The organism is Rhodoplanes tepidamans (genome assembly GCF_030813915.1).
In the GTDB taxonomy this organism is placed as follows: domain Bacteria; phylum Pseudomonadota; class Alphaproteobacteria; order Rhizobiales; family Xanthobacteraceae; genus Rhodoplanes; species Rhodoplanes tepidamans.
Map to the genome: position 1 here is coordinate 1 of NZ_JAUSUJ010000010.1, position 56,503 is coordinate 56,503.

Annotated in this window: 50 protein-coding genes (1 of these 50 cut by a window edge); 15 read left to right on the plus strand and 35 right to left on the minus strand. The window is 71.1% G+C overall.

Going from position 1 to position 56,503, the window contains the following annotated elements; all coding sequences use genetic code 11:
• Positions 1-136: 136 nt before the first annotated feature.
• The 12 genes from J2S22_RS13180 to J2S22_RS13235 form a co-directional block, all read right to left on the minus strand.
• Positions 137-1,135 carry a TAXI family TRAP transporter solute-binding subunit gene (locus J2S22_RS13180; RefSeq protein WP_272775347.1) on the minus strand — a complete coding sequence of 333 codons (999 nt, stop codon included), beginning with the start codon at positions 1,133-1,135 and terminating at the stop codon, positions 137-139.
• Positions 1,136-1,190: 55 nt separating this feature from the next.
• Positions 1,191-3,401 carry a TRAP transporter permease gene (locus tag J2S22_RS13185; RefSeq protein WP_272775348.1) on the minus strand — a complete coding sequence of 737 codons (2,211 nt, stop codon included), beginning with the start codon at positions 3,399-3,401 and terminating at the stop codon, positions 1,191-1,193.
• 168 nt (positions 3,402-3,569) lie between these two features.
• Positions 3,570-4,262 carry a 2-phosphosulfolactate phosphatase gene (locus J2S22_RS13190; RefSeq protein ID WP_272775349.1) on the minus strand — a complete coding sequence of 231 codons (693 nt, stop codon included), beginning with the start codon at positions 4,260-4,262 and terminating at the stop codon, positions 3,570-3,572.
• 118 nt (positions 4,263-4,380) lie between these two features.
• Positions 4,381-4,773, minus strand: coding sequence for an endonuclease domain-containing protein (locus J2S22_RS13195; protein ID WP_272775350.1), 393 nt, complete (start codon positions 4,771-4,773; stop codon positions 4,381-4,383).
• A 114-nt stretch (positions 4,774-4,887) separates the two neighbouring features.
• Complete coding sequence (ppdK, locus tag J2S22_RS13200; protein ID WP_272775351.1) at positions 4,888-7,983, minus strand: pyruvate, phosphate dikinase; 3,096 nt, start codon at positions 7,981-7,983, stop codon at positions 4,888-4,890.
• Positions 7,984-8,146: 163 nt separating this feature from the next.
• Positions 8,147-10,297, minus strand: coding sequence for a glycine--tRNA ligase subunit beta (gene glyS / locus J2S22_RS13205; protein ID WP_272775352.1), 2,151 nt, complete (start codon positions 10,295-10,297; stop codon positions 8,147-8,149).
• Positions 10,298-10,354: 57 nt separating this feature from the next.
• The gene (locus J2S22_RS13210; protein WP_272775482.1) at positions 10,355-11,278 is read right to left on the minus strand and encodes a glycine--tRNA ligase subunit alpha; all 924 of its coding nucleotides are present in this window, start codon (positions 11,276-11,278) and stop codon (positions 10,355-10,357) included.
• A gap of 201 nt (positions 11,279-11,479) precedes the next feature.
• The gene (locus tag J2S22_RS13215; RefSeq protein WP_272775353.1) at positions 11,480-11,677 is read right to left on the minus strand and encodes a hypothetical protein; all 198 of its coding nucleotides are present in this window, start codon (positions 11,675-11,677) and stop codon (positions 11,480-11,482) included.
• A gap of 115 nt (positions 11,678-11,792) precedes the next feature.
• Entirely contained in the window at positions 11,793-12,713 is a 921-nt protein-coding gene (locus tag J2S22_RS13220) for a S49 family peptidase (protein WP_272775354.1), read from the minus strand.
• A gap of 493 nt (positions 12,714-13,206) precedes the next feature.
• Positions 13,207-14,034: a tRNA1(Val) (adenine(37)-N6)-methyltransferase gene (locus J2S22_RS13225; protein WP_272775355.1), complete on the minus strand. Its 828-nt coding sequence runs from the start codon at positions 14,032-14,034 to the stop codon at positions 13,207-13,209.
• Complete coding sequence (locus tag J2S22_RS13230) at positions 14,024-14,254, minus strand: putative signal transducing protein (RefSeq protein ID WP_272775356.1); 231 nt, start codon at positions 14,252-14,254, stop codon at positions 14,024-14,026. Before J2S22_RS13230 ends, J2S22_RS13225 begins: the two co-directional genes overlap by 11 nt.
• 31 nt (positions 14,255-14,285) lie before the next feature.
• Positions 14,286-15,191: a glycosyltransferase family 2 protein gene (locus tag J2S22_RS13235; RefSeq protein WP_370878209.1), complete on the minus strand. Its 906-nt coding sequence runs from the start codon at positions 15,189-15,191 to the stop codon at positions 14,286-14,288.
• A 210-nt stretch (positions 15,192-15,401) separates the two neighbouring features.
• Here J2S22_RS13235 and J2S22_RS13240 point away from each other — a divergent pair, with 210 nt between their 5' ends.
• Positions 15,402-16,412, plus strand: coding sequence for a polyprenyl synthetase family protein (locus J2S22_RS13240; RefSeq protein ID WP_272775357.1), 1,011 nt, complete (start codon positions 15,402-15,404; stop codon positions 16,410-16,412).
• Positions 16,413-16,622: 210 nt separating this feature from the next.
• On the opposite strand, the gene J2S22_RS13245 is transcribed toward J2S22_RS13240, so the two are convergent.
• The 3 genes from J2S22_RS13245 to J2S22_RS13255 all read right to left on the minus strand — a co-directional run bounded on the left by J2S22_RS13245 (position 16,623) and on the right by J2S22_RS13255 (position 21,475).
• Entirely contained in the window at positions 16,623-17,513 is an 891-nt protein-coding gene (locus J2S22_RS13245; protein WP_272775359.1) for a 4-(cytidine 5'-diphospho)-2-C-methyl-D-erythritol kinase, read from the minus strand.
• 152 nt (positions 17,514-17,665) lie between these two features.
• Complete coding sequence (locus J2S22_RS13250) at positions 17,666-19,462, minus strand: tetratricopeptide repeat protein (RefSeq protein ID WP_272775360.1); 1,797 nt, start codon at positions 19,460-19,462, stop codon at positions 17,666-17,668.
• Between the two features lie 348 nt (positions 19,463-19,810).
• Positions 19,811-21,475, minus strand: coding sequence for an electron transfer flavoprotein-ubiquinone oxidoreductase (locus J2S22_RS13255; protein WP_272775361.1), 1,665 nt, complete (start codon positions 21,473-21,475; stop codon positions 19,811-19,813).
• A 317-nt stretch (positions 21,476-21,792) separates the two neighbouring features.
• Here J2S22_RS13255 and J2S22_RS13260 point away from each other — a divergent pair, with 317 nt between their 5' ends.
• Positions 21,793-22,731, plus strand: a complete 939-nt coding sequence (locus J2S22_RS13260; RefSeq protein WP_272775362.1) for a uracil-DNA glycosylase — start codon at positions 21,793-21,795, stop codon at positions 22,729-22,731.
• 78 nt (positions 22,732-22,809) lie between these two features.
• Here J2S22_RS13260 and J2S22_RS13265 read toward each other — a convergent pair whose 3' ends face one another.
• The 4 genes from J2S22_RS13265 to J2S22_RS13280 form a co-directional block, all read right to left on the minus strand.
• On the minus strand, positions 22,810-23,277 hold the full coding sequence (locus J2S22_RS13265) for a hypothetical protein (protein WP_272775363.1): 468 nt from the start codon (positions 23,275-23,277) through the stop codon (positions 22,810-22,812).
• Positions 23,278-23,419: 142 nt separating this feature from the next.
• Positions 23,420-24,763 carry a radical SAM/SPASM domain-containing protein gene (locus J2S22_RS13270; RefSeq protein WP_272775364.1) on the minus strand — a complete coding sequence of 448 codons (1,344 nt, stop codon included), beginning with the start codon at positions 24,761-24,763 and terminating at the stop codon, positions 23,420-23,422.
• A 181-nt stretch (positions 24,764-24,944) separates the two neighbouring features.
• Positions 24,945-25,124: a hypothetical protein gene (locus J2S22_RS13275; RefSeq protein WP_272775365.1), complete on the minus strand. Its 180-nt coding sequence runs from the start codon at positions 25,122-25,124 to the stop codon at positions 24,945-24,947.
• 255 nt (positions 25,125-25,379) lie between these two features.
• Complete coding sequence (locus J2S22_RS13280) at positions 25,380-26,165, minus strand: 16S rRNA (uracil(1498)-N(3))-methyltransferase (protein ID WP_272775366.1); 786 nt, start codon at positions 26,163-26,165, stop codon at positions 25,380-25,382.
• A 141-nt stretch (positions 26,166-26,306) separates the two neighbouring features.
• Here J2S22_RS13280 and J2S22_RS13285 point away from each other — a divergent pair, with 141 nt between their 5' ends.
• The 5 genes from J2S22_RS13285 (at position 26,307) to J2S22_RS13305 (ending at position 30,388) form a co-directional block, all read left to right on the plus strand.
• Complete coding sequence (locus J2S22_RS13285; protein WP_272775367.1) at positions 26,307-27,008, plus strand: hypothetical protein; 702 nt, start codon at positions 26,307-26,309, stop codon at positions 27,006-27,008.
• Entirely contained in the window at positions 27,005-27,928 is a 924-nt protein-coding gene (gene ubiA, locus J2S22_RS13290; RefSeq protein WP_272775368.1) for a 4-hydroxybenzoate octaprenyltransferase, read from the plus strand. The genes J2S22_RS13285 and ubiA overlap by 4 nt, the downstream gene beginning before the upstream one ends.
• Before the next feature lie 121 nt (positions 27,929-28,049).
• Entirely contained in the window at positions 28,050-28,880 is an 831-nt protein-coding gene (locus tag J2S22_RS13295) for an IclR family transcriptional regulator domain-containing protein (protein ID WP_272775369.1), read from the plus strand.
• A gap of 285 nt (positions 28,881-29,165) precedes the next feature.
• Entirely contained in the window at positions 29,166-30,026 is an 861-nt protein-coding gene (locus J2S22_RS13300; protein ID WP_272775370.1) for a DODA-type extradiol aromatic ring-opening family dioxygenase, read from the plus strand.
• The gene (locus J2S22_RS13305) at positions 30,023-30,388 is read left to right on the plus strand and encodes a hypothetical protein (RefSeq protein ID WP_272775371.1); all 366 of its coding nucleotides are present in this window, start codon (positions 30,023-30,025) and stop codon (positions 30,386-30,388) included. Before J2S22_RS13300 ends, J2S22_RS13305 begins: the two co-directional genes overlap by 4 nt.
• A 109-nt stretch (positions 30,389-30,497) precedes the next feature.
• Here J2S22_RS13305 and J2S22_RS13310 read toward each other — a convergent pair whose 3' ends face one another.
• The 6 genes from J2S22_RS13310 to J2S22_RS13335 all read right to left on the minus strand — a co-directional run bounded on the left by J2S22_RS13310 (position 30,498) and on the right by J2S22_RS13335 (position 36,092).
• A complete protein-coding gene (locus tag J2S22_RS13310; RefSeq protein ID WP_272775372.1) occupies positions 30,498-31,235 on the minus strand; it encodes an ABC transporter ATP-binding protein in 738 nt (245 codons plus the stop codon).
• Positions 31,216-31,941 carry an ABC transporter ATP-binding protein gene (locus tag J2S22_RS13315; protein ID WP_272775373.1) on the minus strand — a complete coding sequence of 242 codons (726 nt, stop codon included), beginning with the start codon at positions 31,939-31,941 and terminating at the stop codon, positions 31,216-31,218. The genes J2S22_RS13310 and J2S22_RS13315 overlap by 20 nt, the downstream gene beginning before the upstream one ends.
• Positions 31,938-32,924 (minus strand): branched-chain amino acid ABC transporter permease, encoded by a 987-nt coding sequence (locus tag J2S22_RS13320; RefSeq protein ID WP_272775374.1) that lies wholly within the window; start codon positions 32,922-32,924, stop codon positions 31,938-31,940. The genes J2S22_RS13315 and J2S22_RS13320 overlap by 4 nt, the downstream gene beginning before the upstream one ends.
• A gap of 17 nt (positions 32,925-32,941) precedes the next feature.
• On the minus strand, positions 32,942-33,817 hold the full coding sequence (locus J2S22_RS13325; protein WP_272775375.1) for a branched-chain amino acid ABC transporter permease: 876 nt from the start codon (positions 33,815-33,817) through the stop codon (positions 32,942-32,944).
• Between the two features lie 101 nt (positions 33,818-33,918).
• Entirely contained in the window at positions 33,919-35,127 is a 1,209-nt protein-coding gene (locus J2S22_RS13330; RefSeq protein WP_272775376.1) for an amino acid ABC transporter substrate-binding protein, read from the minus strand.
• A 389-nt stretch (positions 35,128-35,516) separates the two neighbouring features.
• On the minus strand, positions 35,517-36,092 hold the full coding sequence (locus tag J2S22_RS13335) for a DUF6101 family protein (RefSeq protein ID WP_272775377.1): 576 nt from the start codon (positions 36,090-36,092) through the stop codon (positions 35,517-35,519).
• A 429-nt stretch (positions 36,093-36,521) separates the two neighbouring features.
• Between J2S22_RS13335 and J2S22_RS13340 the strand changes: the two genes are divergently transcribed.
• From J2S22_RS13340 to lpxK, 4 genes are all read left to right on the plus strand, one after another.
• Positions 36,522-37,874, plus strand: a complete 1,353-nt coding sequence (locus J2S22_RS13340; protein WP_272775378.1) for a TldD/PmbA family protein — start codon at positions 36,522-36,524, stop codon at positions 37,872-37,874.
• A complete protein-coding gene (locus tag J2S22_RS13345) occupies positions 37,867-38,694 on the plus strand; it encodes a 3'(2'),5'-bisphosphate nucleotidase CysQ (RefSeq protein WP_307155836.1) in 828 nt (275 codons plus the stop codon). The genes J2S22_RS13340 and J2S22_RS13345 overlap by 8 nt, the downstream gene beginning before the upstream one ends.
• 68 nt (positions 38,695-38,762) lie before the next feature.
• On the plus strand, positions 38,763-40,067 hold the full coding sequence (locus J2S22_RS13350) for a 3-deoxy-D-manno-octulosonic acid transferase (protein ID WP_272775380.1): 1,305 nt from the start codon (positions 38,763-38,765) through the stop codon (positions 40,065-40,067).
• Complete coding sequence (lpxK, locus tag J2S22_RS13355) at positions 40,060-41,064, plus strand: tetraacyldisaccharide 4'-kinase (protein WP_272775381.1); 1,005 nt, start codon at positions 40,060-40,062, stop codon at positions 41,062-41,064. The genes J2S22_RS13350 and lpxK overlap by 8 nt, the downstream gene beginning before the upstream one ends.
• 7 nt (positions 41,065-41,071) lie before the next feature.
• Here the strand turns inward: lpxK and J2S22_RS13360 are convergent, their stop codons facing one another.
• Complete coding sequence (locus tag J2S22_RS13360) at positions 41,072-41,305, minus strand: DUF2093 domain-containing protein (RefSeq protein ID WP_272775382.1); 234 nt, start codon at positions 41,303-41,305, stop codon at positions 41,072-41,074.
• A gap of 152 nt (positions 41,306-41,457) precedes the next feature.
• On the opposite strand from J2S22_RS13360, the gene J2S22_RS13365 reads away from it, so the two are divergent.
• The gene (locus J2S22_RS13365; RefSeq protein WP_272775383.1) at positions 41,458-42,303 is read left to right on the plus strand and encodes a dienelactone hydrolase family protein; all 846 of its coding nucleotides are present in this window, start codon (positions 41,458-41,460) and stop codon (positions 42,301-42,303) included.
• 37 nt (positions 42,304-42,340) lie between these two features.
• Here the strand turns inward: J2S22_RS13365 and xseA are convergent, their stop codons facing one another.
• Positions 42,341-43,960, minus strand: a complete 1,620-nt coding sequence (gene xseA, locus J2S22_RS13370) for an exodeoxyribonuclease VII large subunit (RefSeq protein WP_272775384.1) — start codon at positions 43,958-43,960, stop codon at positions 42,341-42,343.
• 112 nt (positions 43,961-44,072) lie between these two features.
• On the minus strand, positions 44,073-45,215 hold the full coding sequence (locus J2S22_RS13375) for a carbohydrate kinase family protein (RefSeq protein ID WP_272775385.1): 1,143 nt from the start codon (positions 45,213-45,215) through the stop codon (positions 44,073-44,075).
• Positions 45,216-45,694: 479 nt separating this feature from the next.
• Between J2S22_RS13375 and J2S22_RS13380 the strand changes: the two genes are divergently transcribed.
• A complete protein-coding gene (locus J2S22_RS13380) occupies positions 45,695-46,585 on the plus strand; it encodes an EamA family transporter (RefSeq protein WP_272775484.1) in 891 nt (296 codons plus the stop codon).
• A gap of 49 nt (positions 46,586-46,634) precedes the next feature.
• Here the strand turns inward: J2S22_RS13380 and J2S22_RS13385 are convergent, their stop codons facing one another.
• From J2S22_RS13385 to J2S22_RS13400, 4 genes are all read right to left on the minus strand, one after another.
• A complete protein-coding gene (locus J2S22_RS13385; protein WP_272775386.1) occupies positions 46,635-47,216 on the minus strand; it encodes a DUF1178 family protein in 582 nt (193 codons plus the stop codon).
• Positions 47,213-48,103, minus strand: a complete 891-nt coding sequence (locus tag J2S22_RS13390; RefSeq protein ID WP_272775387.1) for a carbon-nitrogen hydrolase family protein — start codon at positions 48,101-48,103, stop codon at positions 47,213-47,215. The genes J2S22_RS13385 and J2S22_RS13390 overlap by 4 nt, the downstream gene beginning before the upstream one ends.
• Before the next feature lie 14 nt (positions 48,104-48,117).
• Positions 48,118-48,375: a glutaredoxin 3 gene (gene grxC / locus J2S22_RS13395; RefSeq protein WP_272775388.1), complete on the minus strand. Its 258-nt coding sequence runs from the start codon at positions 48,373-48,375 to the stop codon at positions 48,118-48,120.
• A gap of 523 nt (positions 48,376-48,898) precedes the next feature.
• Entirely contained in the window at positions 48,899-49,666 is a 768-nt protein-coding gene (locus J2S22_RS13400) for a ComF family protein (RefSeq protein ID WP_272775389.1), read from the minus strand.
• Positions 49,667-49,862: 196 nt separating this feature from the next.
• Between J2S22_RS13400 and J2S22_RS13405 the strand changes: the two genes are divergently transcribed.
• On the plus strand, positions 49,863-50,771 hold the full coding sequence (locus J2S22_RS13405; RefSeq protein ID WP_272775390.1) for a methyltransferase domain-containing protein: 909 nt from the start codon (positions 49,863-49,865) through the stop codon (positions 50,769-50,771).
• A gap of 171 nt (positions 50,772-50,942) precedes the next feature.
• On the opposite strand, the gene J2S22_RS13410 is transcribed toward J2S22_RS13405, so the two are convergent.
• From J2S22_RS13410 to J2S22_RS13420, 3 genes are all read right to left on the minus strand, one after another.
• The gene (locus tag J2S22_RS13410) at positions 50,943-51,353 is read right to left on the minus strand and encodes a (deoxy)nucleoside triphosphate pyrophosphohydrolase (RefSeq protein ID WP_272775391.1); all 411 of its coding nucleotides are present in this window, start codon (positions 51,351-51,353) and stop codon (positions 50,943-50,945) included.
• Between the two features lie 145 nt (positions 51,354-51,498).
• The gene (gene argJ, locus J2S22_RS13415; RefSeq protein WP_272775392.1) at positions 51,499-52,740 is read right to left on the minus strand and encodes a bifunctional glutamate N-acetyltransferase/amino-acid acetyltransferase ArgJ; all 1,242 of its coding nucleotides are present in this window, start codon (positions 52,738-52,740) and stop codon (positions 51,499-51,501) included.
• 346 nt (positions 52,741-53,086) lie between these two features.
• The gene (locus J2S22_RS13420; protein WP_272775393.1) at positions 53,087-54,055 is read right to left on the minus strand and encodes a peptidylprolyl isomerase; all 969 of its coding nucleotides are present in this window, start codon (positions 54,053-54,055) and stop codon (positions 53,087-53,089) included.
• A gap of 391 nt (positions 54,056-54,446) precedes the next feature.
• Here J2S22_RS13420 and secA point away from each other — a divergent pair, with 391 nt between their 5' ends.
• A protein-coding gene (gene secA / locus J2S22_RS13425; protein ID WP_272775394.1) for a preprotein translocase subunit SecA crosses the window boundary here: on the plus strand, positions 54,447-56,503 show its 5' portion. It continues 736 nt past the right edge of the window; 2,057 of the gene's 2,793 nt are visible here — the first part of the coding sequence; it begins with the start codon at positions 54,447-54,449; the stop codon falls past the right edge of the window.

Below are 56,503 nucleotides of genomic sequence, written 5' to 3' on the forward strand. Positions count from 1 at the left end.
GCGTGGGGGGGGGGGGCGCGCCGGCTCGCCCCGGGTTTGTGGTTTTCGGGGGCGGTTCGTCTGCCCCCCCCCCACCCCCGCTGGTCGCGCCGCTGCGCGACCTGCGACCTCTCCCCGCCGGGGAGAGGCAAAGGCATCACATCTGCACGCCCTTCTCGGCGAAGTACTTCACCGCGCCGGGGTGCCACGGGATCGGCGAGTTGGCCTTGCGCTGGTGCTTGTAGTCGAAGCTCTGCGCCTCCTTGTGGACGGCGATCAGGTCCGGCTTCTTGTCGAAGATGGTCTTGACCACGTCGTAGGCCATCTGGTCCGACATCTTGTCGCTGGTCACCAGGACGTTCCACACCACGGCGATCTTGTTCTCCTTGTCCTGGCCCGGATAGGTGCCCGGCGGGATGCTGTCGGCCGCGTAGAGATCGCCGTACTTGGCGTTCATCTTGTCGACCGTGCCGGCGTGGTCGACCATCTTGATCTTGACGCCCGGCGTCGCGCCGAGATCCGTCACCGCGGCGGTCGGCAGGCCGCCGACCCAGAAGAAGGCGTCGATCTTGCGGTCCTTGATCGCGTTGACCGACTCGGCGACGCCGAGCCGCTCGCGCCTCATGTCCTTGTCCTTGTCGAGACCGGCCGCCTCGATGACACGGAACGCCATCACCTCGGTGGCGCTGCCCGGCGAGCCGGTGGAGACGCGCTTGCCCTTGAGGTCGGCCATCGTCTCGATGCCGGTGCCCTCGATCGTCACGACATGCATGCGGTTCGGATAGAGCACCATCAGGGTACGCACGTCGACCTTGTTGCCGCGGAACTTGTCCTGGCCCTTCAGCGCGTCGAGGGCGGCGTCGGCCATCGAGAAGCCGACCTCGCTCTGACCGGAGCCGATGAGCTTGAGATTGTCGACCGAGCCGCCCGTCACCTCCGCGGTGGCCTGGACCCCGGGCAGCGACTTCGACAGAACGGCCGCGATGCCGCCGCCCATCGGATAGTAGACGCCGCCGGTGCCGCCGGTGCCGATCGCGATGGTCTTCTGCTGCGCCACCGCGACGCCGGCCGCGAGCAGCGCCGCCGCGGCGGCACAGGCGAGGATGCGGGTGGCGCGACGGCGGGGGATTCCGAGGCGGGATATCCTGACTGTCATGATGGCGTTCTCCCTCGAGCGATCAGGTCGTTGATGGTCGTCGTCTGGTGCGACGTCACGCGGGAACCGGCCCCCGCGCCCTGATCTGCCGGAACAGTAGCAGAGCCACGAGCGCGAGACCAAGCCAGGCGGGCTGCGGCACGTCGATGCCCAGCAGCCGTTCGGTCGCGGGCTCGAGCAGGCTCGGGAACACCAGCAGGACACCGGCGACCGCCCATGTCGCCCGCTCGGCGCCGCCGACCCGGCGGAGGCCCCAGGCCTGCGCCGCGACCGCGAGCGCCCCGAGCCCCACCGCGGTCTTCGCGGTGATCAGCACGATGTCGACCCAGCTGCCGCCCTTCGGCACCGTCATCAGGAGCCCGACGCCGATCGGATCGAGAATGAAGACGAACGGCACCAGGAAGGCCGGCAGCGTGTATTTCCACGCCTGCAGCGTGGTGCGGTAGGGATCGCCGCCCGTGATGGCGGCCGCCGCGAAGGGCGACAGCGCGGTCGGCGGCGACACCTCGGAGAGCACCGCGTAGTAGAAGATGAACATGTGCGCCGCGAAGTCCGGCACGCCGAGCTTGATCAGCGCCGGCGCCGCGATGACGGCGCAGATGATGTAGGACGCCGTCACCGGCACGGCGAGCCCGACGATCCATACGATCAGCGCCGTGTAGAGCGCCGTCAGCAGCAGGCTGTTCCCGGCATAGGCGAGCACGATCGAGGAGAACTTGAGACCCAGCCCGGTCAGCGTGACGACGCCGACGATGATGCCGGCGGAGGCGCAGGTGGTCGCCGCGTTGAGCACCCCGATGGTGCCGTCGGACAGGGCCCGGACCAGCTTCTTCGGCCACAGCGCCGTCTCGGGACGCAGGAAGGACAGGCCGAAGGCGAGCAGCGTCGACCAGAACACCGACAGCATCGGCGAGTAGCCCGCCACCATGAAGCCGATCACGGCGACCAGCGAGACGAAGTGGAAGCCGTAGCGCCTCAGCATCTGCGGGATGGTGAGGGACCACTCGTACGGCACCGCCTTGGCGCCGAACCGCTTGGCGTCGAGCTCCACCATGAACAGGAGCGACAGGTAGTACAGGACGGTCGGGATGATCGCCATCCAGATCACGTCCAGATAGCTGATCTTCAGGAACTCGGCGATCAGGAAGGCGGCGGCGCCGAGCACGGGCGGGGAGAGGATCGCACCCAGCCCCCCCGCCGCGAGCAGGCCGCCGGCGGCGTTCCGCTCGAAGCCGGCGCGCGCCATCATCGGGTAGGCGACGGCGCCGATCGTCACCGTGGTGGCGACGCCCGAGCCCGACGGCCCGCCGAGCAGGAACGACGACAGCACCACGGTGCGGCCGGCGCTGTTCGGCTTGCCGCCCATGACGGCGAGCGAGAAGTCGATGAAGAACTTGCCGGCGCCGGAGTGCTGCAGGAAGGCGCCGTAGATGGTGAACATGATGATCAGGCTGGAGGAGACGTCGACGGCGACCCCGAAGATGCCTTCCATCGTGATGAACAGATGGCCGACCAGCCGGGTGAAGGTGTAGCCACGATGCGTCCAGGGCGGCGGCAGCCAGGGGCCGATCAGCGCGTAGACGATGAACAGGATCGCCACCACGGGCATGATCCAGCCGGTGGTGCGGCGCGTCGCCTCGAGCAGCAGCACGATGAAGATCACGCCGAGAATCACGTCGAGCCGGTCGGGAACGGCGGCCCGGTCGGTGAACGCCTCGCCGCCCATCAAGGCATAGGTGAGGATCACCACGCAGGCGGCGGCCGCCGCGACGTCCCACCAGCGGATGAAGTTGCGGAAGCGGCGCGCCAGCGGGAACAGCAGGAAGCACAGCACCAGCACGAAGCCGACATGGACGTAGCGCAGCTCCTGCGTCGGCACGATCGCGTAGGCGGAATAGAGATGGAACAGCGTCGAGGCGACCGCGATCGCCGTGACGATCAGGCCGGCCCGGCCCGACAGGCGGTTCGCCGCCCCCTCCTCCTGCTCGATGTAGGCCTCGGCCTTGCGCAACGCCTCGTCGGAGATCGCACCCTGGGTGGTGAGGCGCACGTCCGGGAGCGCCGAGTCGACCGGTGCCGGGCGGCCGGAGGAGCCGGGCACGTAGCCGGGCGGCGGCTCGAGCGGGCGGAACGGATGGTCGGACGGATAGCCGTGGCCCGGCGGCGATCCCGCGGCCGGCGGCGCGGCCGGCGTGATCTGGTCGGGGTCCTGCTGGTCATGAGGAGGCTTCGGCGCAGGCGGCGCGCCGGTCCGCTGATCCACCATACTCGCTTCCTGCCCTGTGCCGGCCTGGACGGACGGCCTTCGTGGTCGCGGGCTCGTGCCGGCCCGCTTCGACCGGGAGCCTCACAGGCTCCGTCGCGAATGTCCAGTGGGACGAACGGATGACGGGATCGGGCGGTGGGCCGTGCGCCGCCCTTCGCCGGCGCCCGCCTAAGCCCGCTCCACCCGCGCCACCGGGCGGCCGTCCTCGCACGCCACCCGGATGGCGAAGTCGTAGCGGCCGACGTCGAGGCAGATGTCGAGATCGCCCGGATGCATGTGGGCGACCTCCGGGTCCCTGAACTCGGCGATCTGGCCGCCGGCCAGGATCAGGTCTCTCACCGCGGCGACGGCGCCGGACCGGCCCTCCAGCAGGTTGCGCAGATGGATGGCGCAGATCTCGTCCTCGTCGGTGCGCACCAGCCCGTGCCGCCCCATCGCGACCAGGGTCGTACGCTCCGATGCGGCGGCCCGCACGGCCCGCGCCGTCGCCGGCGCCGTGACCAGCGCGCCGGCATAGAGCCGGTCGGCACGCCCGAGCGCGGCGGCGACGCCCTGCGTGCCCGCGCTGGTGCGCTGGAGGATGGTGCGGCCGGCGACGTCGGCCGCGCCGGCCTCGAACGGCGAGTTGCCGAAATCGAAGCCCGGCACCTTCACGCCGTCGACCTCGCCCATCAGGACGCTGCCGACGCCGGCGTCGCGCAGCGCGAACGCCTCCGCGACCGTCTCGACCATGACGATCTTCTCGGCGCCGCGGGAGAACACCACGGCGGCCGTGGTGAAGGCGCGGAACACGTCGATCACCACGACCGTGCCGGCGGCACGCCGGGCGCCGTCGAGGAGGCTGTCGAGAACGATGTGCACGGTCGGCCGTCCTTTCTGATGGCTCGAACACACCCTTCCATTGTCACGAAACGGTGCCGGAGAGTCGAGGCGCTTCGGTTCCCCTCCCCCCGCTCGCGCAGCGAGTGGCGGGGAGGGGTCAGGGGTGGGGGGGGGAACAGCGCTCGCCCGGATCGAGTGCGGTCGCGATGACCTCGAGCACACCATCGACATTGGCGAGGACATCATTGTTCCAGAAGCGAAGGACACGATAGCCCTGCGCCTCGAGATAGGCGGTTCGCGTCACGTCGTGAGTGGCGTTGGCGTCGGCCGCATGCTGCCCGCCGTCCAGCTCGATGACGAGGCGAGCAGCATGACAGGCAAAGTCCGCAAAATAGGGACCGATCGGCGCTTGGCGCCGCCAGTGCGACGCTCCCGGAGGAACCCGCCGGAGATGCCACCAGAGCTTTCGCTCGGCATCGGTCAGCTCACGGCGCAGGGCTCGTGCGCGGTGAACCCGAGGATCGACTGGACGGGAGTCGCGTGCGAACACGCCGTTCCCCCCCCCCGACCCCTCCCCGCCACTCGCTGCGCGAGCGGGGGGAGGGGAGCGAGAGGCCATGCCGTGCGGCTGTCCGTCGGCGACGCCGACGTCAGCCTAGGCTCCTCACACGGTTCCGGAGGTGCCGCCGCCGAGCGCCGCCTGGGCGGCGGCGAGGCGGGCGATCGGCACCCGGAACGGCGAGCACGACACGTAGTCGAGCCCGATCTTCGAGCAGAACATCACCGAGGCGGGATCGCCGCCGTGCTCGCCGCAGATGCCGGCCTTGAGTCCGGGACGGACCTTGCGGCCGCGCTCGGTGGCGATCTGCATCAGCTCGCCGACGCCCTCGGTGTCGACCGACACGAACGGGTCGGACGGCAGGATGTTCTTGGCCGTGTAGGCGCCGATGAAGCTCGCGGCGTCGTCGCGGCTGATGCCGAAGGTCGTCTGCGTCAGGTCGTTGGTGCCGAACGAGAAGAACTCGGCCGACTCGGCGATCTCGCCGGCGCGCAGGGCCGCCCGCGGCAGCTCGATCATGGTGCCGACCTGATACTTGATCTTGGTCTTGGTCTCGCTCATCACGGCCGCCGCCATGGCGTCGATGCGCGCCTTGACGAGGTCGAGCTCGGCCTTGGTGGCGATCAGCGGCACCATGACCTCGGGCACCACCGGCTCGCCGGTCTTCTTGGCCGCCTCGACGGCCGCCTCGAAGATCGCCCGCGCCTGCATTTCGGCGATCTCCGGATAGACGACCGCCAGACGGCAGCCGCGGAAGCCGAGCATCGGATTGAACTCGGCGAGCTCCTTGGCGCGGTCGGCGAGCTTGTGCGGGTCGGCGCCCATCGCCTCGGCCACCTCGGCGATCTCCTGCTCGGTGTGCGGCAGGAACTCGTGCAGCGGCGGGTCGAGCAGCCGGATGGTCACCGGCTTGCCCTTCATCACCTCGAAGATCTGGGCGAAGTCGCCGCGCTGCATCGGCAGCAGCTTGGCGAGCGCGGCGCGCCGGCTCGGCTCGTCGTCGGCGAGGATCATCTCGCGCACGGCACGGATGCGGTCGCCCTCGAAGAACATGTGCTCGGTGCGGCACAGGCCGATGCCCTCGGCGCCGAACTTGACGGCGACGCGCGCGTCGTTCGGCGTGTCGGCGTTGGTGCGGACCTTGAGCTTGCGGGCCTTGTCGGCCCACGCCATCAGGGTGGCGAAGTCGTCCGAGAGGGTCGGCTCCTGCATCGGCACACGGCCGGCCAGCACCTGGCCGAGGCCGCCGTCGATGGTGATCACGTCGCCCTTCTTGAAGACGTGGCCGCCCGCCGTCATGGTCCCGGCCGCGTAGTCGACCCGGATCGAGCCGGCGCCGGCGACGCAGGGCTTGCCCATGCCGCGCGCCACCACGGCGGCGTGCGAGGTCATGCCGCCGCGCGTCGTGAGAATGCCCTCGGCGGCGTGCATGCCGTGGATGTCCTCGGGGCTGGTCTCGACCCGCACCAGGATCACCTTGCGGTTCTGGGTCTTGAGCAGCTCCGCCTCGTCGGAGTTGAAGACGATCTCGCCCGAGGCGGCGCCCGGCGAGGCCGGCAGGCCGGTGGCGATGATCTTGCGGTCGGCCTTGGGGTCGATGGTCGGGTGCAGCAGCTGGTCGAGCGAGGCCGGCTCGATGCGCAGCACCGCCTCGTTGCGGCTGATCACCCCCTCGTTGGCGAGATCGACGGCGATCTTCAGGGCCGCCTTGGCGGTCCGCTTGCCGTTGCGGGTCTGCAGCATCCACAGCCGGCCGCGCTCCACCGTGAACTCCATGTCCTGCATGTCACGGTAGTGCTTCTCGAGCTTGGTGTAGTACTTGACCAGCTCCTTGAACGGCTCCGGCATCGCCTGTTCCATCGACGGCTTGTCGGAGCCCGACGCGATGCGCGCCGACTCGGTGATCTCCTGCGGGGTGCGGATGCCGGCGACCACGTCCTCGCCCTGGGCGTTGATCAGGAACTCGCCGTAGAGCTTGCGCTCGCCCGTCGACGGGTTGCGCGAGAAGGCGACGCCGGTCGCCGAGGTCTCGCCGAGATTGCCGAACACCATGGCCTGGACGTTGACGGCGGTGCCCCAGCTCTCCGGCACGCCGTTGAGCCGGCGATACGTGATGGCGCGCTGGTTCATCCACGAGCCGAACACGGCGCCGATGGCGCCCCACAGCTGCTCGTGCGGATCCTGCGGGAACGGCTTGCCGGTCTCCCGGATCACCCGCTCCTTGTAGCGGACGATCAGCTGCTCCCAGTCCTCCGCCGTGAGGTCGGTGTCGAGCTTGTAGCCGTGCTCGTCCTTGTGCTCGTCGAGCAGCTCCTCGAAATTGTGATAGCCGACGTCGAGCACCACGTTGGAATACATGGTGATGAAGCGGCGGTAGGAGTCGTAGGCGAAGCGCCGGTCGTTCGCCTGCCTGGCCAGCGCCTCGACGGTCTCGTCGTTGAGGCCGAGATTGAGCACCGTGTCCATCATGCCGGGCATCGAGGCGCGGGCGCCGGAGCGGACCGAGACGAGCAGCGGATCGGTCTTGTCGCCGAACGTCTTGCCGACGATCGCGGCGACGTGATCGAGCGCCGCGCGCACCTGCGCCGCGAGCGTCTTCGGATAGGTCCGGTTGTTCTGATAGTAGTACGTGCAGACCTCGGTCGAGATGGTGAAGCCGGGCGGCACCGGCAGGCCGAGCCCGGCCATCTCGGCGAGATTGGCGCCCTTGCCGCCGAGCAGGTTCTTCATGCCCGCGGCGCCTTCGGCCTTGCCCTTGCCGAACGTGTAGACCCACTTGCCCTTCACGGCGACCGGGGTCGGCGCCTTCACGGGCGGCCGCGCGGCGCCGGGCCGGGCGACCCGCGCGGCGGGGCGCGACGCCCGCGACGTCGGGGCGGCCTTCGTGGCCGGACGCGCCGTCTGCTTCGCGGGCTTGATCGAGGACTTCGTGGCCGGCTTGGTCGCGGACTTCGACGCCGGCTTGGCGGCCGGCTTGCGGACCGTCGTCGCGGCCTTCCGCAGCGTCTTGGCGGCGGGCTTCGCGGCGCGGGCGGCGGCGACCTTGGCGGCCGTCCCGGACTTGCTCGCCGGCTTGGTCACCGGCTTCTTCGCCATCGACCTCTTGGTCGCCGGCGTCTCGACGGCGCGCGCCTTCACAGCGGCCCGCCCTCCCTTGGCGGTCGCTACGGGACGACGCGATGCTTTGCTCGACTTGGCCATGGACAGCTCCGGTGTGCGCTTGACGCAAATGACTCCTCGGGCGGCGGGCGCAATCTGCTCGCTCGGCCGGGGGTCGGTCCCTCCGGTCCTCGACGGACCTTGTCATCCGAACTTAATCGTCCGGGCTTGTGCAGCGCAGTTTCGTCTGCTCCGACCGATTTTGCTAGCCCTCGATGCGTGAAAAATCCGCGACCGCGAGAGTCGCCGCGCGAATGCCGTCGAGGAGACGCAGCCTGTTCGCCCGCACCGGCTTGTCGTCGGCGTTCACCGTCACCTTGTCGAAGAAGGCATCGACCACGGGACGAAGTGTCGCGATCGCGGCCATGGCGGCGGAAAAGTCCTCGCGCGCCACGGCGGCCTCGGCGGCCGCGCGCGCCGTGTCGATCGCCTGGCTGAGCTGGCGCTCCTCGGCGTCGCGGAACAGCGCCGGGTCGACCGCCCCGCCGTAGCGGACACCGTCACGCTTCTCCTCGATGCGCAGGATGTTGGTCGCCCGCTTGACGCCGGCGAGCAGGTTCCGGCCGTCCTCGGTGTCGAGGAAGTTGGCAAGCGCCTCGATCCGGCGGACCACGAGCAGGAGATCGTCCTGCGCGGACAGCGCCAGCACGGCGTCGACCAGATCGTGCCGGGCCCCCTGCTCGCGCAGCTGCACTTTCAGCCGGTCGGCGAAGAAGGCGAGGAGATCCGAAGGTAGCTTCTCATCGAGCGGAACCGCCCGAGGATTCGTCAGGCCGCCTTCCTCCGCAAAATCGAAACGAGTCGTGTGACGATGCAGCTCTTCGTGAATAACCGACTGATGTCCTTTGATGAACGAGCCAAGCGAAAGTCGAAATTTGTTCTCTAAGAGGAGACGGATCACGCCCAGCGCCGCGCGCCGCAGCGCGTAAGGATCCTTCGAGCCGGTCGGCTTCTCGTCGATCGCCCAGAAGCCGACCAGGATGTCGAGCTTGTCGGCGAGCGCGACCGCGATCGACACCGGGTCGGTCGGCACGCGGTCGGCTGGTCCCTGCGGCTTGTAATGCTCCTCGCAGGCCGCGGCGACCGACGGATCCTCGCCCTGGGCGAGGGCGTAGTACTTGCCCATCAGGCCCTGCAGCTCGGGGAACTCGCCCACCACCTCGGTGAGCAGGTCCGCCTTGCACAGCTGTGCGGCGCGCCGCACCTTGTCGACATCCGCCCCGACCAGCGGCGCCAGCGCGACCGCGAGCCGCGCGATGCGGGCGATGCGTTTCGCCTGTGTGCCGAGCTTCTCGTGGAACACGATCTGCTCGAACTTCGGCAGCCGCGCCTCCAGGCGCGTCGAAAGATCCGTCTCGTAGAAGAACTTGGCGTCCGACAGGCGGGCCCGGATCACGCGCTCGTTGCCGGCGACGATCGCCTGGCCGCCGTCGGTGGCTTCCGTGTTCGACACCAGGATGAAGCGCGGCGCGAGCTTGCCGGTCTTCGGGTCGCGGACCACGAAGCACTTCTGGTTCGCCCGGATGGTCGAGCGGATCACCTCGTCCGGGATGGTCAGGAACGCCGGGTCGAACGCCCCCATGAGAACGACTGGCCATTCGACCAGTCCGGCGACCTCCTCCAGGAGGCCCTGGTCCTCGACCAGTTCGTACCCCTGGGCGAAGGCGAGCTGCTTCGCCTCGTGCAGGACGATCTCGCGCCGGCGCGCCGGATCGAGCACCACCTTGGCCTCGAGCAGCTTCTGGACGTAGTCGTCGTGATGCCTCACCCGGATCGTGCCGGGCGACAGGAACCGGTGGCCCTTGGTGGTGTCGCCGGCCGCGATGTGGTCGACCGCGAACGGCACGATGTCGGGATCCTCGGTCTCCGGCCCGAAGGTGGCGACGATCGAATGCAGCGGCCGCACCCAGGTGAGCCGCCCGGAGCCCCAGCGCATCGACTTCGGCCACGGGAAGGTGCGCACCACGAGCGGCAGGATCTCGGCCAGCACGTCGATCGCCGGGCGGCCCGGCTTCTCGACGAGCGCGACGTAGAAGTCGCCCTTCTTGGGATCCTTCTGCACGGTCGCCTGGGAGATGTCGGCGAGGCCGGCCGACTTGAGGAAGCCCTCGATCGCCTTCTCGGGGGCGCCGACGCGCGGGCCCTTCTTCTCCTCGCGCAGATCGGGCTGGCGGACCGGGATGCCCTGAACGGCGAGCGCGAGGCGCCGCGGCGTCGCGAACGCCGTCGCCCCCTCGTAGACGAGGCCGGCGTCGACCAGCTTGTCGGTGACGAGCTTCTTCAGGTCGTCGGCCGCCCGCCCCTGCATGCGGGCGGGGATTTCCTCGGAGAACAGTTCGAAGAGAAGGTCGGGCATGATGGAAAAAGCTCGGGTGTCGCGGGGGCGGACGGGTGACGGGCCGGCGCGCTCGCCTTACCCCGCCCCGCCGGCCGCGGTGGCGAGCCAGGCCTCGCCGCAGGCCTTGGCCAGCTCGCGAACCCTGAGGATGTAGCTCTGCCGCTCGGTCACCGAGATCACGCCGCGCGCATCGAGCAGGTTGAAGACGTGGCTCGCCTTGATGCACTGGTCGTAGGCCGGCAGCGCCATCAGGTGGCGCGACGCCTTCGAGTCCTTCGGGTCGCGGCGCCAGCCGGCGTCGAGATACGACTTGCAGGCGCCCTCGGCCATGCGGAACTGCTCGAACAGCATCTCCGTGTCGGCGTGCTCGAAATTGTGCCGCGAGTATTCCTGCTCGGCCTGCAGAAAGACGTCGCCGTAGGACACCCGCTCGGCGCCCTCGCGGCCGTTGAAGTTGAGGTCGTAGACGTTCTCGACGCCCTGCACGTACATGGCGAGGCGCTCGAGCCCGTAGGTCAGCTCGCCCGAGACGGGCGCGCATTCGAAGCCGGCGACCTGCTGGAAATAGGTGAACTGCGACACCTCCATGCCGTCGCACCAGCACTCCCAGCCGAGCCCCCAGGCCCCGAGCGTCGGGCTCTCCCAGTCGTCCTCGACGAAGCGCACGTCGTGCAGCGCCGTGTCGATGCCGATGGCGGCGAGGCTGTCGAGATAGAGCTGCTGGAGGTTCTCGGGCGACGGCTTCAGGATCACCTGGAACTGGTAGTAGTGCTGGAGCCGGTTGGGGTTCTCGCCGTAGCGCCCGTCCTTGGGCCGGCGCGAGGGCTGCACATAGGCGGCGTTCCACGGCTTCGGGCCGAGCGCCCGCAGCGTGGTGGCGGGATGGAACGTGCCGGCGCCGACCTCCATGTCGTAGGGCTGCAGGATCACGCAGCCCTGGTCGGCCCAGTAGCGCTGGAGGGCGAGGATCAGGCCCTGGAACGAGCGTTCCGGCCGCATGTGCGGCGGCAGGTCGGACTGTGTCATGGCGGCTCGCATCGACGGACACGGCCGCGCCGGCGTCGCCTCGGCGAGGCGCGCCCGGTCCGCGGCCGGAGGCGCGCGGACCCTAAAGGGAGCGATTCGGGGGGTCAAGGCGAGCGGTACGGCGCACGCGGCGCGGCCGTCACTCTCCCCGCGGCGGGGTGACGGAGACCGGGATCACTCCGGCCGGTACACGCCGGTCGCGGGATCGCGGCGGAGCTTGGGCAGGCGGGCCGGATCGATCGCCTCGGCCGGGCGCATCTGCTCGAGCTCCTCGTTGATGCGCCGCCACTCCTTGGCCAGCATGCGGCCGAGCGCGGCCACGCCGAGGGCGGCGACCGTCGCGGCGACGAGGGGCGGGAAGACGAACGGCATGCGCGCTTCTCCTCTGCACGACCCGCGGGGGTGACTGCGGCGCGGGCGGGCTGCAACGTGGTCTCGGTCTCCGGCGTGCTCGCGCCGGTTCGGGCCGGCCGGCGCGAGCGCCGGCTCAGAGCCCGTAGCGGGCCCAGATCGCCCGCGCCTCGAGCGCCGAGACGACGTCCTCGGCGAGACTACGCGGCGCGGCGAAGCCGGGATCACCGGTCGCCCCCATCAGGCGGCGCGCCAGAAAGCCGCGCTCCGGCGAGACCACCGGCGTCAGCACGTCCTCGCCGAACCGCTCCCTGAGATAGGACCGCAGATCGCCGAGCCGGTCGACGAGCCCGTGTCCGAGCGCCGTCGACGCCGTCCAGTACTCGCCCGAGAACAGGGTTTTTTCCGGGCCGGCCAGGCGGTCGCCGCGGCGCGACCGCACGAGGTCGATGAAAAGCGCGTGAATTTCGCGCTGGATCGCGGTGATGCGGGCGACGTCCTCGGGATTTTCCGGGAGGAACGGGTCGAGCGTCGACTTGTGCTCGCCGGCCGTGTAGATGCGCCGCTCGATGCCGAGCCGCTCGATCGCCTTGTCGAGTCCGAAGGTCGCCCCGATCACCCCGATCGACCCGACGATCGAGGCCGGATCGGCGACGATCTCGTCGGCCGCACAGGCGATCATGTAGCCGCCCGAGGCGCCGACGTCCTCGACCGCGGCGATCACCGGCAGGTTCTTCTCCTCGGCGAGCTGGCGGATGCGCCGGAAGATCAGGTGCGACTGCGCCGCCGCGCCGCCCGGCGAGTTGATGGCGAGCGCCACCGCCTTGGCGCCGCGCATGGCGAAGGCACGGTCGAGCACCCGGGCGAGGCCGGCGAGCGTCACGCCCGGCCGCAGCGGGGTCGACACCCCGATCACCCCGGTCACCCGCACCACGGGCACCACCGCGACACCGGCCCGCCACCGCTTCGGCAGCACCGGCCCCAGGAGGCGGCGCACCGCATCGAGAACGTCGCCCGCCCCGCCCCGACCGGGGTCGCTCCTCATCGGCTCCGTCATGCTTCCGACAATCCTCCGCGGCACTCCGTCCGGACGCTCCGGCGATTCGCCGCCGCGACGACAAATCCTCCGGGGCGGGACGGTTTCCGCACCGCACCCCGGGCAGCATACGGGCGAGCCGCCGGGGTCGCGAGTTACGGTTCGTTTACCTTCCGGGGCCTTGAGTGGATCGCGCCGTCATGGTGGACCGGACGTTACCGTCGATCACGGATTTGGCACAAATCTGGCATTGAATCGAACCCGAATCACATCTGCGCGTTGCAGTTTCGTGCGTAGGGGGAGAGCCCCCCCGAGGAGACGCCCGTCATGGAGATCAAGGTCCTGATCATCGCGACGCTGTTCGGCCTGATCGCGGCGCTCTATCACGTCGCCGACCGCCGCCTGGCCCGGCGGGACGCGGCCTTGAGCACCCGGAAGGCCTGAACGCCGGCGCCCGACACGCGCGATGCCGGCGGAGGCACGCGCCTCGCGCCGCCCGGGGAACCAACCAGCCTCAGGCGCCGGCGAGCGGCAGCGCCTCGCCGGCCCGCAGCACCGCCTCGGCCTCCGCCGCCGGCCGCCCTGCCGCATCGTTGAGCACCAGCCCCGGCCACAGCACCAGCGGCGCCCGGCCGTCGCGGGTGGCCCGCACCAGCACCCGGATCGCCGGCTGCCCCGCCTTGCCGTGCACGGGCAGCAGGGCGACGCTGCCGAACCGGCCGGCGATCCGCTCCAGCACCTCGGCGAGCCCGTCGGCCGGCCAGATCAGCGACAGGGTGCCGCCCGGACGCAGGAGCCGCGCCGCGGCGGCGATCCAGGTGTCGAGCAGCGCCGCCCCGGCCACATGGGCGCGGCGGCGCTCCGGGTCCGGCGAGGCGGAGCGGGTCTTCGAATCGTTGAAGGGCGGATTGGCGAGCACCCGATCGGCGCTGCCGGCCGGCAGACCCGCCGACGCCCACGCCGACGCCGGTGCGGCGACGTCGAGCCGCAGCGCCGCGACCCGGTCGGCGAGCCCGTTGCGGGCGGCGTTCTCGGCCGCCGCCGCGGCGAGGTCGGGATCGATCTCGACGAGCGTCGTCCGCAGGCCCGGCACCCGCCGCGCCAGGGCGAGGCCGGCCGCACCGACGCCGGCGCCGAGCTCGACCGCATGCTCGCCCGCCGCGCCGGGCGTCGCCGCGGCGAGCAGGACGGCGTCGTGGCCGAAGCGGTGGCCGCGCCGCGGCTGCAGCAGCCGCAGCCGGCCGCCCAGCACCCCGTCGTCGCTCCAGCCGGCCGCCGGAAAGCGCTCCGACCGGTCCGGGCCGGCCGATGCAGGCGCGGGAGGCTGCGCCTCAGGGCGCATCGGGGCGCAGCTCGTGGGCGAGGCCGGCCTCGCCCAGCAGGCGCCGGGCCTCGCGGGCCCGCGGCTCCGCCACCAGGATGCGGCGCGGCAGGATGCCGATCGAGCCCTCCAGCACGCTCATGTTCTGGTCGAGCACCAGGTGCTCGATGCCGGCGGCGTCGAGCAGCGCCACCACGGCCGACACCAGCACCGGGTCGTTGGTCCGCACGAGCTCCCTCATTCGGAATCCTTCATACGATGGTCGTCGTTCGTCATCCGGTGTCCTCGCCGGCGCCCGGCCGCGGCGGATCGCCGGGCGCCGGCTGCGCCAGATAGGCGAGCAGCTTGATCTCCCGCCGGCCGCGCGTGACCGTATCGAGAACGAAGCCGCAGGCGAAGGACAGAAAGGCGAGGATCATCAACCCGGTCGACAGCACCGCGGTCGGCAGCCGCGGCACCACGCCCTGCTCGACGAAGGTGGCGATCACGGGCACGGCCAGCCCCACCGAGAGCACGGCGAGCGACAGACCGGCGCCAAAGAAGAACGGCAGCGGCCGCTCCACCCGGTAGAGCCGGGCGATGGTCCACAGGATGCGGAACCCGTCCCGCCAGGTGTCGAGCTTCGACTCCGACCCCTCCGGCCGGGCGACATAGGGCGTCGCCACCTCGGCGACCGGCAGGTCGAGCTCCAGCGCGTGGACCGTCAGCTCGGTCTCGATCTCGAAGCCGCCGGCGAGCACCGGGAACGACTTCACGAAGCGGCGCGAGAACACCCGGTAGCCCGACAGCATGTCCGAGAAGGACGTGCCGAAGATCTGCCCCACCACCCCGGTGAGCAGGCGGTTGCCGAGCCGGTGCCCGCGCCGGTAGGCGCCGGCGCCCTCCTCGACCCGCACCGCCACCACCATGTCGAGACGCTCCGCCAGCAACCGCGCGATCATGTCGCGGGCGCTGGGTGCATCATAAGTAGAATCCCCATCGACGAGAACATAGACATCGGCGTCCACGTCGCTGAACATGCGGCGGACGACGTGGCCCTTGCCCTGCTGCGTCGCCCGGCGCACCTCCGCCCCGGCGGCACGCGCCACCTCGGCGGTCCGGTCCGTCGAATTGTTGTCGTAGACATAGATGACGGCGTCGGGCAGCGCCGTGCGGAAATCGGCGACCACCTTTGCGATCGACGCTTGTTCATTGTAACACGGCACCAAGACCGCGATCCGCGGGCCCGGTCCGGCCGTCGCAGCCCGCAGGTCCACCCGACCGATCAGCCGCGTCACTCTCGTCCTCCTGCGCGGCGCCGGAGGGCTCCCGCGAGCGGCAAACAGCGCACTTGCCCGTTCACGGTAGCATTTCTATCGTCGCGGGTCCTTGATTTCGGAGAATCGGCTTTGGCCGTCGTAATTCCTTTCGAGTCTCATGCCGGCGCTTCCGTCGACCGCCTGGTGTCCCACGTGTCCAGCGACATGACCCGCGTCAACGCGGCGATCCTGTCGTGCACGGGCTCCGAGGTGACGATGATCCCGGAGGTCGCCAATCATCTCATCACCTCGGGCGGCAAGCGGCTGCGGCCGATGCTGACCCTGGCGATGGCCCAATTGTCGGGCTACGAGGGCGACGGCCACGTCAAGCTCGCCGCCTCGGTCGAATTCATGCACACGGCGACGCTGCTGCACGACGACGTCGTCGACGAGAGCGACATGCGGCGCGGCCGCCTCGCCGCGCGCATGCTGTGGGGCAACGAGGCGAGCGTGCTGGTCGGCGACTTCCTGCTCGGCCAGGCGTTCAAGCTGATGGTCGAGGTCGGCTCGCTGCGCTCGCTGGAGATCCTCTCCAACGCCGCCGCCGTGATCGCCGAGGGCGAGGTGCGCCAGCTCGCCGCCGCCAAGAACACCGCGACCACCGAGGACGAGTACCTCGCCGTGGTGCGCGCCAAGACGGCCGAGCTGTTCGCCGCCGCCTGCGAGGTCGGCCCGGTGATCGCCGACCTGCCCAAGGCCGAGCAGGCGGCGTGCCGCTCCTTCGGCATGAATCTCGGCATCGCCTTCCAGCTCGTCGACGACGCGCTCGACTACGGCGGCAAGGCCGCCAAGCTCGGCAAGAACGTCGGCGACGATTTTCGCGAAGGGAAGATCACCCTGCCGGTGGTGCTGGCGTTCCGGCGCGGCTCCGACTCGGAGCGCGAGTTCTGGCGCCGGACGCTCGAGACCGGCGAGATCGGCGACTCCGATCTCGAGCACGCGATCGGCCTGATGGCGAAGCACCGGGCGCTCGACGACACCATCACGCGCGCCCGCCACTACGGCTCGATCGCCCGCGACGCGCTGGCCCTGTTCCCCGACTGCGAGATCAAGCAGGCGCTGGAGGAGGCCGTGGAGTTCGCGGTCGCGCGCACGCACTGAGGCGGTCGCGGATCCCGGGATCGTCTCCCGGACGTGACGCAGCGCGCCGCCCTGTCACGAGCCGGGGCCCGGCGGCAGCACGGCACCGACCTCGCCTGATCGCCCCGGACCCGGGTGGCGGCGCGTTGCTCTGTGCCCGGGAACAGATCCCGGCCCTCGCCGCCAGGCTCGCCGACCCCGCGCTGCGCTGACGTCGTCCGAGCCCCGGCCCTACCGTGCCAGCGCGGTCGCCTGCACCCACCAGGAGGGATGCGACGTGCCGAGCGTCACGGCGGCGTCGGCGGCGGCGCGGGGATCGTCGAACAGCGCGAAGCAGGTCGAGCCCGAGCCCGACATGCGGGCGAGCCGGCAGCCGCGCAGCCGGCGCAGCATCGCGATCAGCTCGCCGACCTTCGGGGCGATGGCGATCGCGGGCGGCTCGAGGTCGTTGCCGTTCTCGGCGAGGTATTCGTAGAGGCCGTCGGCGTCGGCCGGCAGATCGGCGTCCGCGGTCGGCTCGCCGCGGCGCTCGCCCGGCGTCAGGCCGAGCCTGGTGAAGACGTCCCTGGTCGCGAGCGGAAAGCCGGGGCCGACCAGCACGGCGAACAGCGGCGGCAGTGCGACGGGCGGCGACAGCACCTCGCCGATGCCGCGCATGATGCGCGGCTTGCCGGCGAGGCAGACCGGCACGTCGGCGCCGGCCGTCACGGCGGCCTCGGCGATGCGCGGATCGTCGAGCGACAGGCCGTTGACGCGGGCGAGCAGGCGCAGCGCCGCGGCGGCGTCCGACGAGCCGCCGCCGAGACCGCCGCCGGCCGGCAGCCGCTTGACCAGATCGAAGGCGCCGAGCGCCAGATCCGGAACCCGCTCCGCCAGCAGCCGTGCCGCCTTGAGGACCAGGTTGTCGGCGACCGGGCCGGCCTGGACCGCGGTCGGGCCCGACACGTCGAGGCGCGCCGGCGTGCCAGGCGCCAGCGTCAGGCGGTCGCCGAGCGACGTGAACGTCACCAGGCTTTCGAGCTCGTGATAGCCGTCGGCGCGGCGGCCGAGGATCCGCAGGGTCAGGTTGACCTTGGCGGGCGCGGTGTCTTCGAGCAGATCGGTGTCGAGCGTGGCGGTCATGCGCGGTTCCGGACCCGGCCGGCGTCGTGCGCGGGCGACGGCCCGCGCCTCCATCGCGACGGAAGTCCGTTCTTGTTCGCGAGATGGGACGCCGGGTCAAGCCCGGCGACGCTGCGTCCGGCGGTGCGTCCGGACGCGCCGCCCGGCGCGCCTCACCCGCCGTTGTTGTCGGCCGGCTTGGGCTTCTCGGCGTCGGCGGCCGTGGACGGCTCGTCGACCAGGCCGTTCTTCAGCTTCTTCTCGATCTTGGCGAGGTCGTCGGGCTCGGGCTTGAGGTCCTTCGCGTGCGTCCACTGGAACTTGGCTTCCAGCTGGCGCCCGACCTTCCAGTACGCGTCGCCGAGGTGGTCGTTGATGGTCGGGTCCATCGGCTTCAGCTCGACGGCGCGCTCGAGATGCTTGATCGCCTCGTCGTACTCGCCGATGCGATAATGGGCCCAGCCGAGCGAGTCGACGATGTAGCCGTCGTCCGGCCGCTGGTCGACCGCCTTGCGGATCAGCCGCATGCCCTCGTCGAGATTGACGTGCTGGTCGATCCACGAATAGCCGAGATAGTTCAGGACGTGCGGCTGGTCGGGATAGAGCTCCAGAGCCTTCTTCAGATCCGCCTCGGCCTTGGGCCACTGCTTGGAGCGCTCGTAGCAGATGCCGCGGAAGTAGAACGTCGTCCAGTTCGGCCGCGTCGGCGTCTTCACGAGGTCGAGCGCCTTGCTGTAGACGTCGGCGCACTCCTCGTACTTCTTGCGGTCGCGCAGGATGTTGCCCAGCGCCATGATGGCTTCGACGTCGTCGCCGTGCGCGGCGATCAGCTTGCCGAGCTGGGCGCGCGCCTCGTCGGTGCGCTCGAGCGAGTCGAGGTTGAGCGACATCTGGATGTCGGCGTTGCGGCGCAGCGGCGAGTCGGTCGGCACCCGCGAATAGACGCTGATGGCCAGCTCGGGCTTCTTCATCGCCTCGTAGAGATCGGCGAGGGACAGCAGCGCCAGCGCGTGGCCGGGGTCCAGGTAGAGCGCGAGCTGCAGATAGGCGAGACCGCGATTGGCGAGGCTCAGCTCCTCCTCGCGGCGCGCCAGCGCGGCGCCGAGCCCGTACAGGGCTTCCGCCGCGCCGACATTCGGGCTGTCGACGAGACGCGGCAGCGACTCGCCCTTCTCCAGCTTCTCGATCGAGCCGCGGATCAGCGGGTGGCGCGGCAGCGATCCGTCGAACGTCCGGAACACCTGGAGCGCCTCGTCGCGGCGGCCGTTGCGCGACAGCCAGCCGCCCCAGGCCTGCACCACGCGCAGCGCCGAGGAGTCGAGCTTGTAGGCGCGCTCGAATCGCTTGCCGGCCTCCTTCTTGTTGCCGGCGAGATCGTAGGCGAGGCCGGCATGGAGGTCCTTGAAGATGCCGTACCAGTCGGGCCCGGACAGGCGGTCGATCGTGTCGATCGCGCCCTTGACGTCGCCGGCGCCCTGCTGCGACCAAGCCGCGAGCAGCGTCGCGATCAGGTCGCTGACCGGCCCGCGCGCCGCCTGCTGGAGCTGGGTGCGCGCCTGGGCGTACTGCTTCTGCTTCAGGCTGCGCACGCCGAGCACGAGCCGGACGTTCGGGTTGCGGGCGTTGCGGTCGCTCTGCAGCAGCCGCTCGCCGATCTTCACGGCCTCGTCGATGTCGCCGTCGGCCAGCACGGCGTAGAAGGCGAACTCGAGCAGGTCGGGATTGCGCGGGTCGGCCTTGAGGGCCGAGCGGTAATAGGCCGAGGCCGAGGCCGAGTCGCGCCCGACGCTCGCATGGCGCGCCGCCAGATAGTCGCCCGCCAAGCTGGTACGGGCCGTCTCGCGCACGGGCTCGCGGCGCGACGTGGCCGCCGCGGTCGATGTCTGCGCCGCGACCGCGCAGGGCAGGCCGACGAGAAGAACGGCCGTGGCGGCAAGAGCCGCGGCTCGGATTGGCGACGCACGTCTCACGGCTGGTTCATCTCCTTGTGGACGAAGCCCGTCTGATCGGCCGTCCGCCCGGCACACCCGCTCCCGCCCGCAACCGGTCGTCGTGCAACCCGAGGTCACACCGGCCGGCCCGCGTGGTCGACCCGACGCAACACGTCGTGCCGCGTTTCCCGAGCCGGAAACGGTGGCCGACAATGACCGGTTTGGCGGACCGTCGCAAGGGAGGCGGCACGGCGGCACGCTGTCCCGCCAGCAAAGACCGCGCGAACACGGCCGTTTGGCGGCGCACCGGTGGCGCCGCGATGACGCGGCGCCGGGGGAGACGTCCCGGGTCGCGCGCGACCGCCGCGGGGGCCGCCGGACGCCGACTCACATGCTCGGATAGACCGGTCCGCCGCCGCCCTCCGGCGCCACCCAGGTGATGTTGCCGTTGGGGTCCTTGATGTCGCAGGTCTTGCAGTGCACGCAGTTCTGCGCGTTGATGACGAAGCGCATCCGCGCCTGCGGCCCGTCGTCCTCGCGCACCCATTCGTACACGCCGGCCGGGCAGTACCGTCCCGAGGGGCCGGCGAAGACGTCGTATTCGGACGCCTTCTGCAGGCCGGGATCGGCCAGCAGAAGGTGCACCGGCTGGTCCTCCTCGTGATTGGTGTTGGAGAGATAGACGGAGGACAGCCGGTCGAAGGTGAGGACGCCGTCGGGCTTCGGATAGGTGATCGGCCGGCAGCTCGCCGCCGGCTTCAGGCAGGCGGCGTCGGACTTGCCGTGCGGGCGCGTTCCGAACAGCGAGAAGCCGAGCGTGTTGGCCCACATGTCGAGGCCGCCGAGGCCGATGCCGACCGCGGTGCCGAAGCGCGACCACAGCGGCTTGGCATTGCGGACCTTCCACAGATCCTTGCCGATGTCGGAGGTGCGCCAGCCCTCCTCGTAGTCCTTCAGCTCGTCGCCGGCCCGGCCGGCCGCGAGCGCCGCGGCGAGGTGCTCGGCCGCCAGCATGCCGGACAGCATGGCGTTGTGGGTGCCCTTGATGCGCGGCACGTTGAGGAAGCCGGCGTCGTCGCCGATCAGCACGCCGCCCGGGAACGCGACCTTCGGGACCGACTGCCAGCCGCCCTCGGCGATGGCGCGGGCCCCGTAGCCGATGCGCTTGCCGCCCGCGAAGGTGTCGCGCACCAGCGGATGCGTCTTGAAGCGCTGGAACTCCTCGAACGGCGAGAGATAGGGGTTCTCGTAGTTGAGGTGCAGCACGAAGCCGACCGCCACGAGCCCGTCGCCGTAGTGGTAGAGGAACGAGCCGCCGCCGGTCTTGTTGTCGAGCGGCCAGCCGAAGGTGTGCTGCACGAGCCCGGGCTGGTGCTTGTCCGGCGCGACCTGCCAGAGCTCCTTGATGCCGATTCCGAACTTCTGCGGCTCGCGGTCCCGGCAGAGGTCGTATTTCGCCAGCAGGCGCTTGCCGAGATGGCCGCGCGCCCCCTCGGCGAACAGCGTGTACTTGGCGCGCAGCTCCATGCCGCGGGTGAACGTGTCCTTGGGCTCGCCGTCGCGGCCCACGCCCATGTCGCCCGTGGCGACGCCGACCACCTCGCCGTCGTCGCCGAACAGCACCTCGGAGGCGGCGAAGCCCGGATAGATCTCGACGCCGAGCGCCTCGGCCTTGCCGGCGAGCCATTTGCAGACGTCGCCGAGCGACACGATGAAGGCGCCGTGGTTGTTCAGGAGCGGCGGCATCAGCCGGTTGGGCAGCCGCACCGCGCGCTGGCCGAACAGCATGTAGAAGCGGTCGTCCGTCACCGGCGTCTTGATCGGCGTGTCCTCGCTGCGCCACTCCGGCAGCAGGCGGTCGAACGCGATCGGGTCGATGCAGGCGCCGGACAGGATGTGGGCGCCGACCTCGGCGCCCTTCTCGACGACGACGACGGACGTGTCGGGGCTGAGCTGCTTCAGACGGATGGCGGCGGCGAGGCCGGACGGCCCGCCGCCGACGATCACCACGTCGAATTCCATCGCCTCGCGGGCAGGCAGTTCCTCGGACATCACATCACCCCGATTCGGTCGGCACGCACCGCATCCCCCGCGGCGGCAGCCCAGAAAGGCAGACAGAGCGTCGACACACGCTGTGACAATTGGAAGCTGTGGCGCGACACGGCCGCACGGCGCCCGGACACCCTCCGCGCCGCCGGGCCGCATCGCCCCGCCGCATCGGTATCACCGTCGAAGCGGCGGGGCGACTCCTTGATCTGCCGCAAGACCACGTGCCGCGAGACGGCGTGCCGCACCATCGGGCCCCGTGCCGCGGCCCCGACGCCCGGGACGGCGCGCCGCGGCGCGATTTGCTGTATGGAGGGGCCGGCATGAACCCCGACCGCACCGCCGCCGCCCGCGATCTCATCGCCTTCTACCTGGAGGCGGGCGTCGACGCGCTCCTGGCCGAGGAGCCGCGCGACCGCCTGCGGCCCGACGAGGGGCCGGAGCCGGCAGCCGTTCCGGCGGCGGCCGCGGCGTCGGGCAACGCACCGTCCCAGTCGGCGGCGCCCCAGACGCCGGCGGTCCGAGCTCCCGCCGAACGCCGCCCGATCGAACGCGCCCCGGTGCGCGGCGACCTCCCGGCCGGCACCGCGGCAGGCGCGCCGCCCGGCGCCCCGGCGGCTCCCGACGAGGCCGTGATGGCGGCCCGCGCGGCGGCCCGCAGCGCCGCGACGCTCGAGGATCTCGCCGCCATCCTGGCGCGCTTCGACGGCTGCGCCCTCAAGGCGACGGCCAGCAGGCTCTGCTTCGCCGACGGCAGGCCGGGCGCCCCCCTGATGCTGGTCGGCGAGGCGCCGGGCCGCGACGAGGACCTCGAAGGCCTGCCCTTCGTCGGCCGCTCCGGCAAGCTTCTGGACCGCATGCTGGCGGCGATCGGCATCGACCGGCACGGCCCGGTGGACCAGGCCGCCTACATCGCCAACACGGTGCCGTGGCGGCCGCCCGGCAACCGCACCCCGACCCCGCTGGAGACCCAGATCTGCCTGCCCTTCATCCAGCGGCAGATCGAGCTCGCCGATCCCGACGTGCTGGTGTGCCTGGGGGCGCCGGCCGCCCAGTCCCTGATCGGCACCAAGGAGGGGATCATGCGGACCCGCGGCCGCTGGTTCACGGTGCACACCGGCCGGCGCGAGATCCGCGCCATCGCCACCTTCCACCCGGCCTATCTGCTCCGCCAGCCGCTCGCCAAGCGGCTCGCCTGGCGCGACCTCCTGGCCGTCAAGGCGGCGCTGGCCGAGGCCGCGAAAGCGCGCGCCAAGGGCTGACGGCGGGACATCGCCGTCGGCCCTGGCAGCCATGTTCGGAGCAGCCGTGTCTCGGGTATGCCGACGGTCCCGCGGCCCTCAGGGCCGGGCCATCCGGCAGGCGGGATTGTAGGCCCAGTTGCGGTCGAGGCCGACCACGCACCACTCCACCCCGGTGCTCGCGCCGGCGAAACCGGTGTTCTCGGCGATCGAGTAGTGGATGGTCCGGGCGTGACCGTCGTTGGTGAGCACCCGGCCGGAGCAGAAGCGGCGCGGAATGGTGCCCGACGCCCACGGCATGAACTTCACCTCGTGGACGCGCTCGAAGCCGACGATCTTCAGCTCCGAGTTCCAGAACCGGCGCTCCTTCTCGGCGAAGGCCTCCTGGATCTGCAGGAGCGGCCACGACTCCTCGCAGAGCGGCACCACCGCGTCGTAGCGCGGGCCGGACAGCCAGAAGTTCAGCTCGAACAGGTTGGCGGCCCGCGAATCGGCCGCGACGCCCCACAGGAGCGCCGCGGCCGCAGCCGTCGCCAGCAACCGGACGTATTTCCGAGTGGCGCTCATGGCCAGTCCCCCACCTTCCCCCGCGCCGACCGTGCCGCGGTGGTCCCCGGGGGTCAAGGCCCGCCGGCCGCCCGGACGCACGAAGCCGGGAAGGTGTGGCCCGGCTGCACAGGGGGTGAGGCCGGGGCGAGCGGGCCGACCATCAGGATGCGGCGCGCCGCCGTCGCGCGGCAGCGACATAGGCACAGGACGGGTCAGGCGCGGAGACGTCGCCGAAGGCGTCGAACGCCAGCGCCCGGCAGCCGCCGTCGCACAACACGGACAGCTTGCTGCATCTGTTGCACGGGTCGATGCCCGCCAACGCGATGCCGCGCATCGCCCGGAAGCAGCCGGCGTCACGCCATTCCGACAGGAAATGTCCATTCCATATCATGCCGGAATGGGCCGTCGGGACCTCGGTGTCGCCGAAAATCGCACACGGAACCATGGTCCCGTCCGAGCGAATCGTGGCCAGCATCGTTCCGGCCGCACAGGTCGCCAGCCCGTTTCGCGGCCCCGTGTCCTCGAACGGCTCGGAATGGCTCCACATGAAGCGGTTGCCGATATGCATCGTATCGAAGTCGGCCCGGTGTCGATCCCGGATCGCCTGAAACAGCGGCTCGCGGGCGATCGCCTCGCCATCGTCGAGAAAAACCGTCGTGTTCTCTCGGGCCCTGCCAATCGGCAACGGCATGCGCACGACCCACGAGGCGACGCCATTCCGCTTGAGGAGGACCGCCAGATCGTCCAGCGCGTCGATGTTCCGACGCGAGACCGTCGTCTGAGCGACGACCGGAACACCGCGATCACGAAACAGGCGGAGGGCGGCAACGACACGCTCCAGCACGTCCGGACGGCCCCTGAAACGGGCGAAGTCCGTGGAATCGGCCGCGTCGACGCTTACATTTACGAGATCGACCGCGCCGGCGATCCAATCGATGTTGGCGGCCGTCACCAGCGTCCCGTTGGTGGCCAGGACGACCTCCGCGGCCAACGGCCTGATCAGTTCCAGGATCGTCCGCAGATCGGAGTGCATCAGGGGCTCGCCGCCCGACACGATGATTCCTCTGACCTTGACCCCCGCCTCTCGCACCTCTTCGACGACGGAGCGGATTTCGTCGAGGCTCGGCTGCCGGCCCGCGGCCGACGACTCGTTGTAGCAATGCATGCATCTGAGATTGCACTTGCCGGTCACCTCCCAGTGGATCTCGAGCGGAGCCGACAAGGTCGGGACGCAGCCGTGAGTGACGCCGATCGCGACGCCGTGCGCCCGGTTCCAGCGATCCGGATGATCCAGATCGTCCCGCACGGAGCGGATGTCCCGGATGACAGCCTCGGGCGCCTCGACGTTAAACCGTTCCCCGATGTAGCCGACGATGTCGTCGTCGGACCACTTACGGGAGATGCCGAAACAGATTTCGTAACCGGTGTGATTGATGAACTTCAGAGTGCCCGTCTCGGTGTGGTAGAGCACCCCGCCGAACGGCTCACGTCGGAGAAAGTACATGCTCGTGCCCCTCCTCCCGACGGCAGGGGGGAATGGCAAAATCCTCCCCTGCCGCTGAGCGCGGATCGGCTGCGACTTCGTCCTCGGGATGATCTCGCCGTCTGCCGGACGCGAGACCACGCGTCCCGTTCCGCACAGTGGGAGAGGGCACCAGTCCCGGAAGCGAACTCCGCCGAGCGGCCTACGACGCTTCCAGAACCCTGATCTCGACGGGCTCTTCGCGGATGCTGATCGATTTCTGATCCCGCGCTTCCCGGCCCGACGAATAATAGACCGTTACCGTGTTGGCGCAGGAGCATTGGCACAGGATCCCGGTGGCCTCGTCTGTACGGGCCACCGTGTAGGAGACTTTCTCAGCCATCGAATTCTCCTCGGTTCACAGTCGTAGAACATCGAAGGAAGAGGCTGCCTCTACTGCAACTAAAACCATACACCAAAACCGCAAACAACGCAACTACAGGTTACGTCTCCGTCACGGCACTCGTTCACTTATCTCATATATTTCAAAGCTATCCTCAGACGCGGGGGCGGCTCCGCTGCAGGTGCGGCGGACCGGTTGACACAGTTCGGAAGGTCGGCTGCCGCCGGGCCGACGTTGCGTTCCGAAGGCGCGCCTTCACCTCCGCGACGCCTCCCCCGTCCCGCCCCAGTCCCCCAGCACCGCCTGGACCAGTGCCAGGGCGGCGACCGCGGCCGTGTCGGCGCGCAGGATGCGCGGGCCGAGCGCCAGGCGGATCACGCCGGGGCGGGCGAGGAGAAGGTCGCGCTCGTCCTCGGAGAAGCCACCCTCCGGGCCGATCAGCACGGCGAGCGGCACGGCTCCGCCGGCCGCGGCCTCGGCCCGGACCGGCCCCAGGGCGGCGACCGGGTCGATGACCGGAGCGTCCTCGTCGCAGAACACCAGGCGGCGCGCCGGATCGAGCCCGGCCACGGCCTTGTCGAGCGACACCGGCTCGTCGACCGCCGGCAGCGCCAGGACGCCGCACTGCTCGGCCGCCTCGACCACGTTGGCCCGCATCCGGCCGGTGTTCACCCGCTCCGCCTGGGTGTGGCGCGTGACCACCGGCTGCAGCCGCGAGGCCCCCATCTCGACCGCCTTCTGGACCACGTAGTCGAGCCGGGCCCGCTTCAACGGGGCGAAGAGGTAGTGGAGATCGCCGGCCGGCGTCTGGGCCCGGGTCTGCTCGGCGACCGCGAGCGCCATGGCGCGGCGGCCCTCCTCGGCGAGGGCGGTCCGCCATTCGCCGTCGCGGCCGTTGAAGGCCAGCACCGGGTCGCCGGGCTTGAGGCGGAGCACGTCCCTGAGATAATGCAGGTGCGGCGCCGACAGGGGGACGCGGCCGCCGGCTTCGAGCGGCGCCTCGACATGCAGGCGGGGGCTGCGGAAATCGTAGCGCGGCATCGCGCTCCTCCGGACACGGCGCCCGGCCGCAGCGGCCGGGCTCTGCAACAGGCGCGGGAACGGAGCGCGAATCGCCCCCTTCTCGCCGGATTTTCAGTCTCTTGTAGTTCGGAAACCAATTCCGGACAGGGGGGATACGGCATGCGGACGACGCGACCCGGAGGACCGGTACCATACCGGTCGATCCTCGCCGGCCTGGTCGCCGCGGGACTGCTCGCCCCCGCGGCCGTCGCCCAGGCGCCGTGGCCCGACAGCCCGCCGGCGGCGAGCGGCGGCACCGCGCCGTGGCCGAGCGATCCGCCCCAGTCCGGCGGCGCCGCCGCGCCGTGGCCGTCGTCTCCGCCGCGCGCCGGCATGGCGTCGACTCCGTCCCCGATGGGCGCCGCGCCGATGGGCGCCGGCCCGATGAGCCCGCGCGGCGGTGCCGGCGGGCAGCCGCCCTGCATGGAGGAGTTCAGCAAGCTCCAGGCCGAGACCGACAAGCGCGGCAAGGCCGCCAAGGCCGGTGTCGACAAGAAGCTGCCGCGCGAGGAGCTGTGCAAGCTGTTCACCAGCTTCGCCGGCGCGATCGGCAACTGGGCGAAGTTCGCCCGCGAGAAGGCGCCGACCTGCGGCATCCCGCCGAAGATCGTCGAGCAGCTCAAGGTCGGCAGCGTCAACATCGGCAAGACCGCCAAGCAGGCCTGTGCGGCCGGCCCGATGGGCCCCGGCCCGGCCGCCGCCGGCCCGCCGAGCCTCAGCGAGGCGCTCGGCACCGCCCGCTCGCCGCTCGGCAGCGCATCCGGCGGCAAGCCGAGCACCGGCACGTTCAACACCCTCACGGGAAGCTCGATCGCGCGATGAACACGTTCCAGGGCCGGATCGCGGATTCGGTCGGCAACTGGGTCGACCGCAACGCACCGTCCGCCGTCAAGCCGTATCTCCGCCTCTCGCGCTTCGACCGTCCGATCGGCGCCTGGCTGCTGCTGATCCCGTGCTGGTGGTCGGCGGCGCTCGCCGCCGTGGCGGCCGGCCAGCCGCTGCCGAACGTCTGGCACCTGATCCTGTTCTTCGTCGGTGCCTTCGTGATGCGCGGCGCCGGCTGCACCTGGAACGACATCGCCGACCACGACATCGACAAGAAGGTGGAGCGCACCCGGCTGCGGCCGATCGCGTCGGGCGCCGTGACGCTGTCGCAGGCGCTCGCCTATGCGATCCTGCAGTCGCTGGTCGGTTTCCTGGTGCTGGTCCAGTTCAACGGCTTCGCCATCGCCACCGGCATCGCCTCGCTCGGCATCGTGGCGCTCTATCCGTTCATGAAGCGCGTCACCTACTGGCCGCAGATCGTGCTCGGCCTCGCCTTCTCGTGGGGCGCCCTGATGGGCTGGGCCGGAGCCTTCGGCCGGCTCGACGTCGCGCCGATCCTTCTCTATCTCGGCGCGATCGCCTGGGTGATCGGCTACGACACCATCTACGCCCACCAGGACCGCGCCGACGACCTGTTCGCCGGCATCAAGTCGACGGCGCTGCTGTTCGGCGAGCGGACGCGGTCGATGCTGACCTGGCTCTACGGCGCCGCCGTGGTGCTGATCGGGCTCGCCGGCCTCGCGGCGGGCGGCGGCTTCTGGTTCGCGGCCGGGCTCGCGGCCTTCGCGATCCATCTCGGCTGGCAGGTGACGACCCTCGACATCGAGGACACCGACCGCTGCCTGATGCAGTTCCGCTCCAACCGCGACGCCGGCCTGCTGCTGTTCGCCGGGATGGTGCTGGACGCGATGCTGTAGGCGCAGGACCGCGGTGGCGGCCTGCCGACGCGCTTTCCTTTCGCCCGGATTTCGATATTCCTGTGACAGAGCCGCCGCGGCGACGCGATCGCACGGCGGCGGGCGCCTGTATGCGGGGACCATGTCGACGAGCGAGGCCGACGAGACGCGATCCGACGCCGACTCGAAGAGATCCGACTATGTCGGTGCGCTGGCGCGCGGGCTCGCCGTCATCGAGGCGTTCGGCCGCACCACGCCGGAGCTGACGCTCTCCGAGGTGGCGCAGCTCACCGGCATGTCGCCGGCGACGGCGCGGCGCAACCTCCACACGCTGGAGGAGCTCGGTTTCGTCAAGCGTCACAACAAGCGCTTCCTGCTCGCGCCCCGCGTCCTCACGCTCGGCTCCGCCTTTCTCCAGGCCGCGAACGTGGACGAGGCGGTGATGCCGGAGCTGCGCCGCATCGTGACGCTGTTCGGCGACGCCGCCTCCATGGCGACCCTCGAAGGCACCGACATCCTCTACATCGCCCACTTCTCCGAGCTGCGCGCGGCGCGCCGCACCGCCAGCGTCGGCGTCACCTATCCGGCCTATGCGACCTCGATGGGACGCATCCTGCTGGCCGGCCTCCCGCCCGCCGAGCTCGCCGCCTACTGGCGCGAGTTCCGGCCCACCAAGCTGACCGACGTCACGGTGACGGACCGCGACGCGCTCGCCGCGATCGTCGACGAGGCGCGCCGCGTCGGCTACACGGTGGCGGTCGACCAGCTCGACTACGGCATCACGTCGCTCTCCGTGCCGGTCAAGAACGAGGCCGGGCGGGTGGTCGCCGCCATCAACACGTCGGGCTATTCGCCCCGGCTCGACGCCAGGACGCTGGTCGAGGAGCGGCTCGCCGAGCTGCAGGTGTCGGCCGGCCGCATCGCAAACCTGCTGGCCCGCTATCCCGGCCTCGCGCATTCCCTGCTGCGGTGACGCCGCAGCCGGCGGCGAGACCCGCTTTCGGCGTTCCCGCAGTCCACTGGAACAGGGCGGATTCGTCGCTCCGCGGACCGCCCGACGCCTTGACAAGCCGGCGGCCCGATCGCTAACCTAGCGAATAAATTTTCGTCTAGCGAAATAAGCAAGAACATCTGCGACGACTGCCGTCGCAGCGAGGAACGCTCACGGCCGGCGTCCGCGCCGGCTGTCCCGCACCGACACAAGCACCGGGCGTTTCCGCCCGGAGCCCCGCGCCGTTGACAAGGGGGAGAAGAGGACATGGCGACGCTCGCAGCCGTTCTGGCCTCGACGCATCATCCGTTTTATCTCAAGGCCACGACGGCCCCGCCCGAGCAGCAGATGCCGCAGGCGCCCGAGTGGAAGCGCAAGGTCGAGGCCTATCGCGAGACGCTGACCCGCGCCAAACCCGACATCCTGGTGATGGTCGGGGCGGACCATTTCCACCAGTTCTTCCTCGACAACTACCCGACCTTCCTGATCGGCAAGGCGCGGCGCTACGACGCCACCTTCTACAACGAGGAGCGCGAGTTCGGCCTGCCGAAATACGTGCTCGAAGGCGACGAGGACCTGTCCGGCTACATGCTGCAGGGGCTGCTCGACCGCGAGTTCGACTTCGCCTTCTCCAACGAGCTGAAGATCGACCACTCGATCATCTGCCCGATCATCACGGTGCGGCCGCAGGCGGACCTGCCGGTGGTGCCGATCTACGCCAACATCTTCGCGCCGCCGCTGCCCTCGCCCAAGCGGTTCTACAAGCTCGGCCGGGCGATCCGCGAGATCATCGACTCCTATCCGTCCGACAAGCGCATCGCCGCGATCGGCACCGGCCATCTGTCGCTCGAGCTCGGCGGCCCGCGCCAGTTCGGCGAGCACGGGCCCGATCCGGAGTTCGACCGCCAGGCGATCGAATGGCTCGCCAACGGCGACATCGAGGCGATCCTGGCCAATGTCACGCACGAGAGCCTGGCCAAGGCCGGCAACGCCACGGCCGGATTCATGGACATGATCCTGATGCTCGGCATCGCCGGCCCGGAGAAGGCCGCCTATGTCGACAATCTCGACCTCTTCCACACGATGGAAGCCTATTTCACGTGGTACCCGGAAGGAGCGGCCGCATGAGCAAGTACTATGTGAACAAGTTCCTCTACACGGTCGACCGCGATCCCGAGCTGCTGCGCCGCTACAAGGAGGATCCGCGCGCCCTGGTGACCACGTGGGAGCAGTCGATCGGCCCCAAGCTGAACGACTACGAGCGCTCCACCGTGCACGCGCTGACCGACGCCGAGCGCGAGGCGCTGATCCAGCACGACTACGTGGCGCTGTTCGAGATGGGCGCGCACTTCTTCCTGTCGCTGACCATCTTCATCGCGCTGTACGACGAGGAGTACATGGCCAAGCACGGCCCGCTCTCCTTCCAGCGCGAGTTCGCCGCCAAGCTGAGCCACTGGACCGGCAAGGAGTATCCCTCCGTCGCGACGTGATACGAAATCCAGATGATAGGCGCGGGTTCAAACCCTCTCCCCTCGTGGGAGAGGGGAAGAGAGGGCCGCGCCGCAAGGCGAGGCCGAGCTGATCACCCGGAAGCTATCCTCACGCCGCCGCGACGCCCATCATGGCGCGGCGGATCTCGGCGTGGTCGATGGCGCCGTCGGCGCGGTCGAGGGTGCGGATGATGCGCCCGTGCGACATCACATAGGCGCGCGAGGCGACGTCGACGGCCTGGAAGAAGCTCTGCTCCGCCATCAGGATGGTGAGCCGCGCCGTCTCCTGCAGATGGGCGATCGCCTCGAACACCTGGCCCACCACGATGGGCGCGAGGCCGACCGAGGGCTCGTCGATCACCAGCACGGTCGGGGCGCACATCAGGGCGCGGGCGATGGCGAGGAGCTGCTGCTGGCCGCCGCTCATGGTGCCGGCGAGCTGGGCGCGGCGCTCCTTCAGCATCGGGAAGGTGTCGAAGCAATAGGCGAGATTGTCGTCGATCGCGGGCCGGCCACGCGGGCTCGATCCGGCGAGCAGCAGGTTCTCCGTCACGCTGAGCGTCGGCACGAGACGCCGCCCCTCCGGCACGATGGCGATGCCCTCGCGCACGATCGCGTGCGGCGCCAGCCCGGTGAGGTCGACGCTGCGCCCGTCCCACTCCAGCGCGACCCGGCCGGCCGTGGGCTTCACCAGCCCCAGCACGGTGTTGAGCAGCGTGCTCTTGCCGTTGCCGTTGGTGCCGAGCAGGGCGACGAACTCGCCCTCGCGCACCTCTATGGAGACGTCGCGCAGCACCGTGACGGCGCCGTAGCCGGCATGCAGTCCCTCAATGACGAGTCTGTTCACCGAAATAGACCTTCTGGACGAGGGGATCGGCGGCGATCACGTCGGGCGCGGCGTCGGCGATGGTGCGGCCGGTCTCGAAGCACACGATGCGGGTGGAGAAGCGCATCACCGCGTGCATGATGTGCTCGATCATGATGACGGCGATGCCGGTCCCGCTCAGACGCGTCAGGATCGCCAGCACGTCGTCGATCTCGCCTTCGGACAGGCCGGCCATCGCCTCGTCGGCGACCAGCACCTTGGGCTCGACCACCAGGGCGCGGGCGAGCTCCAGCTTGCGCAGCTCGAGCTGCGACAGGTCGCCGGCCTCGTGCGCGGCGCGGCGCTGCAGGCCGACCGACTCCAGCACGGCGATCGCACGGTCCTCCGCGTCCGCCGAGGGGCTGATCTGATCGATCGGCACGAGGAGGTTCTCGAGCACGGTCATGCCGGTGAACGGCTTCGGGATCTGGAAGCTGCGCGACAGCCCCATGCGGGCGCGGCGGTGCGGCGGCACGTCGGTGACGTCGACGCCGTCGAAGAGGACGCGACCCTCCTGCGGCCGCAGCGTGCCGCTGATGCAGTTGATCAGCGTGGTCTTGCCCGAGCCGTTCGGCCCGATGATGCCGAGCCGCTCGCCCCGGTGCAGCACCAGGTCGACCGGGCCGAGCGCCCGGAACGGCCCGAACCGCTGCTCGACGCCCCGCACCTCCAGGATCGGCCCGCTCATGCGCCCCTCCGCCGGGTCAGCTTCTCGACGATGCCGACGATGCCGTCCGGCGCGACGGCGACGAACAGGATCAGCACCACGCCGACCACCAGGATGTTCAGCTCCGACGAGATGGTGACGCTCGCGGCCTGCTGCACGGTGGCGAGCAGCAGCGCCCCGATCACCGGCCCGACCCAGCTCCGCTTGCCGCCGATCAGCGGCATGGCGATGGCGTTGAGGCTGAGCGCCAGGCTGAAGGCGGTGCCGGGCTCGATGAAGGAGGCGTAGTAGACGTAAGGTGCGCCGGCGATCGCCAGCATGGCGCCCGACACGGCGCAGGCGATGAGCTTCAGCCGGAAGGTCGGCACGCCGGCGCATTCGGCCGCGATCTCGCTGGCCTTGAGGGCGCGCAGGCCCCGCCCCATCGCCGAGATCTCGATCCACCGCGCCAGCGCCACGAAGGCGACCGCGATCGCCAGCATCACCATCAGCATGAACTGCGGCTGCCCGCCCGCCCAGGCCGGCGCCTGCGGCGGCATCAGCGCGAGCCCGGAGGCACCGCCCAGATAGTCGATGTTGTGGATGACGGTCTCGGCCATCACGACCAGCGCGATGGTGGCGATGGCGAAGTAGACGCCCTGCACGCGCAGCGTCATCCAGCCCATGGCGAGGCCGAGCAGCGCGCCGGCGACCCCGGCCGCCGCGATCGCCACCGGCAGCGGCGCGCCCATCGCCTTGACCAGGAAGGCCGCCATGTAGACGCCGACGCCGTAGAAGGCGGTCGGGCCGAAATTGATGTAGCCGGCATAGCCACCGAGCACGTTCCAGCCGGTCGCCAGGGCGACGTACTGGATCACCACGTAGCCGGCGAAGAAGACGTAGGGGTTGTCCACCATGCGGGTGAGCACGACGCCGAGCGCCAGCACGGCCAGGCAGCCGAGCGCGAAGACCAGCGATCGGGTCGCCCGCGGCGTGCGTCCGGTGCGGCGAACGGCCCAGTCCATCGCGTTCTCCCGCAGGCTCATCGCGCCGCTCCGAACAGCCCGGAGGGCTTGAAGGCGAGCGTCGCGAGCAGCATCGTGAAGGCGACGGCGGGCGCCCAGGACGGGCTGCCGAAGGCGCCGACCAGCGCCTCGGTGACGCCGATCAGGATGCCGGCGGCGAGCGTCCCGGGGATCGAGCCCATGCCGGCCAGGATGACCACCGCGAAGGCGCGGCCGATCTGCATGCGCCCGGCGAAGGGATCGATCGGCCCGACGATCACCAGGGCGGCGCCCGAGATCGCCGCCGTCGCGGCCGCGATCCCGAAGGCGTGCCGCTTGATCCAGCCCGGATCGATGCCGCTCACCGACAGCGCCCGCTCGTCGTGCGCCACCGCCCGGATGGCGATGCCCGCATAGGTGTATTTCAGATAGAGCCACAGGGCCGTCACCATCACGGGCGCGACCAGGGCCGGGATCAGCAGCCGGTACGGCATCACGACGGGGCCGAGCGTCAGGCTCTGGCCGACATAGTCGACGTCGGTCGAGCGCTGGTCGGCGCCGAACTGCATCACCAGCACGGTCTCGATCACCAGCGAGACGCCGAAGAACAGCGTCAGTGCCTGCATGGTGTCGGATTCGCCGCGCTTCTCGTAGATGCGCGAGTAGAACTCGAAGAAGGCGATGCCGGCACCGTAGAAGACGAGGGCGAGCGGCAGCGACACCAGGAGCGGATCGAAGCCCATGGCGTTGAACACGGTCGCCGCGAAGGCGCCCGTCACCACGAACACCGGATGGGCGATGTTCGGGATGTGCAGGAGCCCGAACGAGACCGCGAGGCCGAGCGCGAGCGCGGCATAGATGCAGCCGAGCAGCACGCCCGTGCTGATGGCGTTGGCGAGAAGTTCGAGGATCATTCCTGGCCCTGCGTCACACGCGGCCGGCGGGCGCACGCGGCGCCCGCCGGACCGCCGGGGGAACCCGCACCGGACGAAATGGTCCGGGGCGGGCCGGAAAATCAGGACGAGCGGGCTTTCGTCAGCGGCGCGACGAGATCGCCCGACCGCAGCGACGGCGGATCGAGGATCACCTGGCGGCCGGCCTGGCGGAACTGGGCGACGTCCTTGCCCTTGATGTCGCGGAACTGGACCATCAGGACGCGCCGCTCGGTCCAGTCGCCGATGTCGTTGAACTTCGCCGGGCCCGCGATGGTCTTCACCTCGGTCTCGTGCAGCACCTTGGCCATCGCGGCCTTGTCGAGCGATCCGGCGCCCGTCACGGCGGCGGCGATGAGCTGACCCGCCACATAGGCGAAGGGCGGGATGTAGAAGCCGAGCGGATCGAGCCCCTGCTCGGCCGCGACCTTCTCGTAGCGCGACAGGAACGCCGTCATCTCGCTGTTGGCCATGGTCGGCTCCGGCGCGTACAGCGCGAAGCTAACGATGCCGTTGAGCGCCGGCCCGAGCGAGCCGAGCAGCGAGGCGTATTGCGTGCCCACCATGGCGCCGCCGAACAGCTTCACGCTGTCGCCGATGCCGACCTCGGAGAGGCCGCGCACCAGCGCGGTCGAGTCCGGCGGATAGGAGCAGACGAACACGGCGTCCGGGGTCTGCGCCTTGATGTTGCGCAGGATCGAGGAGAAGTCGTTGGTCGCCGGCGGATAGCTCTGCTTGTAGACGACCGTCATGCCGTATTCGCCGGCGATCTGCTCGGCGCCGCCGGCGGCCGTCTTGGCGAACTCGACGTCGGCCGACAGCACGGCGATGCGGCTGCAGCCGTTCTTCTTCGCCACGTCGAAGAAGCCGCGCGCCCAGTTGGTCTTGGACTCCGGTCCCCACGGCGCGCTGTGGAAGAACTTGTCGTGCCGGGTCACGTCGTTGCCGGCCAGCGCGAACATGCCGATCATGAACAGGTCGCGCTGCTTGACGAACGGCATCAGCGGCGCCGACAGTCCGGCCCCGTAGGGCGAGATCAGCACGTCGACCTTGTCGATGTCGACGAGCTTCGAATAGAGGCTCGGAATCTGCGCCACCGCGCTCTGGTCGTCGTAGGTGACGAGCTCCACCGGACGACCGAGAAGCCCGCCGGCCTTGTTGACGTCGTCGCGCCACAGCTCGAGGCCCGTCAGGGTGCTCTTGGTGGACGACAGCGCGCCGGTCTTGCAGATGGTCGTGCCGATCCGGATCGGTGCGCCCTGCCCGTGCGCCGTGCGCCAGACGGCAGGCATCGCGACTGCTGCACCGGCCGCTGCAACGAGCGTGCCGAAGTCTCTCCGCGTAGCGGCCATTTCACTCCCCTTGGGTTATTGTTCGCGGCATATTTCGCCTAGCGAATTTTATTTCGTTAATTGTCAGCGCAATCGGCTATGCTGTCAAGGCGAGCCGTGGCGCCGGGATGCCGCGGGGAGCGGATGATCGATGGCGAGGAGAGGTCGACGGCCGCGCCGCGCGCAGTGCAGCCGACGCAGGGCGCAACGGGCGCAAGCGCAGGGCGCAACGGGCGCAACGGGCGCAAGCGAAGTGCGCCGAACAGAAATGCGGCCCGCGAACGCGCGGGCCGACGTCAGGGCATCGTGGTGCAATCCGCTCGCGCGCGTCGCGTGCGACAGGCTGTGGCTCAGCTGCGCGCGATGATTTCCTGCTCGTCCTTGTAGACGTGCGGCGCGACCGGCAGGCGGCCGGGCTTGCGGCGCATCAGGATCGAGGCGCGGCGGCGCTTGACCGGCGACGAGCGCCGCCGGCGGACCTGCGGCGTGCCGAGCCGCACGCCGCCGAGGCGGGCGAACGGCTCGCGCAGCGTGCCGTCGGTCTCGGCGACCAGCAGCGGCAGGCCGAGCACGTTGGCCCAGAGCTGCCATTCGGCCACGGCGTCGGTGCCGTCGTCGGCGACGAACAGCGGCACCGTGAGACCCGGGTCGCGATGCTCGAGCACCACGGCGACCGAACCCTCGCCGGTGTCGTCGGGCGGCACGACGCGCAGCGCCACGCCGAGGAAGCTCGCCACCGGCACCGCCACCTTCATGCGCATGCCGGCGACGGCGCGCCGCAGCACCATGGTGTCGCGGCCGAGTTCGACGGTCCGCTCGCGCGTGTCGGCGGCCTCGTCCGTGGTTCTGAACCGAACCGGAAGACCGAAGGGGTCGAGCCGGACGTGCCGGCTCGACCCGGAGGGAGCGACCCCACCGGCACTCATTCGACGCCTCGCTTTTGCAGCATCCCTGTTCGGACTCTGTCGGCCCGATCTTTCCTGCGAGACTAGCGGCGATGGTTTGGTTTCGTCTTAAAAGCCCTGGTTAATCGGGCGTTTCTGCAGTGCTTCGAAACACATGCTTGACGGAGGGTTGCCGGGGAACGAGGCTTTTGTAGAAATTGCCGAAAGGTTTCCGGCGTGGTCGCGCGGGATCCGGCGCGGTGGCGCGCGGCGCGCCGCGGCGGCCGGATCGCCGCACGGGCGCCGGCCGGCGCGCCGGCCCGGCGAATTTCGGCTTGATCGGGACGGCCGCGCGCCCCATGTCGTGTGTCGATTTCGTCGTGTGCCGATGTCGGCGTGTGCCGATGTCGGTGTGTCTCGACCTCGAACGTGCCGCCGTCCCGCCTCCCGCAGCGAAAGCCTCAGTCCGCCATGTCCTCCCTGTTCGATCAGTCCGCGCTCGTCACCCTGGCCGAGCTCCTCGTCGCCGCGGCGCGCCGGGCCGGCGCCGACGCGGCCGACGCGATCGCGACGCGCGGCGTCTCCCTTTCGGTCGACGTGCGTGACGGCACGGTGGAGGAATCGACCCGTTCGGAGGACGACGATCTCGGCCTGCGCGTGCTGGTCGGCCGCCGCCAGGCCGTGGTGTCGACCAACGACCTCGCCCGCGACGGCGTCGACGCGCTCGCCGAGCGCGCCGTGGCGATGGCCCGCGTCGCGCCGGAGGATCCGTATGCGGGCCTCGCCGATCCGGCGCTGCTCGCCAGGGATTTTCCGGATCTCGATCTCGTCGACCACACGATTCCCGACGTCGGCGTGCTGGAAGCGCGCGCGCAGGCGGCCGAGGCGGCGGGCCTCGCCGTGCCGGGCGTGTCGAAGTCGGGCGGCGCCTCGGCCTCGGCCGGCATCGGCGGCATGGTGCTGGTCACCTCGACGGGCTTCACCGGCATCTATGTCGGATCGCGCCACTCGGTCGCGATGACGGCGATCGCCGGCGAGGGCACCAAGATGGAGCAGGACCACGACTGGTCGTCGGCCGTACACGCGAGCGACCTCGACGATCCGCAGTCGATCGGCCGCACCGCCGGCGAGCGTGCCGTCAAGCGCCTCGATCCGCGCAAGGTGTCGACCCGCAAGGTGCCGGTCGTCTACGCGCCGCGCGTCGCCGGCTCGCTCGTCTCGCATCTCGTCTCGGCCGTGAACGGTGCGTCGATCGCGCGCAAGACCAGCCTGCTGCGCGACAAGCTCGGCCAGCGGATCTTCTCGCCCGGCATCAGGATCATCGACGACCCGCTGCGCCGGCGCGGCCTGCGCTCGCATCCGTTCGACGCCGAGGGCGTCGCCGGCCGGCGGCTGGCGCTGGTCGACGACGGCGTGATCACGACCTGGATCCTCGACTGCGCGACGGCGCGCGAGCTCGGCATGACGACCACCGGCCACGCCCAGCGCGGCGTCTCCTCGACGCCGAGCCCGAGCGCCTCGAACGTGCATCTCGAGGCCGGCGCCGAGACGGCGGCCGAGCTGATCGGCGACATCTCGGACGGGCTCTACGTGACCGACCTGATCGGCATGGGCGTCAACATGGTGACGGGCGACTACAGCCGCGGCGCCGCCGGCTTCTGGATCGAGAACGGCACCCTCACCTATCCGGTCAGCGAAGTGACGATCGCCGGCAACCTGATCGACATGTTCGCCACCCTGCGGCCGGCCAACGACCTCGCGTTCCGCTACGGCGTCAACGCACCGACCGTGCGGGTGGAGGGTCTCACCGTTGCGGGTGTCTGACGCGCTCGACCACGCCGCCGTGGTGGCGCCCCTCGCGGAGATCGTCCGCGAGGCGGGAGCCATCGCGCTCGCCGCGATCCGCAACCCGATCCGCAGCTGGTACAAGGGCAAGGGCCAGGACTCGCCGGTGTCGGAGATCGATCTCGCGGTCGACCGCCTGCTGAAGCAACGGCTCGGAGCGCTGCTGCCGGACTGCGGCTGGCTGTCGGAGGAGACCGAGGACGACCCGGCCCGGCTCGGCTGCGGGCGGCTGTGGGTGGTCGATCCGATCGACGGCACCCGCGGCATGATCGCCGGCAAGCCGGACTGGACCATCTCGGTGGCGCTGGTGGAGCACGACCGGCCGGTGGTCGCCGCGCTGCTCGCCCCGGTGACCGACGAGATGTTCCTGGCGGTCGCCGGGCGCGGCGCCAGCCGCAACGGGGTGGCCATGACGGTCGCCGCGGCCGCCGGCCCGACCGGCGCGGCCGCCCTCGCCGGCGCCCGTGTCGCCGGCCCGCCGCGGCTCCTCGAACGCGTCTCCGCGGCGGCCCCGGGCCTCGTGCTCGAGCCCAAGGTGCACTCGCTCGCGTTGCGGTTCGCCCGCGTCGCATACGGGCGAATCCACGTCGCTTTCGCCTCCCGCGACAGCCACGACTGGGACCTTGCGGCTGCCGATCTTTTGGTGCACGAAGCCGGCGGGACGCTGACCACGATCGCGGGCGAGACCATCCGGTACAACCGTCCGGTGCCGACCCACGAGGCGCTCGTCGCCGCCGACCCGGTGCGCCATCGGGCCGCGTGCGAGATCGCCGCGACGCTGGCGCGGACGTCCCGCTGAGCCGCCTGCCGATCGCGCGAGCGGCCCGCGCGTCCCGCGCGTTGTGCACGAGTGAGGAGACGGCGGTCTTGGTCGAACGATTGCCGTTCACCTTCACGGCGTACCGGCTCGCCACCCGGGCGGCCACTCCCTTCGCCCGATACCTCCTCGCCCGCCGCCTGCAGCGCGGCAAGGAGCATCCCGAGCGTCTCGCCGAGCGGCGGGGCGAGGCGAGCGCGCCGCGTCCGCGCGGCCCGCTGGTGTGGGTGCACGGGGCGAGCGTCGGCGAGCTGATCGCCGCGCTGCCGCTGGTCGAGCGCCTGCTGGCCGGCGGCGTCGCCGTGCTGGTGACGACCGGCACGGTCACCTCGGCCGAGGTCGCGGCGCGACGGCTGCCGCGCGGCGCGCTGCACCAGTTCGTGCCGCTCGATGCGCCCGCCTATGTGGCGCGCTTCCTCGACCACTGGCGCCCCGATCTCGGCCTGTTCGTCGAATCCGACCTGTGGCCGAACCTGATCCTCGGCTGCGGCGAGCGCGGCATTCCGCTGATCCTGACCAACGGCCGGCTGTCGGAACGCTCGTTCGAGAAGTGGCAGCGGGCGCCCGCCACCATCGAGGCGCTGCTGTCGCGCTTCGATCTCTGCCTCGTCCGCTCGGCCGAGGACGCGCAGCGCTTCGGCGCGCTCGGCGCGCCGCGCATCGGCGTCACCGGCAATCTCAAGCTCGACGTCCCGGCCCTGCCGGTCGATCCGGGCCGCTTCGCCGAGCTCAAGCGGGCGCTGGCCGGGCGGCCGCTGGTCGTCGCCGCCTCCACCCATGCGGGCGAGGAGGCGGTGCTGATCGAGGTGCACCGCCGGCTCCGGCTCGACTTTCCGCGTCTCCTCACCGTCATCGCGCCGCGGCACCCGGAGCGCGGCGCCGAGATCGCGGCGCTCGCCCGGGCCGCCAGCCTCGACGCGACGCGGCGCGCGGAAGGGCTGCTGCCCAACGCCGCGACCGAGATCTACGTGAGCGACACGCTCGGCGAGCTCGGCCTGCTGTACCGGCTCGCTCCGGTGGTGTTCATGGGCGGCTCGCTGATCCCGCACGGCGGCCAGAACCCGATCGAGCCGATCAAGCTCGGCGCCGGCGTGCTGCACGGCCCGCACGTGAAGAACTTCTCCGACCTCTACCAGACGCTCGACAGCGCCGGCGGCGCCCTGCAGGTCCGCGACGGCGCCGATCTCGCCCGCCGCCTCGCCGCCCTTCTCGCCGACCCGGAGGCGAGCGCGCGGCTCGCCGCCGCGGGCGAGCGCACCGTGCAGATCCTCGCCGGCGCGGTCGACCGTACCATGGCGGCGCTCGAGCCCTATCTGGTGCAGATCCGCCTCGCGGGCCGGAGCGACTATGCGTGAGCCGGCCTTCTGGTGGCACCCGCCCGGCCTCGCCTCCGGCCTGCTCGCGCCGGCCGCCGCCCTCTGCCACCGCATCGCCGCCGCCCGCATGCGCCGGCCCGGACGCACGCTGCCGGTGCCGGTGGTGTGCATCGGCAACCTGACGGTCGGCGGCGCCGGCAAGACGCCGACCGCGATCGCCGTCGCCCGCCTGATCCAGGGCGCCGGGCTGAGGCCGGTGTTCCTCACCCGCGGCTACAAGGGCCGGCTCGCCGGGCCGCTGACCGTCGATCCGGGCGCGGCCGCGGCCGACGTGGGCGACGAGCCGCTGCTGCTCGCCCGCACCGCGACGACGATCCTGTCGCGCGACCGCTCCGCCGGGGCCGACGCGGCGCTCGCCGCCCGCGCCGGCGTGATCGTGATGGACGACGGGCTGCAGAACCCCTCGCTCGCCAAGACCGTGGCGCTCGTGGTGGTGGACGGCCGGCGTGGCATCGGCAACGGCAGGGTGCTGCCGGCCGGGCCCCTGCGCCTCGGGCTCGACGCGCAGCTCGACCGCGCCCATGCGGTGCTGGTGATCGGGCCGCCCTCGGACCTCGCGCTGCCCGTCGTCGACGCGGCGCGCCGGCGCGGCCTGCCGATCTTCTCGGGGCGGCTGCTGCCGGAGCCGGCCGCGGTCGCGGCCCTGCGCGAACAGCGCCTGCTCGCCTATGCGGGGATCGCCGATCCGGCGAAATTCTTCGCGACGCTGGCGAGTGCCGGGCTGGCGCCGGTGCGCACCGCGCACTTCCCGGACCACCACGCCTTCACGGCCGCCGAGGCGGCGCGGCTGATCGCCGACGCCGCGGCCGACGGCCTCCGCCTGGTCACCACCGAGAAGGACGCCTCGCGGCTGCAGGGCGATCCGGCGCTGGCGGCCCTCGCCGCGGCGAGCGCCACCCTGCCGGTCGCCCTGGTCCTCGACGACCCCGCCGGCCTGCGCCGCTTCCTGGCCGGCCGGACGGGATTGAGGCTGTGAGGAACCGTCAGGTCGCCGGCTTCACGCGGTCGGCGTAGAGGCGCTGGGCGACCGCCTCGGGCCCGGCATAGGCCTCCTGGCGCTCGACGCTCCAGTACTTCAGCTCCTCGAGCGGGATCGGCACGCCGGTGACGGCGCAGCGCACGAAGGCGCCGGCCCGCAGCACCCGGAAATCGGCATCGAGATAACGGACTTCCGCTTCGCCCGTCTGCGGCGAGCGATAGTCGAAGCGGTTGAGCACGGACGGACCTCCCGAACGGATTCGCCGGCGACCGGCGGCATAACGATCCAATGTAGTCGCTCTCGCGCAGCGGCGAAACCCCGGCCGCCGCCGACCGGCTCGACGGCACGCGGCGACGTGCTAGGCTCGCGGGAAGAACGGGTGTCTGGGCGATGCGTCTCCTTCTGCCGGGTCCGATCGTGGCCGCCGCTTTCGCCGGGACGCTCGGGATGACGGCCGGTGCCGCCGTAGCGGCCCCGGAGCCGGAGATCGTCCGGTTCCCGGGCCGCGACCTCACCCTGTCCGGACTGCTGTTCCGGCCCGAGGGCGCCGGGCCGTTCCCGGCCGTGGTCGCCCTGCACGGCTGTGCCGGCCTCGGCAGGACCGGCCTCGATCCGCGCTTCCGCGACTGGGCCTCGATCCTCACCGGCAAGGGCTTCGCCGTCCTGTTCCCGGACAGCTTCGGATCGCGCGGGCTCGGCCCGCAGTGCCGGGTGCGGCCCCGCACCGTCACGCCGGAGCGCGAGCGCAGCGCCGACGCGGACGCGGCGCGCCGCTTCCTGCAGACCCGCGGCGACGTGCGGCCCGACCGGGTGTCGCTGCTCGGCTGGTCGAACGGCGGCAGCACGGTGCTGTGGGCGGTGCGGCCGCAGAGCCGGCGCGACCGCGGCGGGCCGGATTTCCGCTCCGTCGTCGCCCTCTATCCGGGCTGCGCCCGGCTGGTGCCGCGCGCCTGGAGCTCGCGGGTGCCGGTCCTGATCCTGATCGGCGGTGCCGACGACTGGACGCCCGCCGCCGCCTGCGAGCAGATGGTCGCCGGGGCCCGCGGCCGCAGCGCCCGCGCCACCATCGAGGTCTATCCGGGCGCCTATCACGACTTCGACGCGCCCGACCGGCCCGTGAAGGTCCGCAGCGGCCTCGCCTTCTCGGCGGACGGCTCGGGCCGCGCCCACACCGGGACCAACCCGGCCGCCCGTGCCGACGCGTTTCGCCGGGTGCCGGCCTTCCTGGCGCGCTGAAGGATGCGCTGGCGCACCGAGGACGCCCGAAGGAGCCTCAGAACAGCGAGCCCTGCCCCTCCGCCGGCGCCTTGCGGCGGGTGACGGGCTTCGGGACCTGCGGCCGCTCCGCCGCGGTGGATGCGGGCGCCGGCGGCGGCAGGTCGCCCGCCGCGCCGCGGTCGGCCGTCGCGGCGACCCGGCCGTCGGCGAACTCGAGCGACAGCCGCTGGCCGGGAATCACCACGGCGGCGCTGCGCAGCGGCCGGTCGTCGGCGCCGCGCACCAGCGCGAAGCCGCGCGCCAGCACGCCCGTGTAGGACAGCGCCTGCAGTAGCTTCTCGGCCCGGGAGAGGCGCGCCCGGCGTTCCGCCAGCAGCCCTCTGGAGGCCCGCTCGGCCCGCCTGGCGAGCGCCGTGATGCGCTCGCGGTCGCGCACCAGGGCCTGGCGCTGCGCCGCCAGCGACGCCCGCAGGGCCGCGCCGAGACGGCCCGAGACCGCCGCGAAGCGGTCGCGCCGGCGCTCGGCGTGGACCTTGAGGCAGCGCGCGGTGCGGTCGGAGAGGCCCTTCACCCGTTCGCGCTCGCGCGAGACACGGTTGCGCAGCAGCCCCGGCGTCAGCCGCGCCGCGGCGCGGGAAAAGTCGCTGCGGTGGCGATGGGCGCCGGCGAGCAGCGCCCGTGGCAGCCGACCGGCGGCCGCATCGAGCCTCTGGCGCGCGCCCCCGAGCAGCGCATCGGCGGTCGGCAGCGCCCGGGCGGCCGAGCGCAGCGCCACGCGGCGGCCCTCCTGGGCCCGCACCCAGCAGGTCAGCACCCGACGGCCGAGCCCGTCCACCTTCGCCATCAGCTCGGAGCGCACCGGCACGGCCATCTCGGCGGCCGCCGTGGGGGTGGGCGCGCGGCGGTCGGAGGCGAAGTCGATCAGCGTCACGTCGGTCTCGTGGCCGACCGCCGAGATCAGCGGAATGAAGCTGTCGGCGGCGGCGCGGACCACGATCTCCTCGTTGAACGCCCACAGATCCTCGATCGAGCCGCCGCCGCGGGCGACGATCAGCAGATCGGGCCGCGGGATCGGCCCGTCCTCGGGCAGCGCGTTGAAGCCGCGGATCGCCGCGGCGATCTCCTCGGCCGCGCCCTCCCCCTGCACGCGCACCGGCCACACCAGCACGGGCCGCGGGAAGCGGTCCTCCAGGCGATGCAGGATGTCGCGGATCACGGCGCCGGTCGGCGACGTGACCACGCCGATCACCCCCGGCAGCGACGGCAGGAGCTGCTTCCTCGCCTCGTCGAACAGGCCTTCCGCCGCGAGCGCCTGCTTGCGCTGCTCGAGCAGCGCCATCAGGGCGCCGAGGCCGGCCGGCTCCAGGCTCTCGATGACGATCTGATAGGTCGAGCGGCCCGGATAGGTGGTGAGCCGCCCGGTGGCGATCACCTCCAGCCCCTCCTCGGGCTTGATCCGCATGCGCGCGAAGGCGGTGCGCCAGACCACGGCATCGATGCGGGCCGACTCGTCCTTCAGGCAGAAATAGGCGTGACCCGAGGAGTGGACGCCGCGGAACCCCGAGATCTCGCCGCGCACCCGCACGTGTCCGAAGGCGTCCTCCACGGTGCGCTTGAGCGCCGAGGAGAGCTCGGAGACGGTCCATTCGGGAATGTTGAGGCGCGGCTGGTCCATGTCCGGTTCTTGCGCGTAGCGCGTAGCCCGGATGAAGTACAGCGACATCCGGGGTTGCGGCGGCCCCCCGGGTTTCGCTGCGCTCCACCCGGGCGACGACGTTATTCCGACGTCACTCCGCCGCGATGTCGCCGAAGCGCTCGTCGGCGGGCGACTCGAAGTGCAGCGGCCAGCGACGGGTGGCGAACTGCGGACCGAGTGCCGCGATGCGCTTCTCCAGCTCGTCGCGCCGGAGCAGGCCCGCCTGGGTGTCGACGAAGCCGACCACCGAGGCGGCGTTGATGGTCGCCGCCTCGAGCGCCCGCACCGGCGGGAGCCCGAGGGCCTCGTAGGCCGTGTAGGTCGACGTGAAGGCGTCGCCCGCACCCGCCGTGCCGGCCACCGTGCACTCGACCGAGGGGCAGAACACGATCTCCTCGTGGGTCGCCACATAGGCGCCGCGCTTGCCGTCGGTGAGCAGCACGCGCCGCGGCCCCATGCTGGTCAGCGCCCGGAAGAACTGCACCACGCTCATGTCGTAGCCGCCGCCGGAGAGCGGCCGCCGGTCGATGTCGGGCCGCTCCTCGCCGGGCGCCAGCGGCAGCCGGGGGCCGCCCTCGCCGAACTGGGCGATCAGGCTCGGCACCAGGGTCGACGCCTCGTTACGGTTGAGTGCGACGATGTCGACCATGCGCAACGCCTCCTGGAACGGGCCGGCGCGGGCCGACAGCTGGCGCACGCCCGGATTGGTGGCGACCAGCGCACCCTGCGCCTTGGCGCGGCGGACAAGATCGGGAAAGCGCTCGGCCGACTTGCCGGAGAGCGACGTGATGTAGACGACGTCGACCGCGAAGGCGTTGTCGTGCAGGTCGTGCAGCTCCAGCATCGTGTTGGCGCCGCGGAACGTGAACACGGCGGCGTTGCGGTCGTGCGAGGAGATCAGCACCGAGGCGCCGGTCGGCGCGCGCGGGTCGCGCAGCGCCCAGCGGGTGGAGACGCCCTCGTGCTCCAGCGTGGTCAGGACCTGCTCGGCGCGGCCGTCCTGGCCGAGCTTGACGAGGGTCGAGACGTCGAAGCCGAGCCGCGCCATCGACACGGCGGCGTTGACGGCGCCGCCGCCGATATGGGTGGAGATCTCGAGCGCCTCGGTCTTGCGGCCCTCCTCCATCAGCAGGAAGGAGGAGTCCGCATTGGACATCGCCATCCGCTCGATGCGCGAGCTCTCGATGATCGCGATCGTGTCGATCATGGCGCCGCCGACCGTCAGGGCCTTCATGCCATCCTCCTCAGTGTCGCCCGGCCGGTCTCCCGGTCGGGATCGCCGTCGGTCGCGGCCGGCCGGACCGGACGCCGCGGACAGTCGTCGCGCCGGCGCCCCGCCGCCTCCGGCTTGACCGCCCAGGGCGCGATTCGTCAAGGCACCTCCACCTGGAGGCCGCCCTCCCAACGTCCCGGAAGGCAAGGTGCGGGCCGACCACCGGCGTGCGACCCGATGCAACCGGAGCGTCAGCCAGCGCCGCCGCCAGACCCCCGCGCGCTTCGCCGGACCGTCGGTCGATCGGCTGCGGTCGATCCACCAATTCCCCAGCTATGAGATATAACGACTCGGTGTTGCCCGCACCAGCCGGCCCGGCCGGGCCGGTGCGGAGAGCGCCGCACGGCCGCGCGCCGCCGTGTGAAAGCGTCCTTCGGAGTCGCCGGCGCGGCGGCGCCACCCCCTTGGAGACCAACGTGCCGGACCCCTGGTCGTGGGCCATGTTCGCGGTCGCCGCCGCGGCCGGCCAGACGGTGCGCAACGCCGCCCAGCGTCAGCTCACGCAGACGCTCGGCACCGTCGGCGCGACCCATGTGCGCTTCCTGTTCGGGTTTCCGTTCGCGGTCGTGTTCCTGGCGCTCGTCGTCGCCTGGACCGGCACGCCGCCGCCGCGGCCGCCCGCCGGCTTCTGGCCGTGGGTCGCGTCCGGGGCCCTCACCCAGATCGTCGCCACCGCCCTGATGCTGGCCGCCATGGGCGAGCGCTCCTTCCTGGTGGTGATCGCCTACACCAAGACGGAGCCCGTCCAGGTGGCGCTGTTCGGCCTCGTGGTGCTGGGCGACGCCGTAACGCTGCCGATGGCCGCGGCGATCCTGGTCGCCACGGCGGGTGTCGTGCTGATGTCGCTGCGGCCCGGCCAGACGGCGAGCCGGCCCGGCGAAACGGCCGGCGGCGGAGCACGGCCGATGCTGCTCGGGCTCGGCTCCGCGGCCCTGTTCGCCCTCTCGGCGGTCGGCTATCGCGGCGCCATCATCAGCCTGCCGACCGACTTCGTCACCGCGGCGAGCACCACGCTCTGCGTCGCGCTGGCGATCCAGTCGGTGCTGCTGTCGGGCTGGCTGGCGCTGCGCGACCCGCCGGTGCTGATCGCCGTGCTGCGCGCCTGGCGGCCGTCGCTCCTCGCCGGCTTCATGGGCGCGCTCGCCTCGCAGCTCTGGTTCCTCGCCTTCGCGCTGACCGCCGCCGCCAACGTGCGCACCGTCGCGCTCGTCGAGGTGCTGTTCGCGCAGGGCGTCTCGCGCTTCGCCTTCGGCCAGCGCAGCACCGCCCGCGAGCTGCTGGGCATCGCTCTGATCGTCGCCGGTGTCGTGCTGCTTCTATGGGTGCATTGAGACGCGGGACGCGCGGCGCAGCGGGCCACCGGGGGCGGACGAGTTCGGCTCAGTTGCGCTCGTCGGGCAGCATCGGCAGCGGGTGGAACTCGATGCCCTCGTCGAGCATCGCCTTCACCTCGTCGGGCGAGGCCTCGCCGTAGATCGAGCGGTGCTCGATCTCGCCGTAGTGCATGCGGCGCGCCTCGTCGGGAAAGCGCGGCCCGACATGCTCGGCGGTCTTGACCAGATGATCGCGCAGCTCCCTGAGCTTGCGGCGCAGCTCGACCTCCTGGGGCGACATCAGCGCCACCGGCGCCCTGGCGTCGGGGCTCGCGGCCGGGGCCGGGGCCGCCGGCACCGCCACCGGTGCCGCGGACGACGTCGGTGCGTCGGAGGCGCTCTCCGCCGTGCGACCCGGCGCCTCGGCGGCGATCTCGGCCATGGCAGCGGCGGCCGCCGCCATCCGGTCCGGCGACAGCTTCGCCGAGCGGCCGAGCCGCGGCGTCATCAGCGCCTTCTCGACCTCGGCACTGCCGCAGACCGGGCAGGCGACGAAGCCGCGGGCCGACTGGTCGTCGAAATCGGCCGAGTTGCGGAACCAGCTCTCGAACGCGTGCCCGGCCCGGCACGCGAGGGCGTAGCGGATCATTTCACCTCTTGCAGCGCGGGCAGATGCACGGCCGCCGCGGTCGGCTCGATCACCTCGAAGCGCCGGCCGTGCTGGAGCGAGGGAATGCGGCTGCGCGCCGCCGTGACGGCGGCGGGATCGACCTCGGCCATGACGAAGCCGGGCTCGGTGCCGGTCTCGGCGATCACCACGCCCCACGGATCGACGACGATCGAATGCCCGAAGGTCTCGCGGCCGTTCTCGTGCAGGCCGCCCTGGGCGGCGGCGAAGACGTAGCAGCCGTTCTCGATGGCGCGGGCCCGCACCAGCACGTGCCAGTGCGCCTCGCCGGTCTGCCGCGTGAACGCCGCCGGCACCGCGATGAACGAGGAGCCCGCCTCGGCGAGCGCACGGTACAGCGCCGGGAAGCGCAGGTCGTAGCAGATCGACAGGCCGATGCGGCCCCACGGCAGGTTGCCGACGACGGCGCGGTCGCCGGGCCGGAACAGGCGCGACTCGCGATAGCTCTCGCCGTTGGCGAGATCGACGTCGAACATGTGGATCTTGTCGTAGAACGCCACCACGTCGCCGTTCGGATCGATCAGGTAGGAGCGGTTGGCGGCGATCTCCGGCCCCACCTTGACGGCGAGCGAGCCGACATGGAGCCAGATGCGCAGGTCGCGCGCGGTGTCGCGCAGCGCCGCCAGCCCGGCGTCGCTGTCCTCCGGGGCGACCAGCTCGAGCAGACGCTCGCGCTCGGCCTCCATCAGGTTGGTCATCTCCGGCGTCTGCACATAGTGCGCGCCGCGATCCTTCGCCTTGCGGATCAGCTTGACGGCGGCGTCGATGTTGGCCGCCGGCCGTCGGCCCGACTGCAGCTGGATCAGCGCCACCCGGAAGGTCGAATTCTCTCGAAGCTGGAACGTCATGGAAATGCCCTCCGTCACGACCTCAACAGGGGGTCGAGCCTGCCCGCCTCGTCGAGGGCGTAGAGATCATCGCAGCCGCCGACATGCGTCTCGCCGATGAAGATCTGCGGCACCGTGGTCCGTCCGCCGGCGCGCGCCACCATCTCGGCACGCTTCTGCGGCAGACCGGCGACGCCGATCTCGGTGAAGTCCACACCCTTCTGCCGAAGCAGCTGCTTCGCCGACGTACAATACGGACAAAAGGGTGTCGTATAGATTTCAACGCCTGGCATCGATCGTCGTGTCTCGTGTCTCGTATTTCGTCGTCTCGTGTCACGTCGTCTCGGGACCGGTCCGGTGTCGGGCCCGGTCCCTCGGATCGGTCGCCGCAGCGATCGCTGCCCGTCGGCCGCCGTCTTCTCTTCGTTCCGCCTCGGCCCCGTCACCGCGACCGGCGTCGTCATCACAACGAGACCACGGACTGTTCGTTCGTATCCCGCACGCCCGCGCCCGTCCCGCTCTGGTGTGTTCGTTCCGGTCGCGTCGCGCAACTCGTCATTCGTCTGACGTCCGATCTGCGACGTCGTTCTGTGACGTCGCTTCATGACACCCTGCTGCAGCGTTCCGGCACCATGCCGGCGTCCGCCATCACGCTTCCATCCTCGCGCTTCCCGCCGTCCTCGCGCTTCCGCCGTCACCGTCGTGGTCGTCGCGTTTCGGCGCGGCCGTGATCGTGACTATCGCACTGCACACTAAACCGCAGTAGAGCAATATAATGGACAGTGCGTGGCATCAACAATCCGTGTCACCCGGTAGTCATACCACCGTTGCATCGACGACACAGGCGAACACGATCACGTCGACACTGACCGCTCCCGCCCGCAGCAAGGTTCTGGCGCAGCTTTCGACGGTCGCGCCGGTCGTCATGACGTCGTCGACCACGATCAGACGACGGCCCCGCACCGCCCCGCGTCCCGGTTCCGTCACGCGGAACGCAGACTGCACATTGCCGGCCCGCTCCTTGCGGGAAAGCCCGACCTGCTGGGGCGTCGCGCGCACGCGCGTCATTGCGTCCGGCAGAACAGGTATGCCGCGCAAATCCGCCATCACGGTGGCGAGCGCGGCGGCCTGGTTGAACCGTCGCGCCCACAGCCGGCGCCAGTGCAACGGCACCGGAACCAGGGCGTCGGCGGCCGCGATCAGCTCGCGGCCGGCCTCCGCCATCCATCGCCCCATCATCGGCGCGAGCTCCAGCCGGTCTCCGTACTTCAACGCATGAACCAGCGATCCGGCCACGTCGTCGTAACGAACCGCGGCGCGCGCCCGCCCGAAGGCCGGCGGATCGGCGATGGCGCGCGGCGACAGCAGGCCCGGACCGCCGTCGTGCGCGAACGGGATGCCGAGCCGTTCACAATAAGGACGCGCTATGAACGACAAACGGGACCAACAGGTTGCACATACGGCGCCGTCGTCGGTCAGCGGCCGGCCACAGGCCGGGCACAAGGGCGGCAGCACGGCGTCGAGCGCGAAACGCAGCGCACGCCGCAGGCCGAGCCGTGTTGTGGTCGTGACCCGCGTTGCCATATGAACCCTTGTTCATCGACTTCGCTCGGCCCGTGTCCGATCGTGCGCAGTCCGCGGCGATCTGATCACGTGTCGGGCACGCCACCCGGTCGAATTCATGCAAGGGTCGCGCCAACGCGACCCCCTCGACCAGCCCGTGCTGCATCGCCGCGGATCGGCCGTGCCGGTCCGCGCTCATCATAGACCAGGTCGGCCCATGGCTGCTCCCCACGTTTTCGACCGTCCCCTGCTTCTGCGCCGCCGCCGCCGGGCCGGCGGGCTCGGGCCGGCGACCTTCCTGCTCGATCGCGTCGCCGAGGACATGGCCGACCGGCTCGCGGCGACGCTGCGGCACTTCGAGCGCGGGATCGATCTCGGCACGCCCGGCGACGCGGTGCGGCAGGCGCTCGCCACGCATCCGCGGCTCGGCACGCTGTTCGGCGTCGATCCGCTCGCCGACGCGGGCCGGACCCGCGGCGTGGCGGTCGTGGCGGACGAGGAGGTCCTGCCCTTCGCCGACGGCTCGCTCGATCTGGTCGTCTCGGGTCTCGCGCTGCAGAGCGTCAACGACCTGCCCGGCACCTTCGCCCAGGTGCGCCGCGCGCTGCGGCCGGACGGGCTCTTTCTCGCCGCGCTGCTGGGCGGCGCGACGCTCGGCGAGCTGCGCCAGAGCTTCGCGGCGGCCGAGACCGCGTGCGAGGGCGGGCTGTCGCCCCGGGTCGCGCCGTTCGCCGACATCCGCGACGTCGGCGCATTGCTGCAGCGCGCCGGCTTCGCCCTGCCGGTGACCGACGTCGACGCCGTGACGGTGCGTTACGCCTCGCCGTTCGCGCTGATCCAGGATCTGCGCCGCATGGGCGCGACCAATCCGCTGGTCGAGCGCCGGCGCGTGCCGCTGCGCCGCGCCACGCTGATGCGGGCCGCCGAAATCTACGCCGAGAGGTTTTCGGATTCCGACGGGCGGGTGCGCGCCACCTTCGAGATCGTCTGGCTGGCCGGATGGGCGCCGCACGAGAGCCAGCAGAAGCCGCTGAGGCCCGGCAGCGCCACGGCGCGCCTCGCCGACGCGCTCGGGACGCGCGAAATCTCGACGGGCGAAAAGGCGGCGCCGGGCCGGAAGTCGTAGGGTGGGCAAAGGCGCGGAACGCGCCGTGCCCACGCGGACCTCCGACGTGGGCACGGCGCGCCTTCGCGTCCCTGTGCCCCCCTGCGACGACGACGATGTCGTCATCATAGCAGCGGTCGAGATCGGCGAGACCGCACGGCGTGGGCACGCCGCTCCGCGGCTTTGCCCACCCTACGGCCGCCCCTGGAGGAGCTCCTGCAGATGCGGGATCAGCGGAATGTCCGCTTCGGGCATCGGATAGTCGCGCAGCGTGTTCGGCCGCACCCAGCGCAGCGCGGCGTGCTCGCGCGCCGTCACGATCCCGTCCCAGCGCCGGCAGACATAGAGCGGCATCAGCAGATGGAAGTCCGCATAGCCGTGGCTCGCGAAGGTGAGCGGCGCCAGGCACGCCTCCTTCACGGTGATGCCGAGCTCCTCGTGGAGCTCGCGGATCAGCGACGCCTCCGGCGTCTCGCCGGCCTCCACCTTGCCGCCCGGGAACTCCCACAGGCCGGCCATGGCGCGCCCCTCCGGCCGCTGCGCCAGGAGAATGCGCCCGTCGGCGTCGATCAGCGCGCAGGCGGCGACGAGGACGAGCTTCACGGGACGCTCCCGCACGTCCCGGCACCGTAGGGTGGGCAAAGCCGCGGAGCGGCGTGCCCACGCCGTGCGGTCTCGCCGATCTCGACCGCGTGGGCACGGCGCGCCTTCGGCGCTCCTTTGCCCACCCTGCGACACCCCGAACCGATCACGACCGGTAGTCGCCGTTGATGGCGACGTACTCTTTCGTCAGGTCGCAGGTGAGCACGCGGTCGCGGCCCTTGCCGAGGCCGAGATCGACCTTCAGCTCGATCTCCGGCTTCTTCATCAGGGCCGACACCCGGGCCTCGTCGTAGCCGGGATCGCGGGCGCCCTTGTGGGCGACCCGCACGCCGCCGAACCAGATCGACAGCCTGTCGCGGTCGGCCTTCTCGCCGGCCTTGCCGACCGCCATCACGACGCGGCCCCAGTTGGCGTCCTCGCCGGCGATCGCGGTCTTCACCAGCGGCGAGTTGGCGATCGCCATGGCGATCTTGCGTGCCGCCTTCTTGGACGCCGCGCCCTCGACGATCACCTCGACCAGCTTGCGCGCGCCCTCGCCGTCGCGGGCGACCTGCTCGGCGAGATCGGCGAGCACGCGGTTGAAGCCCTTGCGGAACGGCTCGAGCCGCGGGTCGCTCGCCCGCGAGATCTTCGCGACGCCGCGCCTGGCCGCCGCGCCGGTGGCGAAGGCGAGCAGCGTGTCGGAGGTCGAGGTGTCGCCGTCGATCGTCACCGCGTTGAACGTGTCCTCGACGCCCTTGGCGAGCAGGCTCTGCAGCACGGCCGGCGCCAGCGGCGCGTCGGTGAACACGAAGCTCAGCATGGTCGCCATGTCGGGGGCGATCATGCCGGCGCCCTTGGCAATGCCGCAGATGGTCACCGGCTTGCCGTCGATGCGCACCACCGCGGCGGCCCCCTTGGGGAACGTGTCGGTGGTCATGATGGCCCGCGCCGCCTCGTCCCAGCGGCCGGGCCGGGCGTCGGCGACGAGGCCGTCCATCACGTCGCCGAACTTCTCGGCCGGCAGCGGCTCGCCGATGACGCCCGTGGAGGCGAGGAAGATCTCGGCCGGCTTGCAGCCCGCCGCCTTGGCGGCGATGTCGGCGGTCAGCTTGACGGCGGCGACGCCGGACTTGCCGGTGAAGGCATTGGCGTTGCCGGAGTTCACCACCAGGGCGCGCGCCTTGCCGCCCTTGAGCTTGCCGCGGCACCAGTCGACCGGGGCCGAGGGGCACTTCGACCTGGTGAACACGCCGGCGACCGCGGTGCCCGGATCGAGCAGCGCCAGCAGCACGTCGGTGCGGCCCGCATAGCGGATGCCGGCCGCCGCGGTCGCGACCGCGACGCCCTCGATCGCCGGCATTTCGGGAAAGCGCTCGGGCGCGAGCGGAGAAACGGCTGTGGCCATCGGCCCAGACCCCCGGGGTGGACGGGCGCGAGCCCCTCCCGCGCCTACGACGAACGTCGCAGCGTCGATTAGGAGCGCCGAGGGGCGGGGTCAAGCCGGGGGGGCGGTGCACATGGGATGTGTGCGCAACTTCGAACGAAGGCGAGGCATCCCGCCAGCCGAGCGCTGGCGAGCGACGCCCGTCATCCCGGGGCGGCGCAAGGCGCCGAGCCCGGGATCCATGCCCCCTGTCTTGCGTCAGCCACTGTCACTGGGCTTATGGATTCCGGGCTCGCGGACCTGCGGTCCGCGAGCCCGGAATGACGGAGTCCACGCCCGGGACACGCCCCCGGCGATCAGGCGAACCCTACTTCTTCGCCGGCGCCGCGTTCGGGGTGGCGGACGGGGCCGGGGCCGGAGCCGGGCTCGCCTCGGGCTTGTCGAGGCGCTCGATCTTGGCGTCCTGACGGAGCTTGTTGAGGAGCTCGATCTGCGCCTTGCGGGTGACGAAGGTCTCGATCTGGTCCTTCACCTGGTCGAAGGGCGGCGCTTCGCGCTTGCGCTTGTCCTCGAGCTTGATCAGGTGCCAGCCGAACGAGGTCTTCACCGGGTCGGAGACCTGGCCCTTGTCGAGCTTGAAGGCGGCCTCGGAGAACTCCGGCACCATCTGGTCCTTGGTGAACCAGCCGAGATCGCCGCCGTCGGCCTTGCCGGCCGGGTCCTCGGTGAGGTCCTTGGCCAGCTTGGCGAAATCCTCGCCCTTCTTGATCTTGGCGAGGGTGTCCTTGGCCTTGGCCTCGGCCGCCGCGGCGGCCTTCTGGTCGTTCGCGTCGGCGACCCGGAACAGGATGTGGCGCGCATGCACCTCCTGCTCCTCGCCCATCTGCTTCACGGCCTCCTGATAGACGTGCTGCATGGCGTCCGTGGTCGCCCCGGCCTTGCCGGAGTCGCGCAGCAGCGTCTCCATCAGCGCCTTGCTGCGCACATAGGCGAGCCGGCTCTTGAAGTCCGCCGTGTCCGGGATCTTCTTCGCCTCGGCCGCCTTGGCGAGCAGCGTCATGTCGGTGAGGTAGTTGATCAGCCAGTCGCGCTTGGCGTCGGGCGTGCCGGCCGGGATGTTGGCGCCGACGTCCTCCTCGGCGAGCGCGAGATCGCTCTGCCGGATCTCGGTGCCGTCGACCTTCGCCACCACCGGGTCGGCGGCCGGCGCCGCGGCCGGGGTCTGGGCGGCGGCTCCGCCGGCCGTCAGCGCGGCCGCGAGGAAGAGCGCCGCTCCGAGGCCGGCGCGGCGGCGCGCCGGGCACCCCGGACGCGAGCATGACGTTTGCGTAATCATCGAGAATCCCTGGGAAAGACGGGCCCGCGGCCCGCCGTCATGGCGCCGCAACCTCGCCCAACGCGCGGCGGTTGGCAACCGGGCGTCTGCTAGCGTCAATTGACGGCATGATTGCGGCGCGCCATATGACAAACCGTTGACCCGCAAGGGGCCGCGCAGCGGCCGGCCGGGGCGTCGCCGCCGATTGACAAGCCCAGGACCCCCTCCTATCTGTGCACCGCCCGCCGGTGTAACCCGTGGGATGTGCGACGTCGCGCGTCCGCCTCCTTTCCCCGATAGCGCCGTGAAGGCGGGCTGCGCCGGGACCAGGGCCGGTCGCCCGGCGCATCCGGACCGGCGCGCACTTCCCTCGCGGCAGGAAAAGCCCGAGGCCACAGAAAGGACCTCCGGGATGTTCGGCGCTGTCGTCCGCAAGCTGTTCGGAAACGCGAACGACCGGCGCATCCGCGCCTACCGTCCCCGGGTCGACCAGATCAACGCGCTGGAGCCGGAGCTCGCCGCCCTGTCGGACGACGCGCTGCGCGCCCGCACCGATGCGTTCCGCAAGGAGCTCGCCGAGGGCAAGACCCTCGACGACCTCCTGGTGCCGGCCTTCGCCACGGTGCGCGAGGCGGCCAAGCGCACCCTCGGCCAGCGCCACTTCGACGTCCAGCTGATGGGCGGCATGGTGCTGCACGAGGGCGCCATCTCCGAGATGAAGACCGGCGAAGGCAAGACCCTGGTCGCCACCCTGCCGGTCTACCTCAACGCCCTCTCCGGGCGCGGCGTCCACGTCGTCACGGTCAACGACTACCTGGCCAAGCGCGACAGCGAGTGGATGGGCCAGATCTACCGGTTCCTCGGCCTCACCGTCGGGGTCATCGTGCACGGGCTCGACGACGAGCAGCGCAAGGCCGCCTACGCCTGCGACGTCACCTACGGCACCAACAACGAGCTCGGCTTCGACTACCTGCGCGACAACATGAAGTACCGGGTCGAGGACATGGTCCAGCGCGGCCACGTCTACGCCATCGTCGACGAGGTGGACTCGATCCTGATCGACGAGGCGCGCACGCCGCTGATCATCTCCGGCCCACTCGACGACCGCTCCGAGTTCTACAACACCATCGACACCTTCATCCCGCGCCTCGCCAAGGAGGACGTGGAGGTCGACGAGAAGCAACGCACCGTCACCATGACCGAGGCCGGCATGGAGAAGATGGAGCGGCTGCTGCGCGAGGCCGGCCAGCTCAAGACCGACTCGCTCTACGACGTCGAGAACGTGTCGGTCGTCCACCACGTGAACCAGGCGCTGCGCGCCCACACGCTATTCCAGCGCGACAAGGACTACATCGTCCGCAACGGCGAGGTCGTCATCATCGACGAGTTCACGGGCCGCATGATGCCGGGCCGGCGCTACTCGGACGGCCTGCACCAGGCGCTGGAGGCGAAGGAACGGCAGCCGATCCAGCCCGAGAACCAGACGCTGGCCTCGATCACGTTCCAGAACTACTTCCGCATGTACGAGAAGCTGGCCGGCATGACCGGCACGGCGCAGACCGAGGCGGACGAGTTCCTGGACATCTACAATCTCGAGGTCGTCGAGGTCCCGACCAACCTGCCGATGCAGCGCGTCGACGACGACGACGAGGTCTACCGGACGGCGGCCGAGAAGTACCGCGCCATCATCACCCTGATCGAGGACTGCAAGACCCGCGGCCAGCCCGTGCTGGTCGGCACCACCTCGATCGAGAAGTCCGAGCTGCTCGCCGACATGCTGCGCCAGAAGGGCTGGGAGGCGCACGACTTCTCCGACCCGAACGCCTTCGCGGCGCTGTACTCGGGCGACGAGGGCGCCACCAAGGCCAAGGTCTTCGCCATCCTGAACGCGCGCTACCACGAGCAGGAGGCCTACATCGTGTCGCAGGCCGGCGTGCCCGGCGCCGTCACGATCGCCACCAACATGGCCGGCCGCGGCACCGACATCCAGCTCGGCGGCAATGCCGACATGCGCATCCGCCAGGAGCTCGCCGACCTGCCGGAGGGCGACGAGAAGCACGCCCGCGTCGAGGAGATCAAGGCGCAGATCGGCCGCCTCAAGGACAAGGCGCTGGCCGCCGGCGGCCTCTTCGTGCTCGGCACCGAGCGCCACGAGTCGCGCCGCATCGACAACCAGCTGCGCGGCCGCTCCGGCCGCCAGGGCGACCCCGGCCACTCGAAGTTCTTCCTGTCGCTGGAAGACGACCTGATGCGCATCTTCGGGTCGGACAAGCTCGACGGCATGCTGCAGAAGCTCGGCCTGCGCGAGGACGAGGCGATCGTCCATCCGTGGATCAACAAGGCGCTGGAGAAGGCGCAGCAGAAGGTCGAGGCGCGCAACTTCGACTTGCGCAAGAACCTGCTGAAGTTCGACAACGTGATGAACGACCAGCGCAAGGTCATCTTCGAGCAGCGCATCGACTGGATGCG

What these genes read in the sequence shown, in the direction of transcription:
- J2S22_RS13180 (WP_272775347.1), bottom strand. Translation starts at nt 1,135, where the DNA reads ATGACAGTCAGGATATCCCGCCTCGGAATCCCCCGCCGTCGCGCCACC.
- J2S22_RS13185 (WP_272775348.1), bottom strand. Translation starts at nt 3,401, where the DNA reads ATGGTGGATCAGCGGACCGGCGCGCCGCCTGCGCCGAAGCCTCCTCAT.
- ppdK (WP_272775351.1), bottom strand. Translation starts at nt 7,983, where the DNA reads ATGGCCAAGTCGAGCAAAGCATCGCGTCGTCCCGTAGCGACCGCCAAG.
- glyS (WP_272775352.1), bottom strand. Translation starts at nt 10,297, where the DNA reads ATGCCCGACCTTCTCTTCGAACTGTTCTCCGAGGAAATCCCCGCCCGC.
- J2S22_RS13210 (WP_272775482.1), bottom strand. Translation starts at nt 11,278, where the DNA reads ATGCGGCCGGAACGCTCGTTCCAGGGCCTGATCCTCGCCCTCCAGCGC.
- J2S22_RS13215 (WP_272775353.1), bottom strand. Translation starts at nt 11,677, where the DNA reads ATGCCGTTCGTCTTCCCGCCCCTCGTCGCCGCGACGGTCGCCGCCCTC.
- J2S22_RS13220 (WP_272775354.1), bottom strand. Translation starts at nt 12,713, where the DNA reads ATGACGGAGCCGATGAGGAGCGACCCCGGTCGGGGCGGGGCGGGCGAC.
- J2S22_RS13225 (WP_272775355.1), bottom strand. Translation starts at nt 14,034, where the DNA reads ATGCGCCCTGAGGCGCAGCCTCCCGCGCCTGCATCGGCCGGCCCGGAC.
- J2S22_RS13230 (WP_272775356.1), bottom strand. Translation starts at nt 14,254, where the DNA reads ATGAGGGAGCTCGTGCGGACCAACGACCCGGTGCTGGTGTCGGCCGTG.
- J2S22_RS13245 (WP_272775359.1), bottom strand. Translation starts at nt 17,513, where the DNA reads ATGACCGCCACGCTCGACACCGATCTGCTCGAAGACACCGCGCCCGCC.
- J2S22_RS13255 (WP_272775361.1), bottom strand. Translation starts at nt 21,475, where the DNA reads ATGTCCGAGGAACTGCCTGCCCGCGAGGCGATGGAATTCGACGTGGTG.
- J2S22_RS13260 (WP_272775362.1), top strand. Translation starts at nt 21,793, where the DNA reads ATGAACCCCGACCGCACCGCCGCCGCCCGCGATCTCATCGCCTTCTAC.
- J2S22_RS13265 (WP_272775363.1), bottom strand. Translation starts at nt 23,277, where the DNA reads ATGAGCGCCACTCGGAAATACGTCCGGTTGCTGGCGACGGCTGCGGCC.
- J2S22_RS13270 (WP_272775364.1), bottom strand. Translation starts at nt 24,763, where the DNA reads ATGTACTTTCTCCGACGTGAGCCGTTCGGCGGGGTGCTCTACCACACC.
- J2S22_RS13275 (WP_272775365.1), bottom strand. Translation starts at nt 25,124, where the DNA reads ATGGCTGAGAAAGTCTCCTACACGGTGGCCCGTACAGACGAGGCCACC.
- J2S22_RS13280 (WP_272775366.1), bottom strand. Translation starts at nt 26,165, where the DNA reads ATGCCGCGCTACGATTTCCGCAGCCCCCGCCTGCATGTCGAGGCGCCG.
- J2S22_RS13285 (WP_272775367.1), top strand. Translation starts at nt 26,307, where the DNA reads ATGCGGACGACGCGACCCGGAGGACCGGTACCATACCGGTCGATCCTC.
- ubiA (WP_272775368.1), top strand. Translation starts at nt 27,005, where the DNA reads ATGAACACGTTCCAGGGCCGGATCGCGGATTCGGTCGGCAACTGGGTC.
- J2S22_RS13295 (WP_272775369.1), top strand. Translation starts at nt 28,050, where the DNA reads ATGTCGACGAGCGAGGCCGACGAGACGCGATCCGACGCCGACTCGAAG.
- J2S22_RS13300 (WP_272775370.1), top strand. Translation starts at nt 29,166, where the DNA reads ATGGCGACGCTCGCAGCCGTTCTGGCCTCGACGCATCATCCGTTTTAT.
- J2S22_RS13305 (WP_272775371.1), top strand. Translation starts at nt 30,023, where the DNA reads ATGAGCAAGTACTATGTGAACAAGTTCCTCTACACGGTCGACCGCGAT.
- J2S22_RS13315 (WP_272775373.1), bottom strand. Translation starts at nt 31,941, where the DNA reads ATGAGCGGGCCGATCCTGGAGGTGCGGGGCGTCGAGCAGCGGTTCGGG.
- J2S22_RS13320 (WP_272775374.1), bottom strand. Translation starts at nt 32,924, where the DNA reads ATGGACTGGGCCGTTCGCCGCACCGGACGCACGCCGCGGGCGACCCGA.
- J2S22_RS13325 (WP_272775375.1), bottom strand. Translation starts at nt 33,817, where the DNA reads ATGATCCTCGAACTTCTCGCCAACGCCATCAGCACGGGCGTGCTGCTC.
- J2S22_RS13330 (WP_272775376.1), bottom strand. Translation starts at nt 35,127, where the DNA reads ATGCCTGCCGTCTGGCGCACGGCGCACGGGCAGGGCGCACCGATCCGG.
- J2S22_RS13335 (WP_272775377.1), bottom strand. Translation starts at nt 36,092, where the DNA reads ATGAGTGCCGGTGGGGTCGCTCCCTCCGGGTCGAGCCGGCACGTCCGG.
- J2S22_RS13340 (WP_272775378.1), top strand. Translation starts at nt 36,522, where the DNA reads ATGTCCTCCCTGTTCGATCAGTCCGCGCTCGTCACCCTGGCCGAGCTC.
- lpxK (WP_272775381.1), top strand. Translation starts at nt 40,060, where the DNA reads ATGCGTGAGCCGGCCTTCTGGTGGCACCCGCCCGGCCTCGCCTCCGGC.
- J2S22_RS13365 (WP_272775383.1), top strand. Translation starts at nt 41,458, where the DNA reads ATGCGTCTCCTTCTGCCGGGTCCGATCGTGGCCGCCGCTTTCGCCGGG.
- xseA (WP_272775384.1), bottom strand. Translation starts at nt 43,960, where the DNA reads ATGGACCAGCCGCGCCTCAACATTCCCGAATGGACCGTCTCCGAGCTC.
- J2S22_RS13375 (WP_272775385.1), bottom strand. Translation starts at nt 45,215, where the DNA reads ATGAAGGCCCTGACGGTCGGCGGCGCCATGATCGACACGATCGCGATC.
- J2S22_RS13380 (WP_272775484.1), top strand. Translation starts at nt 45,695, where the DNA reads ATGTTCGCGGTCGCCGCCGCGGCCGGCCAGACGGTGCGCAACGCCGCC.
- J2S22_RS13385 (WP_272775386.1), bottom strand. Translation starts at nt 47,216, where the DNA reads ATGATCCGCTACGCCCTCGCGTGCCGGGCCGGGCACGCGTTCGAGAGC.
- J2S22_RS13390 (WP_272775387.1), bottom strand. Translation starts at nt 48,103, where the DNA reads ATGACGTTCCAGCTTCGAGAGAATTCGACCTTCCGGGTGGCGCTGATC.
- grxC (WP_272775388.1), bottom strand. Translation starts at nt 48,375, where the DNA reads ATGCCAGGCGTTGAAATCTATACGACACCCTTTTGTCCGTATTGTACG.
- J2S22_RS13400 (WP_272775389.1), bottom strand. Translation starts at nt 49,666, where the DNA reads ATGGCAACGCGGGTCACGACCACAACACGGCTCGGCCTGCGGCGTGCG.
- J2S22_RS13405 (WP_272775390.1), top strand. Translation starts at nt 49,863, where the DNA reads ATGGCTGCTCCCCACGTTTTCGACCGTCCCCTGCTTCTGCGCCGCCGC.
- argJ (WP_272775392.1), bottom strand. Translation starts at nt 52,740, where the DNA reads ATGGCCACAGCCGTTTCTCCGCTCGCGCCCGAGCGCTTTCCCGAAATG.
- J2S22_RS13420 (WP_272775393.1), bottom strand. Translation starts at nt 54,055, where the DNA reads ATGATTACGCAAACGTCATGCTCGCGTCCGGGGTGCCCGGCGCGCCGC.